General features: G+C 52.3%; 34 protein-coding genes, 1 tRNA gene and 1 pseudogene (2 of these 36 cut by a window edge). 2 read left to right on the forward strand and 34 right to left on the reverse strand.

Annotated features, from left to right (window positions below):
* Positions 1 to 311, reverse strand: partial view of an arginine--tRNA ligase gene (gene argS, locus HDT28_04555; protein ID MBD5131847.1) — the beginning only. 1,339 nt of this gene lie to the left of the window's left edge; the window shows 311 of its 1,650 coding nt (coding positions 1–311); its start codon is at positions 309 to 311; its stop codon lies off the left edge, out of view.
* A 35-nt stretch (positions 312 to 346) separates the two neighbouring features.
* Positions 347 to 1,438, reverse strand: coding sequence for a redox-regulated ATPase YchF (ychF, locus tag HDT28_04560; protein MBD5131848.1), 1,092 nt, complete (start codon positions 1,436 to 1,438; stop codon positions 347 to 349).
* A gap of 257 nt (positions 1,439 to 1,695) precedes the next feature.
* Between ychF and HDT28_04565 the strand changes: the two genes are divergently transcribed.
* Positions 1,696 to 3,024, forward strand: coding sequence for an ATP-binding protein (locus HDT28_04565; protein MBD5131849.1), 1,329 nt, complete (start codon positions 1,696 to 1,698; stop codon positions 3,022 to 3,024).
* A 12-nt stretch (positions 3,025 to 3,036) separates the two neighbouring features.
* Here the strand turns inward: HDT28_04565 and rnr are convergent, their stop codons facing one another.
* The 14 genes and pseudogenes from rnr to HDT28_04635 all read right to left on the reverse strand — a co-directional run bounded on the left by rnr (position 3,037) and on the right by HDT28_04635 (position 21,461).
* Positions 3,037 to 5,019 carry a ribonuclease R gene (gene rnr, locus HDT28_04570; protein ID MBD5131850.1) on the reverse strand — a complete coding sequence of 661 codons (1,983 nt, stop codon included), beginning with the start codon at positions 5,017 to 5,019 and terminating at the stop codon, positions 3,037 to 3,039.
* Between the two features lie 94 nt (positions 5,020 to 5,113).
* Complete coding sequence (secG, locus tag HDT28_04575) at positions 5,114 to 5,410, reverse strand: preprotein translocase subunit SecG (GenBank protein MBD5131851.1); 297 nt, start codon at positions 5,408 to 5,410, stop codon at positions 5,114 to 5,116.
* Positions 5,411 to 5,669: 259 nt separating this feature from the next.
* Entirely contained in the window at positions 5,670 to 8,588 is a 2,919-nt protein-coding gene (locus HDT28_04580) for an HAD-IC family P-type ATPase (protein MBD5131852.1), read from the reverse strand.
* A gap of 116 nt (positions 8,589 to 8,704) precedes the next feature.
* Complete coding sequence (locus HDT28_04585; protein ID MBD5131853.1) at positions 8,705 to 9,472, reverse strand: ABC transporter permease subunit; 768 nt, start codon at positions 9,470 to 9,472, stop codon at positions 8,705 to 8,707.
* Positions 9,472 to 10,461: an ABC transporter substrate-binding protein gene (locus tag HDT28_04590; protein ID MBD5131854.1), complete on the reverse strand. Its 990-nt coding sequence runs from the start codon at positions 10,459 to 10,461 to the stop codon at positions 9,472 to 9,474. Before HDT28_04590 ends, HDT28_04585 begins: the two co-directional genes overlap by 1 nt.
* A 110-nt stretch (positions 10,462 to 10,571) precedes the next feature.
* Positions 10,572 to 10,823 (reverse strand): hypothetical protein, encoded by a 252-nt coding sequence (locus HDT28_04595; GenBank protein MBD5131855.1) that lies wholly within the window; start codon positions 10,821 to 10,823, stop codon positions 10,572 to 10,574.
* Between the two features lie 1,548 nt (positions 10,824 to 12,371).
* A pseudogene (locus HDT28_04600) lies at positions 12,372 to 12,497 on the reverse strand (energy transducer TonB).
* Between the two features lie 525 nt (positions 12,498 to 13,022).
* Positions 13,023 to 13,859, reverse strand: a complete 837-nt coding sequence (locus tag HDT28_04605) for a hypothetical protein (protein MBD5131856.1) — start codon at positions 13,857 to 13,859, stop codon at positions 13,023 to 13,025.
* Between the two features lie 139 nt (positions 13,860 to 13,998).
* Entirely contained in the window at positions 13,999 to 15,585 is a 1,587-nt protein-coding gene (locus HDT28_04610) for an acyl--CoA ligase (protein MBD5131857.1), read from the reverse strand.
* Positions 15,586 to 15,594: 9 nt separating this feature from the next.
* Complete coding sequence (locus HDT28_04615) at positions 15,595 to 16,506, reverse strand: DUF1624 domain-containing protein (GenBank protein ID MBD5131858.1); 912 nt, start codon at positions 16,504 to 16,506, stop codon at positions 15,595 to 15,597.
* An 82-nt stretch (positions 16,507 to 16,588) separates the two neighbouring features.
* The gene (gene mnmG, locus HDT28_04620; protein MBD5131859.1) at positions 16,589 to 18,430 is read right to left on the reverse strand and encodes a tRNA uridine-5-carboxymethylaminomethyl(34) synthesis enzyme MnmG; all 1,842 of its coding nucleotides are present in this window, start codon (positions 18,428 to 18,430) and stop codon (positions 16,589 to 16,591) included.
* A 90-nt stretch (positions 18,431 to 18,520) separates the two neighbouring features.
* Positions 18,521 to 18,964, reverse strand: coding sequence for a DUF4279 domain-containing protein (locus HDT28_04625; protein ID MBD5131860.1), 444 nt, complete (start codon positions 18,962 to 18,964; stop codon positions 18,521 to 18,523).
* Positions 18,964 to 20,982 carry a signal peptidase I gene (locus HDT28_04630; GenBank protein MBD5131861.1) on the reverse strand — a complete coding sequence of 673 codons (2,019 nt, stop codon included), beginning with the start codon at positions 20,980 to 20,982 and terminating at the stop codon, positions 18,964 to 18,966. The genes HDT28_04625 and HDT28_04630 overlap by 1 nt, the downstream gene beginning before the upstream one ends.
* A gap of 401 nt (positions 20,983 to 21,383) precedes the next feature.
* Positions 21,384 to 21,461: transfer RNA gene (locus tag HDT28_04635), tRNA-Met, on the reverse strand.
* Positions 21,462 to 21,818: 357 nt separating this feature from the next.
* On the opposite strand from HDT28_04635, the gene HDT28_04640 reads away from it, so the two are divergent.
* Entirely contained in the window at positions 21,819 to 28,823 is a 7,005-nt protein-coding gene (locus tag HDT28_04640) for a hypothetical protein (protein MBD5131862.1), read from the forward strand.
* A 313-nt stretch (positions 28,824 to 29,136) separates the two neighbouring features.
* Here HDT28_04640 and HDT28_04645 read toward each other — a convergent pair whose 3' ends face one another.
* From HDT28_04645 to HDT28_04730, 18 genes are all read right to left on the reverse strand, one after another.
* Positions 29,137 to 30,396: an extracellular solute-binding protein gene (locus tag HDT28_04645; GenBank protein ID MBD5131863.1), complete on the reverse strand. Its 1,260-nt coding sequence runs from the start codon at positions 30,394 to 30,396 to the stop codon at positions 29,137 to 29,139.
* A gap of 205 nt (positions 30,397 to 30,601) precedes the next feature.
* Complete coding sequence (locus HDT28_04650; GenBank protein MBD5131864.1) at positions 30,602 to 31,405, reverse strand: ABC transporter permease; 804 nt, start codon at positions 31,403 to 31,405, stop codon at positions 30,602 to 30,604.
* Positions 31,402 to 32,259 carry an ABC transporter permease gene (locus HDT28_04655; protein ID MBD5131865.1) on the reverse strand — a complete coding sequence of 286 codons (858 nt, stop codon included), beginning with the start codon at positions 32,257 to 32,259 and terminating at the stop codon, positions 31,402 to 31,404. The genes HDT28_04650 and HDT28_04655 overlap by 4 nt, the downstream gene beginning before the upstream one ends.
* Positions 32,249 to 33,754 (reverse strand): ATP-binding cassette domain-containing protein, encoded by a 1,506-nt coding sequence (locus HDT28_04660; GenBank protein ID MBD5131866.1) that lies wholly within the window; start codon positions 33,752 to 33,754, stop codon positions 32,249 to 32,251. The genes HDT28_04655 and HDT28_04660 overlap by 11 nt, the downstream gene beginning before the upstream one ends.
* Positions 33,755 to 33,832: 78 nt before the next feature.
* Positions 33,833 to 34,360 (reverse strand): cupin domain-containing protein, encoded by a 528-nt coding sequence (locus HDT28_04665; protein ID MBD5131867.1) that lies wholly within the window; start codon positions 34,358 to 34,360, stop codon positions 33,833 to 33,835.
* Positions 34,361 to 34,598: 238 nt separating this feature from the next.
* On the reverse strand, positions 34,599 to 35,261 hold the full coding sequence (locus tag HDT28_04670; protein ID MBD5131868.1) for a hypothetical protein: 663 nt from the start codon (positions 35,259 to 35,261) through the stop codon (positions 34,599 to 34,601).
* A 333-nt stretch (positions 35,262 to 35,594) separates the two neighbouring features.
* On the reverse strand, positions 35,595 to 37,082 hold the full coding sequence (gene glgA / locus HDT28_04675; GenBank protein ID MBD5131869.1) for a glycogen synthase GlgA: 1,488 nt from the start codon (positions 37,080 to 37,082) through the stop codon (positions 35,595 to 35,597).
* An 8-nt stretch (positions 37,083 to 37,090) separates the two neighbouring features.
* The gene (glgD, locus tag HDT28_04680) at positions 37,091 to 38,200 is read right to left on the reverse strand and encodes a glucose-1-phosphate adenylyltransferase subunit GlgD (GenBank protein ID MBD5131870.1); all 1,110 of its coding nucleotides are present in this window, start codon (positions 38,198 to 38,200) and stop codon (positions 37,091 to 37,093) included.
* Positions 38,201 to 38,203: 3 nt separating this feature from the next.
* A complete protein-coding gene (locus tag HDT28_04685; GenBank protein MBD5131871.1) occupies positions 38,204 to 38,353 on the reverse strand; it encodes a hypothetical protein in 150 nt (49 codons plus the stop codon).
* Positions 38,350 to 39,540 carry a glucose-1-phosphate adenylyltransferase gene (locus tag HDT28_04690; GenBank protein MBD5131872.1) on the reverse strand — a complete coding sequence of 397 codons (1,191 nt, stop codon included), beginning with the start codon at positions 39,538 to 39,540 and terminating at the stop codon, positions 38,350 to 38,352. Before HDT28_04690 ends, HDT28_04685 begins: the two co-directional genes overlap by 4 nt.
* Positions 39,541 to 39,560: 20 nt before the next feature.
* Positions 39,561 to 40,820: a hypothetical protein gene (locus HDT28_04695; GenBank protein ID MBD5131873.1), complete on the reverse strand. Its 1,260-nt coding sequence runs from the start codon at positions 40,818 to 40,820 to the stop codon at positions 39,561 to 39,563.
* 4 nt (positions 40,821 to 40,824) lie between these two features.
* Positions 40,825 to 42,573 (reverse strand): ATP-binding cassette domain-containing protein, encoded by a 1,749-nt coding sequence (locus HDT28_04700; GenBank protein ID MBD5131874.1) that lies wholly within the window; start codon positions 42,571 to 42,573, stop codon positions 40,825 to 40,827.
* A 17-nt stretch (positions 42,574 to 42,590) separates the two neighbouring features.
* On the reverse strand, positions 42,591 to 47,726 hold the full coding sequence (locus HDT28_04705; protein MBD5131875.1) for a DUF5011 domain-containing protein: 5,136 nt from the start codon (positions 47,724 to 47,726) through the stop codon (positions 42,591 to 42,593).
* Between the two features lie 21 nt (positions 47,727 to 47,747).
* Positions 47,748 to 50,975, reverse strand: coding sequence for a hypothetical protein (locus HDT28_04710; protein ID MBD5131876.1), 3,228 nt, complete (start codon positions 50,973 to 50,975; stop codon positions 47,748 to 47,750).
* Between the two features lie 38 nt (positions 50,976 to 51,013).
* Positions 51,014 to 52,360: a beta-glucosidase gene (locus tag HDT28_04715; GenBank protein MBD5131877.1), complete on the reverse strand. Its 1,347-nt coding sequence runs from the start codon at positions 52,358 to 52,360 to the stop codon at positions 51,014 to 51,016.
* Complete coding sequence (locus tag HDT28_04720; protein ID MBD5131878.1) at positions 52,357 to 55,338, reverse strand: cellobiose phosphorylase; 2,982 nt, start codon at positions 55,336 to 55,338, stop codon at positions 52,357 to 52,359. The genes HDT28_04715 and HDT28_04720 overlap by 4 nt, the downstream gene beginning before the upstream one ends.
* Before the next feature lie 9 nt (positions 55,339 to 55,347).
* A complete protein-coding gene (locus tag HDT28_04725; GenBank protein ID MBD5131879.1) occupies positions 55,348 to 56,784 on the reverse strand; it encodes a hypothetical protein in 1,437 nt (478 codons plus the stop codon).
* Between the two features lie 53 nt (positions 56,785 to 56,837).
* Positions 56,838 to 57,671: the 3' portion of a carbohydrate ABC transporter permease gene (locus HDT28_04730; protein MBD5131880.1), read on the reverse strand. The gene runs 189 nt beyond the window's last position; only the last 834 of its 1,023 coding nucleotides appear in the window; its start codon lies beyond the right edge, outside the window; it ends in the stop codon at positions 56,838 to 56,840.

Below are 57,671 nucleotides of genomic sequence, written 5' to 3' on the forward strand. Positions count from 1 at the left end.
ATACAAATCGTCTTACCCGCAAGCGGCTTGCTTTCCCCGAGCGCGGCATTGAACGCGTTTTGAACGAACGCCTCGCGCTCTATCGTGAAGTTAAGATAGCCGTTGAGCGCTTCCACCTTCATGCCGTCGACCTTGACCTTTGTCGCCGCGTCGGCAGCTATCATTGCGGGGGCTTTGTGCAAAATCTTTGCGAACTTAAAGCACGGAATGCAGTAGTCGCAAAACGCGTCGGCGACCTGAACGTCGGCTATATCGAGCCCGTCAAGCACCTTCGCCGCCGAATTATATATCTGTTGTTTATAATCGCACATATGAACACTTGCTCACTTATTGTTAATCGGTGATATTAAACGTTAAACTTGAACTCGACCACGTCACCGTCGCGCATAACATAGTCCTTGCCTTCGCTTCTGAGCTTGCCCGCCGCTTTGACCGCGGCGATCGAGCCGCAAGAAACGAGGTCGTCGTAGTTGACTATCTCGGCGCGAATGAACCCGCGCTCGAAGTCCGAGTGTATCTTGCCCGCTGCCTTGGGCGCGGTCGTGCCGCGTTCTATCGTCCATGCGCGGACTTCCTTCTCGCCTGCCGTGAGATAGCTCATAAGCCCCAAAAGCTCGTAGCCCGAGGTTATAACGCGTTCGAGCCCCGACGATTTAAGACCGAGCGCGTCAAGGTATTCGGCGCGTTCTTCCTTGGGCAATTGCGAGATCTCGTTCTCCACCCTTGCGCAAATATCTATAACCGCCGCGCCGTCCGCTTTGGCGTACTCGCGCACGGCGTCTACGTACTTGTTCTTGCTCGCGCCTATATCGTCCTCGGATATGTTTGCGCAGTATATGATCGGCTTGGTCGACAGCAGGAACTGCCCGTCGACCGTGCTGAGCGTTTCCAAGTCGAGATTCATCGACCTAAGCGACTTGCCCGCGTTGATGCATTCTTCCATGCGTTTAAGAAGGTTGAGCGCTTCCGCAGCTTTCGGGTCGCCACTCTTGACCGTTTTTTCGAACTTAGCTTTGCGCTTTTCTATGCTTTCGAGATCGGCGAGCATGAGCTCGGTATTGATGGTTTCCGCGTCGCGAACGGGATCGACCGTGTCCGAAACGTTGATTATGTTCTCGTCGTCGAAGCACCGCACGACCTCGATTATCGCGTCGCATTCGCGGATGTGCGACAGGAACTTGTTGCCCAAGCCCTCGCCGTGGCTCGCGCCCTTGACAAGCCCCGCTATGTCCACAAACTCGATAACCGCAGGCACTACGCGCTTGCTGTTATACATTTTTTCGAGAACGGCAAGCCGCTCGTCGGGAACGGCTACAACGCCCACGTTCGGCTCGATCGTGCAGAACGGATAGTTCGCGCACTCCGCGCCCGCCTCGGTTATCGCATTGAACAGCGTGCTCTTGCCTACGTTGGGCAGTCCTACAACACCTATCTTCATATCAGCTCCAAAAAATTAATGATTATATTTTACCATATACAGGAAAATATGTCAACTTACTTTCTTTTGAATAAAAGAAAGTAAGTAAAGAAATGTTGCTCTTTGGGACTCATTAAACTCTATATCACATAATTTTATCAAATAATGTGATTTTTCTCGCATTATTTTAATAAATTATGTGATTTTTCTCGCATTATTTTAAATTATGCTTGATTTCCCTCACAAAACATGATAAACTTTATAATATAAATCACATAATCGGGAGGCGGACCATGTTTAGGGAGATATCCAGAAAATTAACGCAATGGAAATTAGGTCAGAAGCGAAAACCGCTTATATTAAAGGGTGCCCGCCAGGTCGGCAAAACGTGGGCGCTCACAAGTTTTGGTAATAGTTTTATGGACGGTTTTGCTTATTTCAATTTCGAAAAACAGCCCGAACTCAACCAACTGTTCGAAACGACCAAGGACGTCAACCGTATATTATCCAATCTTTCGCTCGCTAGCGGTAAAACAATAACGACAAACACACTAATTATATTAGACGAAATACAGTGCTGCGGCGCGGCGCTTAATTCGCTTAAATATTTCTGCGAGAACGCCCCGCAATATCCTATTGCAAGCGCGGGCTCGCTTTTGGGTATAACGCTTGCACAAGGCTTTCCCGTCGGCAAGGTCGATTTCTTAGAACTCGGTCCGATGACTTTTTTCGAGTTTCTTTTGGCAAACGGCGATAGGAATCTCTTGGATTATCTTGATTCCATAGACACGATCGAGCAGATCCCGAATATGTTTTTTAACCCGCTTGTCGAGAAGCTCTATATGTATTTGACGATCGGCGGTATGCCCGAGGTCGTTTCCACATGGACGGAATTCGGCGACATAGAGCTCGCCGACAAAACGCTATCCAATATATTAATGTCGTACGAGAACGATTTCGGTAAACACGCCGACAAGACCGACGTGCCCAAAATTCGGTATATATGGAACTCTCTGCCATCCCAGCTTGCACGCGCAAACAAGAAGTTTTTATACAGCGCGGCAAAGGAAGGCGCGCGCGCACGCGAATACGAAAATGCGCTTAACTGGATTTGCGACGCCGATATAGCGAAAAAGGTTTACCGCATAAGTAAACCCGGGTTGCCGCTATCGGCGTACGAGGATCTTTCAGCATTTAAGATTTATATGAACGACGTAGGACTACTGCGTAAGCACGCAAGACTGTCGACAAACACGTTTTTTGAGCAAAACGACGCGTTCGTCGAGTTTAAGGGCGCGCTCGCCGAAAACTTTATTTTGCAAACCCTAGAACGGAAATTCGAAACTTTCCCTCGCTATTGGGCGAACACGACCAACGAGGTAGATTTCATTATACAGTACGAAAACACGATTATCCCCGTCGAGGTCAAATCAAGCGCCAATATCAAATCAACGAGCCTTAAAAACTATATCAAGCTGTACGGCGAACAAACGCCGCTCGCAGTGCGGTTCTCGCTGAAAAATCTCTCACTCGACGGCAATATTCTAAACATACCTTTATTTATGGCGGACTACGCCGACAAGCTTATGCAAATCGCGCTCGGATAACTAAACAATACTTTAAGCCAATAAAAAGTCTACGCGATCGCCCTCGACCTTATCAACTATAATATTCACTCTATCGCCTAAACAGAATAATGCCCTACCGCACGAAATGCACATACGCTTGGGATCGAACGACGCCGCGGGCGGAAGCGCGCCCATGCGCACAAGACCCTCGGCGGAGTTTTCGAGCTCGACGAAGAACCCGAAATCGGTGACCGAGCTTATTATCCCCGAATATTTCTCGCCGATATGGTGCGACATATATTCGGCTTTTTTGTAATCGTCGACCTTGCGCTCGCAGTCCTGCGCGGTGCGCTCGGCTTTGCTGCTGCGCATGGACGCACTCACCACGAAGTCCTTGTACTTTACCGCATTCTTCGCACCGCCGCGCAATACCGCTTTGATTATGCGGTGTATCGCAAGATCAGGATAACGGCGTATGGGCGAAGTGAAATGGCAATAGAACTTTTCGGCAAGCCCGAAGTGACCTTTATTTTCGGGCTGGTAATCGGCTTTCTGCATGGCGCGGAGCGTGACCTTGGATACCGCCGCCGATATCTCCTCTGGAACACAATCGAGCAATTTAGCGACCTGTATAGGCTCGGGACAAAGCGGACAACGAAGGTTCGCACCCACCGCTTCGAGGTATTCGTTAAGCGCGCCGATCTTTTCGGGCGACGGTTTTTCATGCACGCGGTACACGAACGGGAGCTTGCCGTCCTGCATTTTGCTAAACTTTTCGGCGACGGCACAGTTAGCGGCAATCATGAATTCTTCTATTATTTGCATACTCATCAGCCGCGTTTTTTTGGCTATATCCACTACGTGCCCCACGCTGTCGAAAACGATTTGCGTTTCGGTAAGGTCGAACTCTATCGAGCCGCGCTTTTCGCGTATCGCTATACGTTTTTGCGCGAGCTCTTTCATGAGTTCGAGCGACGGCACTACGCGCTCGTACCGCGCACGCAAATCGGTATCACCATCGAGCATAGCTTGTACGCCCGTATAGGTCAAGCGCGCCGACGAGCGAATAACACCCTCGCATATCTGCGCGTCCGTGCGATTGCCGTGCTCGTCGAAATCGATTATGGCGGCAAGCACCAGCCTGTCCACACCCTCGTTGAGCGAGCACAAGCCGTTGGACAGCTTTTCGGGCAGCATGGGAATAACGCGGTCTGCAAGGTATACGCTCGTTCCGCGCTGTAACGCTTCGCGGTCGAGCGGCGAACGCTCGGTAACGCACTCGGAGACGTCGGCTATATATACGCCCAGCCGATAACCGTTATCGAGCTTGTCTATCGACACAGCGTCGTCGAAATCCTTGCTGTCGCTGCCGTCGATCGTAAAGATAATTTTATCGCGAAAATCGCGGCGGTACGGTTTGCTCGCCTCGTCCGCGTCGATAATATCGGGGTACGCTTCGGCTTGGTCGATAACGTCGCGCGGAAACTCGGTGCGCAGGTTGTGCGACACTATAACGCTCTTAACATCCATGCCGATCTCGTCGAACCTGCCGAGCACCGCCAATACGCCCGCTACGTCGCCGCGCGCCGACGGCATGATCTCAATGATCACTTTGTCGTGCTCGCTCGCGCCGTTAAGCGAAACGATTTCCAGGCTATCGCCGTAATGCTTATCGTCGGGCACGGCGCAGAACAGATTATTGCGGTAAACCACCGTTGCGACGATATTCAGCGGGTTGCGCTCGATTATACTTATGACCCGACCTTCGCGCCGCCTACCGCCCTCGCGCGCGGGTCTGTCGCCTATTATTATGGCGCGAACGGTATCGCCGTGCCGCGCGCCGCAAAGGTTCGTATTGGAAATGAACACGTCGCCCTTGGTCTTGTCGTCGCGCAAAAACCCGAATCGATCGCCTTTGCAATCGAGAACGCCCTCGACCGCGGGAACGCGAGTATCGAAGTAATTGCTTTCACGCTTTGCGTGCCCGCCGCCGTAATGTTTATTGTGTTTGTAATGATTTCTATTGTTTTTCATTATAACCTAAAAATATCCTGCCGAAATTCTCATTTCGATTATTCCCAAAAATTGCAATAAAAACGGGGCTTTTACAAGCCCCTCGAAGGTTTTATTAACCACGGTAGATAACCAGTGACACGAAGAACAGGATAGCGAGCACAACCTCGATCACGCCGAGGATAATCGTTATCTTCTTCATCACCGATTCGAGTGACTTTGATTTATCTTTGGAATAGAAAGTGTCGCGCTGACCTGTCAACGCGCCCATACCGGACGAGGACGATGGCTGGAACATGATGACTATAATAAGTCCGATCGCGACAAGCACCATGAGCGCGATCATAACGATCCTGATGATCGGGAACGAGTCTACGACCCAACCCGCTACTGATAAAAGCGAGAACGACATATTCACCTCTACGCGCCCCACCTATACGACGGAAACGCATTTATCTAATTGATAACTGATATATTATATCACGCCATTAAACCAAAATCAAGCATTTTCCCATACTTTCTTTTGAATAAAAGAAAGTATACAAAGAAAAGTTATTGTTGTGTGTTTACTTAGGCGGTATTATTTCAGTACACCCAATTAGATTCGTAACGTTATTAATATCATTACGCCACTCTATTATTCCTAGCGTCTTGGCGTCAAACAATCTCCACTATTTCAACTTAATCGAGCTTAGAATTTTAGTGAGTATAGTCACGACGAAGTAGCCTGCAAGCACGACGGTGGACACAAAGCAAATTTGCGTGAACCCGATCGGGGCAAGCCCGATATCGGGCATTATGTACATAAAGAACGCGGTCAGCGCGATCACGCCGAGCATGAGCACCGTACGGAACGCGTTAAACGGCTCGCACTGACGGAACAGCACCATCATACCCACGCACGTGAGCGCAATGACCATCATGCAGGTAACTTCCTCGGCAGGCATGGGCATTTGCGTATTGAGCACGTACATACTCATAACGCCGAGCACGAGCGCCACGCCGCCCGGCACTGCGCGCGAGATAACGTTGGATAGGAACTTACCGCGTATGATATTCTTGTTCGCTTGTAGCGCGAGGAAGAACGACGGAACGCCGATAATGCAGATTTCGAGCGGAACGAGATTGTTCGTCGACAGCGGGTACGGCTGCTGCATGGCGAGGAAGATAATAGACAGCACGATCGACATGAACGTTTTCATGAGGAACATTGCCGACGAAGCCTGAATGTTATTGACCACGCGCCGCCCTTCCATAACGACGTCGGGCATGGACGAGAAGTCATTGTTTTGCAGCACCAAGTGGCTTACGTTGGTTGCCGCTTCCGCGCCCGACGCCATGGCGACCGAGCAATCGGCTTCGCGCATGGCGAGGATGTCGTTCACGCCGTCGCCCGTCATGGCGACCGTGTGCGCCTTGGACTTAATGGAGCGCACGAGCAAGCGTTTCTGATCGGGCGTTACCCTGCCGAAAACGGTGTACTTGTTCGCCGCTTCGATAACGTCCTGATCGGAGAAGCCTTCGAGCGAAACGTACAGCTCGGCGTTCTCTACGCCCACGCGCTTGGCGACCTCGCTGACCGTAATCGGGTTGTCGCCCGAAATGACTTTAACGGCAACGTTGTTTTCCTTGAACCATTTAATGGTCTCGATAGCGTCCTCGCGGATATGGTCCTCGATGATAAGCAAGCACACGGGACGGCGCACGGCGGGAAGCTTTTCGCCCACTATCTCCGCGGGCGAATGCGCGAGCACCATTACGCGGTAGCCGTTGGACGCATTCTCGTTGATTATCTTTTCGATACGCACGCCCATGTCTTTGAGCACGAACTCAGGGGCGCCGAGCATATATGTGCCCTCGTTTTCGAACGAAACCGCGGACAGCTTGCGGCTCGACGAGAACGGGAGAACGGCGGTAGGATTGAGCGCCTTGCTGTACCCGAACTTATTGGCGAGCGCGAGCGCGGTCTGGTTGTTATCGCCCGTCGCGGTGAGCATCGACCCGATAATATCGCCGATAGAGTGCGCGCTCTCGTGACCTTTGATCTCGATAACGTTATTGACCTGCATCGAGCCGTCGGTGATAGTGCCCGTCTTATCGAGGCACAGCACGTCGACGCGCGCGAGCATTTCTATACAGTACAAGTCTTGAACGAGCGTTTGCTTGCGCGCAAGCCGTATAACCGACGCTGACAGCGCGAGCGTAGTCAAAAGGAACATACCCGACGGAATCATGCCTATGACCGAGCCCGCTGCGCTCGTAACGATCTTGTTCCAGTCGGCGGCGGTAGCGGTCAGACCCGCGGGCACGATATTGCGGTAGTTCGTCCAGACCATGAGCGCGCCGATAGCGATAATAAACGGCGACAAAACTTTGATAACGAGCTTAATAGAGTTCATGAGCTCGCTCTTGGGCTTTTTATACTTTTTGGCGTGGGAGGTGAGCGTTTCCACGTAGTTGGCGGAGCCGACCTTTTCAACGCGCGCCACGACCGAACCACTGCTTATAAACGAACCGCTGTACAGCATATCGCCTACGTGCTTTTTAACGGGCTCGCTCTCGCCCGTAAGCATCGATTCGTTCACCTCGCACTCGCCCTTGACGACGATGGAGTCGGTGCAGATCTGCTTACCCATTTCGAAGCAAATAATATCGTCGAGCACAACGTCGGATGTGGGTATGACAGTCCGCTCGCCCTCGCGAATGACGACCGCGCTCGGCGCGGACACGAGCGACAGCTTGTCGAGCTTCATCTTGGACCGCACTTCTTGGAATATACCCAACAGAACGTTAGCGGTAATAATAACTATAAAGAAAAGCTGAGTAAAGCCCGCGCCGACTATGATAAGCGCCGCCGCGACTATAAACGTCAAAATATTAAAGAACGTAAATATATTGCTGAGGAAAATCGAAAGATAGCTTTTGCCCGATTTCTTCTTGACGAAATTATCGTAGCCCTGCTCGATACGCGCGGCAACGACCTCGTTGGACAAGCCGCGTTCGGGATCGGGGTTGTAACGCTCGGCGACCGTAAGATCGACCGTCTTTTGCTTGCGCCGCTTGCCCGAACGCTTGCGGCTCTTGACAGCCTCGTGCGAAAGCATGGTATTATCAATAGTCATCGACTTGTGGTAATACCCCGCAGTCGGTTCTTCGGTAACCACGCCGTCGTCATCATCGAATACCGAGCTGTCTATGACCGACGGGTCGATAGTGCTCATCGAATACCCTTTCGTGGTATTGTACTCGGCGTCCTTGGTTATAATGCGAGTAGTGGCGCGTTCGTGCGCGACCGTCTTCTTTTTGGACGGCGTGTTCGTTTTGGGCAGCTCAACGGTAGACGTGACCTCCGCCCGAACCTCGGTCTCCTCGGCAGGCTCTATCGTCTTGGTCGCCGTGCGCGACTTCGTCGGCGAAACGGTCTTAGGCGTCGTCGTAGTCTTGGGCGAAGTCGTTTTTGGCGTGGTGGTCTTGGGCGCCGTTGTCTTCGGCGAAGTCGTTTTGGGCGTCGTCGTCGGCGCTACCGTCTTAGGCGAGGTCGTTTTAGGCGTCGTCTTGGGACTATTTGTCTTTTTGATCTTGTCTTGCATATTCACATTATATCACCTATATACAACAAAATCAAGCTTTAATCGCAAAAATACAAACTATAAAACGAAAAACCGCCGCTGGGAAGCGACGGTCTTTTAATTGTGTTCTATTAAATTCAATCTACGTATTTACGGAATACGAGCGAAAGCATCCACTTTATAGCGAACTCGAATATTACGGCAACGACGACCGCCGCAAGCACGAACGCTATGAGCATGGCGGTTTCAAAATACGCCTGCGCCTGTTTCATCAGCATACCCAGGCTTTTGGAGGTCTGCGCAAGCACTTCCGCGCCGATCACCGCTTTTATATTGTAAGAGAAGCTTGTAGCCATGCTTTCGGGAAGTCCGCCCGCAAGGCACGGAAACCATAACGCTTTGAATGTTTGAAGCTTACCCGCGCCGTTCAGCCTGCAAATCTCTTTTAGCTCGCGCTGGACCGACGAAGTGCGCGCCCGCGCCGCTGAGTACATTATCGGCATGATTACGAGCACTCCCATGACTATGGGCGTTCCGTACCCGCCCAGCACTATCGCCAGCACAAGCGTGATCGCCACGGCGGGCATTGCCCTTAGCGCGGATATTATCGGCTCGATTATACGCCTGAACGGTTCGAACGCAGTAGCGAAAAAGAATGTTACGCCGAACAGCACAAGCGATATCCCGAACCCGATCGCACTGCGCGCGAGCGTTCCGCCTAACGCACGCCAAAAAACGCTCATTTTAAGAACGCCTTTGAGCGCGACGAATGTTTGCTCTACGTTGGGCAGTACGAACTCCGATCCGATAGCAAGCGCGGCGATCGACCACACTGCAAGCGATATACCGATTACGCAAACGGCGTAGACGATATTATAGGCAATTTTTTTTGCCGACTTGGACATTATCCTTTATAATAAATATCGTCGTCGGGAAGCTCCGCGAGCACCGTGCCGATATCTGTATTAAGCGAGGTAAGCAAACGGAAGTACGCGCGGCAATCCTCTATGCAGTCCTCGGCGCGCACCGTCTTAATATTACAATTCTTAATTATTGTCGCATTGAGCGAAGCAAGCGACGGATCAGTCCCCTCTTCCATGTGCGCCTTGATCGCCTCGACCGTTTCGTCGGGATGAGCGGCCGCCCAACCGTCGTTCTTTTCGAGCGTTTTGATAAAGTCCTCTACGTAGTCTCCGTCGCTCTCTATGAACGATTTTTTCGCCACAAGACAGGCCTGCGGATAATCGCTCTCAAACAGCTCCTGCCATTGTTCTTGCATATCGCAAAGAAGCTTTTTGTTAAACTTGTTCATGGCGTTGGTCGCCGCAGGCTCGGCGATAAGCGCGTAGTCGACTTCGCCCTTGTTGATCATGGGCAAAAGCGCGCTGCCGTCTTTGGCATAGCGGATAGCGACCTTGCCGGATACAGCAGTTTCGGAAACCTCGTAGTCGATTTTAAGATTATCGAGGAGAATACGTAAAGTGTATTCGGGAACGGCGTTTTGCCCTATCGAGCCGAGCTTTTTACCTACGAGATCGCCGAGCTCGAACTCGTCACCGTCGCCGTCGCCTATTATATAAAGATTGCCGTGCGTGTTCACGGTAAGGATCTGAATATCCACGCCCTTGTTGTACAGCGTAGCCGCGGCGTTGATAGGCATGATCGCCATGTCCGCCGCACCCGTCGATACCCTTTGCCCAATCGTTTCGGCGTTTACGACAGTGAACTCGGCACGAGAGTACCCCGCATCCATGAGCGAAGCGAGCGCGATCGCGGGCGCGCCGTCGGGCATATAGATATGCACCGTCTCGCCCGTTTCTTCATTACCGCACGCGGCAAGCGGAAGCGCGAACGTCGCCGCAGTGACCAAACATAAAAGCTTTTTGATTTTCATAATATATCTCCTTTAAAGTTAGTTTTAGGGATTAGAGGTCAAGGTACAGGAGTTGACCACTACGTGGTAGTTTTATCCTTTCCCGTACCCAATGTCTGGTGCCTTATGCACTATTCTTTTCCAAACATTGCCTTTGCGCTGACGCCGTTTATCGCGCCGAGCTTGCCCGTTAAAGCATTGACGGCATTAACGGGCGCGTCGAGCACGAGCGTGATAGCATTTATACCCCTATCACGTATAGGCAAGCCCAGCCGTCCAAGCACGTATTTGCCCGCGTCGTGAAGAACACGGTTTACGCTTTCCACAGCTTGCACGTCCGATACGATTATACCTAGCACGGCTATTCTGTTTTGTTCGCACATAAAAACGCACCTCTTATTAGGGTGCGCAAAAAAACATATTAAACTCGGACAGTTGCAACCGCCTAACCTTTTATCGGGTACGGCGTATGCAGTGAAATAAAAACCGTCTTTACCGTCAGGCGCACCCTTTCGATTTAGACGAGTATATTATACTCCGCACATTTATAAATGTCAAGTAAATACAGATATACTAAAAACCATTGTTCCATTTATTAAAAACGGCTGTACCGAAACTCACGATACAGCCGTTTTTTATTTATTGATCTTTAATTATTTAAGCTTGTTGCCGCAATAGCAGCAGTACGTTTCGTCGACGCCGTTCTCTTTTCCGCACGCGCGGCAAGTGATTTTATCGGTAGGCGCCGCAGTGGTTTCGGTCGACGATGTCTCGGTCGAGGTCGTTTCGCCGCCCACGGTCGTGGTCGTTGTAGTAGTCGTAACAACGGTAGTTTCCTCGGTCGCAACCGCTTCGGTCTCGGCGGGCGCGGGCTGAGCCGCGACTTTCGCCGTTCTGTCTATGATCTTGACCTTGTGCTTATTGAGCACGGGAATGACAGTGAACAGAATATTGACGATGGCAAGCAGAAGCGTGAAGATGATGCCGAATATAAATCCGCCGCCCATGCTGTCGCCCTTAGGCATGCCACCCGCCATAGATATGATCGCAACGAGCGAGCAACCGCCGGCAACTGCGGGGATGATGATATCGAAGATACCGCCGATCTTGGGAATGCGGACGAGCTGCATCAGCACAAACAAGACAAGTGCGGCGAGCGTTATTATAAGCAGGAAGAACGCGAAGCCCGAGCCGCCCGAATTTGCCGCGGCGTTAGCGGCATAAATGGAACCGCCTTTTGCCGTTGTATACACAGCCGAGTTTGTAATGAGCAGAACGGCTATAAGAATGAGTACGATATTGACTATCGAGTACCAAGGGAATCTGCCGTGGCTCTGAATAACCGTTACGAAAATAGTAAACGCAAGAAGTATTATCGAGATAACGAACGCAATGCCCTGACCTGCGCTTACGTTAGCACCGAACAAACCGGTGAAAGCAAGATACGCAAGCATGAATGCGAACGATACAACAGCGTCAAGCGCGTGAACGTTTTTATTTTTCTTAACAAAGAACAGTATGAGGTTTTTAACTACGAGCGCAATCGGAACAAGGAAGGCTATGAACATGAGGAAGCCCATTATGGCGTAACCGCCGCCTACCCAATTACCAGCCATGCCGGTGAGGTAGCCTTTGACTTCGGCGCTCTTGCCGAGATACCCGAATACGCTGTACCATTCCGAGGTGTTCTTGCCGTTGACCGTGCCGGTCGTAATGTCGAACGCCGAAATGAGAAGCGCCAAACCGCTGACAAAAAGCAGGATGTTGGCTATTATAAACAGCGGGAGCTTGCCTTTATTATTGATAAAGTCGTTGGACTTCGCCGCGATAGCCGTAGTCTTTTTGGTCTTGGTGGTCGTCGTTACCGTAGTAGTAGTCGACGAGACAGCCGCAGGTTCTTCCGTTTTGGGTTCTTCCGCGGGTGTTACGACAGGTTCTGGTTCCTTAACCGGTTCCGGTGCGGGTTCTTCCTTAACGGGTTCGGGCTCTTTAACAGGCTCGGGAGCGGGCTCGGCAACGGGCTTCGGTTCTTCCTTGACAGGTTCAGGCGTAGGCTCGACCGTCTCGGTAACCGTAGGCTCTTCGACCGCTTCCTCTTTGGGCTCCTCGGCTTTTACCGGTTCTTTCTTCTGAACAGGCTTTTTTGCGGCGGGCTTTTTAGCCGCCGTCGAGGACTTAGAAGCTGTCGACTTGCTACCGGTAGAAGAAGATTTGGTCGCGGGCTTCTTTGCCGTAGAAGTCGTCTTCTTAGCCGTCGACGCGGGCTTTTTAGCCGTTGTCGATTTAGCCGCAGGCTTCTTCGCCGCGGGTTTCTTTTCCGCAGGCGCAGCTTCCTCGGCGGGTGCAGACTCATCAAGCTGGTTATTGAGCGACGCTATGAGCTCGGCAGCTTTTTTGAGCGCTTCGGCAGCCTCTGCGCGAGTCTGCTCGGTGGTCTTTTTACTTGCCATCATTTCCTCCAAGTAATTGATTAAAACAATAATGTCTTTACATATTATATCATACGCGAAAATACAAATCAAGAATTTTATAAAAATTTTTTCAAAGAAATGTTCGCGTTTTTCTGGCCGTTTATCGGCTTATTACAGTTCGACTTCCATGCCGTCGTAAGCGACGGTAATTCCGAGCGGATCGGCGAGCGCTTTTATTCCGTCGAAATCGAGATCGGTATTGTGCGAAAGGTGCGTTGCGATCACTGTCGAGTTCTCTTTAAAAAGCCGCGCTTGTCTTATCAGTTTTACTTGGTTATTTATATCGTAAAGCCCCATGTGTCGACCCGCGCCGTGCTCTATCGCGCCGTAGGTGCAATCGAGAGCCGCCAAATCGACTCGCGCGCTCATACCATACAAACGCTCGAACACCTCGAATTCGAGCGGGCCTGTGTCGTTCATGAGCAATATTCCTACACCGTTCCGCTCCAAATAATAGACCAAGCACTGCTCGCCTTTCGTGTGCGACGCGGGCAGCGCGATAATGCGCATATCGCCGTCTACGACCTCATCGAATGGGCGCAACGTATTTACTGAAATCGTTTGTTCTACTTCGGGACGAACCTCGCGCTTAATATCGGACATGAACATGTCGTGAACGGTTTGGTTGCAAAACACCTTAATGTTTTGCTCGGTCATGTCGTGCGCGAACGGCCCACCGTGCATACAGAACTCCTGCGGATAGCAGTGGTCCATGTGCGCATGGGTTATAAGCACGCGCTTGATTTTGGATAGATCGAATCGATACGTGAGCATATGCATATACGTATCCATCGGGAAATCGAAGAGCGTGTCGTCGTCGATCAGTATCTGACTGCGCGTCCGTATATTCTTGCCGCCCGTCTCCTTGGCATGCCGACAGGTCTTGCAATTGCAAAACACCGCGGGAACGCCCTCTGCGGCGGCTGTACCCAAAAACTTGATTTTCATGGTATTACAATTCTCTCCTTTAAATCGGACAGTTCCCCGAAAGCTCAGTCGCGCGTCAGACGGGCAACAGTTGGCGAGGCGGCGACGGGAGTGTAGACCCACCTACATGACCAAGCCGCCGAACCAAACGTAGCCCGTATCACGCGATGAATGTGCTTTCGGCGCGCTTTGAAAGCGCGATCGTATCGATTTTCATAACCGCCGTCAGCGGCAGCGCGTCTATAAGCTCGACTATCGTCGGCACGGCGTAGTGCGACAGATCGCTTTCTATCTTTTTGCGCAGCGCGTTCTCGTCCTGCGGCTTGCCCGTATAGTAGAGCGCGATACGCGTTTTGCCGTGATCCTTGTACTCGACGGCGCACGCGCCCGTGACACCGTCGACTTCGAGCACGGAAGCTTCTATCTCCTTGGGATAAACGCTTATCCCCGCAATCTTTATAATACGTTTCAGCCGCTGAATAAAATACAGATAGCCGTCCTCGTCCACGTAGCCGAAATCACCCGTGCGCACATATCGCTTTCCGTCGTGCTCGAAGAACACACGCTCGTTTTCTTCCCGCGCGTCGAGATACCCCAGCATGAGCGTGTCGCCCGCGATCGCGATCTCGCCCTTCTCGCCCGCCACAAGCGGCGTCGTACCGTCGGGGTTGACGATGATCGCGTCTAGGTCGCTCAGCATATATCCCATAGAACGCGTGCGGTTATGATCGTAATTATTGACGGCGCAAACGGTGACCGTTTCGGTCAGTCCGTAGCCCTCGAACAGCCGCGCCTTTGCGCCCGCGCTCTCTAACCGTTCGTTGAACTTGTCCAAGAGATCCTGCGGCGCACAGTCGCCGCCCACGAACCCGACGTACAGATTTTTGAGCGCCGCGCCGTTAAAGTCCTTTTGTTTGAGCAGCGCGCGAAAAAGATTGGGCACTCCGATTATAAAGTGCATTTTGTTTTTCTTTAAAAGCTTGACGGTCGTCTTGGGCTCGAACTTAGGCATGAGCACGCTCACGCCGCCGTAAGAGAGCGTTGTGTGTATGCACATAGCAAGCCCGAACCCGTGAAACATTGGCAGCGCCGCGAGCATATACATTCCGTGCGCGTCATCTATGCAGAGCGCTTCCAGCCCGCGCCGCGCAAGCGCGTTTATCGACTCGTCGCTGAGCTCTATGATCTTAGGCTCGCCGCCTGTGCCGCCGCTGTGCAGGTACACGCCCACGCTGTTCCCGTCGCGCGCGGGCGGAGCGGGAAGCTCGACGGGGTTAAGCTCGTCGAAACGCGTAATGCCTTTCATATCACCCTTGTACGGCTTGACCTTAATATCGAACAAGAACCGAAGCAACGGCGAAAGCGAGCGCGCGGGGTGAACGGAAATAATAGGATACAAATCGGTAAGCGGCGCGTATTTTTCGAGATTGATGGATAAAGTTATAAGCAGCTTGGACTTAGCCTTGTCCATGAACTTTTTAAGCTGGTTGAGCGGCGCGAGCGGGTGCACCATGTGCGCGATACCGCCCACCCTGTTGATAGCGTAAAAGCAATACACACACTCGGGCGTGTTGGGCATACATATCGTAACGACGTCGCCCTCTTTAATAAGCGACGACAACCGCGCCGCTGTCTCGTCTATTGCGGAAAATAATCGAGCATACGAAAAGCTCTTACCCATGTAGGTAAACGCTGTCCACTCGCCGTCTTTTTTATATGCGTCTTTTAACGATTGATAAAGTAACATAAACGCTCCCTACAAAGAAAATCCCATGCACAGCCCGATAAGGATAAAAAGTCCCGCAAGCACGACCTGGTGAAGAAAATAAAAAATCAGCGCATGCCGTCCGACAAAGATAACCGGCTTGTGCCACTTCCCATCGAGCGCGGGAAGCAGCGACGCGCGCGTACTGTACGCCGCCTTGCCCCAGTACGTGCCGATAAGCACCGCGCCGAGGTAAGGGAACAGCCCGAACCAGTCGTCGCCGAACGCGTACTTGCCGAAAATATATCCTAAAAAATGCTCGTCGGTAAAATACCTATCGAACTGTATCGTCCAGAATTGGTTAAAAATCCCGACGAATAAAATTACCGCGCCCAAAACGAGCGGCGCGTAAAGATTGATATATTCGCCCGCCTTAACGACCGCTTTTTGTTTTTTGGTAGGGGTCGGCGAGGTTATCCATGCGCCGAGGTTTGTAAGGCTGTCGAGCGCAGCGGTACAGAGTATGCTCATGGCGATACAGTCGAGTATGCCGAACACCACGCCATCCTCCATGAACCCTATCGCTTTACATACGAAGGTCGCACCCGTAAACACGAGCGCGGCAATGCCGCACAGCGCGCCGCGGCGCGTATTGTTGCGCGAGAACGCACAGCTTGTCCCGACAAGAAAGAGGAATAGGAACACGAATAAATAGTGCGCCCAAAACCTGAACCCGTAATCGCTTGTCGATTTCCAATAGCTTACCGCAAATTTATAAACCCCGTCGGCAAAGCTGTTTACGCCGACCTTAAAGTTTGAAAAAAAATCTTTCGGGTGCGAACAATCATACATTAAGTGATCGAAGCACATAGCGAGAACGGCGAACCCACGCAAAAAGTCAAGCTCCCACACTCTGCGCTTTTTGTCTTTGAATATAGGTTTTGCCGCCGTCGCGATTTTCATAATTTATAGTATACATTATTTTGATTAATAAGTAAAGAAAATAACGATTGCTACCGCGCCGATAATTTTATCTGTTTTATTATTAATTTCTAAACTTATTAATAAGCACCCACACGTCGGCGGGAGTGACGCCGCTCACGCGCGAAGCCTGACCGATAGACAGGGGCTTAGCGGCGTTGAGCTTTTCGCGCGCTTCCATTCTCAGCCCGTCGACCGTCATGTAGTCGAGGTCGTGCGGCAAGCGCATATTTTCAAGCCGTGATTTCTCTTTGAGCTCGGCGGACTGGCGTTTGAGATAGCTGTCGTACCTGACCGCCGCGTACACTTCGAGCCGCGCCGACGGCATAGTACCGTCGAAAACGTTAAGGTACTCGTCGAACAGTTCGAGCGTGATATTGGGGCGGCGCAGTATTTCTTCCACCGTCATATCGCGGCGCGCGTTCTCCTCGCCCGCCACATCGAACAGCTTTTCGACCACCTCGAACGGCGGTTTGACTTTAAGCAACTCGCGACATTTTTCTATATCGCGTTTCTTTTTGTTCAACAGCTTTTTGCGCTCGGGCGATACCGTGCCGAACCGCTCAACAAGCTCGGTAAGCCGAAGGTCGGCGTTGTCCTGCCGCAAGCTCAGTCGGCACTCCGCTCTGCCCGTCAGCATACGGTACGGCTCGTCGCTGCCGACCGTCACCAGGTCGTCCGCCATTACGCCGATATAGCTGTTCGTGCGGTCGAGAACTAGCGGCTCACCGCCCGTAATATACGCCGAAGCGTTAAGCCCAGCGAGCACGCCCTGCGCCGCCGCCTCCTCGTACCCGCTCGTGCCGTTGACCTGCCCCGCAAAGAATAAGCCCTCTATACGTTTGGACATGAGCGTGGGATAAAGCTCGCGCGCGTCAATACACTCGTACTCAATTGCGTATGCGTCGCGTACTACTTCCACGTTTTCCAGCCCCTCGATCGAGCGGTACATTTCGCGCTGAACGTCGGGCGGGAGCGAGGTGGATATGCCCTGGATATACCACTCGTCCGTACCCTCGCCCTCGGGCTCCAAAAAGAAGGTATGGCGTGGCTTGTCGGCGAACCTTACTATCTTATCTTCTATCGACGGGCAGTACCTGGCGCCCGTGCCCGTAATAAGCCCGAGCTTGCGCGGCGAATTCCAAAGCGCGGCGCGGATAATTTCGTGCGTGCGCTCGTTGGTGTAGCCGAGATAGCACACCGAGCTGTTCTTCGGTTGCTTTTTGGTGAGTGCCGAAAATGTGTACGGCACGTCGTCGCCCGACTGGATTTCGAGCCTGTTAAAATCGATCGACCTGCCGAGTAGCCGCGCGGGCGTGCCCGTTTTAAATCTTCTTAGTTCGAACCCGAGCGCGCCGAGCGACCGAGCGAGATACTCGCTGCGGCAAAAGCAAACGGGCCCGCGCTTTTCCACCGACCGACCGCAAATGATGGTGCTGTCCATGTACACGCCGGTAGCGATAACGACCGCTTTTGCGCAATAAATATTGCCCGTCACGCATTCGACGGTAAAGTCCTTGCCGTTATGGGCGATAGACTTGATCTCGTCCTGCCGCATTGTCAGGTTTTCGGCGCACTCCAAAGCGCGCTTGGTAAAAGCGTGGTACTTGTATTTATCCTCTTGCGCACGGAGCGAGCGCACGGCAAGTCCCTTGGACGAATTGAGCATACGGATCTGCGTAGCACACGCGTCGGCTGCGATACCCATAAACCCGCCGAGAGCGTCGAGCTCGCGCACGAGATGACCCTTACCCGTGCCGCCAATGGACGGGTTGCAGGCCATATAACCGACGTTGTCGACGGTTATCGAACACACGAGCGTTTTAACGCCCGTTTTGGCGAGTATGAGCGCCGCTTCTATCCCCGCGTGCCCCGCACCTACTACTATCGCGTCGTAAAATAACATAAACCTGACTAAACAAAAAAGATTGACCGCTTTACGGTGATTATAATGATATCACCTAATGAGAAAGAAGTCAATCGATATCCCGTTATCTTATATTATATAATAATCGAGGTCCATAGCCATGCCCGACCGCGACATAAAATCTATAATATCTCTATCGAGCGAAAGAAGCTGATGTGGCTCGTCCGAGTCGGCTACGATATACGGCACGATGACGAGCGCAGCGGAAACGCCGAACTGTTCGCACGCGCGCTTTATAATATCTTCTTTTCCAAACAGGTCCTTTAACGTGGCGCGAAGCATTACGTTCACGTCCACGTCGTAGTTCTCGTTACAGCCCAAAATAAACCGATGTCTGCGCCATTCGGGCACGACGCCGAGCCTATCGACGATAAACCTCTCGACCTCGGTCTTATTATATATGCCGAGTTCTTCGGGCGTGCAGTCGCGCCGCGCTTTCAGCGAAGCGGCGTTCTTTTTCACGTCGAAGTCGAACACTAGGCAAAAATATGTTTTGCAGGCTGGTCTTTCCACTATTTCTTTTTAACCAGCTCGACGGCAAACTCCTGCGTCTTGTTGGTAAGCTTGCGCCTGGCAAGACCCTTGTTCATAAGCGCAACGATATTCTCGTACTCGGGACGGAAATCGGTCGGTTCGTAGTTTTCGTTCTTGATCGTGCCTTCGCCCGCCATAAGGTCGGCAATGAGCTCGAGCGCGTACTCGGTGCGTTCGTCGCCAGACAGCCTGAATTTAAGCGGCGTTCTCGGGTTGTTGAGCGCGGCAACCTTAAATTTACCGTCCGCGTATTTTTCGGGATCGAGCGCAAGGAGCAAGCATACCGTCTTGCCGCTGACGTTGATCTTTGCGACCGTCTTACGCCCTATCATATACGTTTCGGCACGCTTGCCCTCGTTTATGCGCACGTTTTCGTAGGACAAAAGTTCGTTCTTGACGGTAGAATATCTCACCTTGTCGTCCTTGTCTAGCTGAGAGAGCCGCGCCGACAAGGTCATATCGTAGCTGAGCCGCTCGCATTCCTCTACGACGCGCGGTATAACCACCTTTCTGCGCCAAACGAGTCCTTTCGACAATAGCGAAGCGATACCCTCGTAAGGCATATAGAAGTCCTGCGCCTCGTAGTTGCGCTTTTTGGAAAGCCCAAGCGAATTCATCATATCGGCGATAAGCTCTATCGCGTACTCCGCTTGGCGAGCGGAAGTAATTTTGAGCTTGGCGGGCGTGTTGTTCTTGTTCCGCCACATTCTGTACTTGGTATCAACGTAATCGTCGGGATCGAGCGCAAGGCTGACGTTAAGGGTCTTGCCGCGCACGGTTATGCGCGCAATGATATTTTTATCGACGGTGTACTTCTCGAAGCTCTTGGTGTCCTCGGCGGAAACCTTGGCATACGACAAAAGCTCGTTCTTGATAAGCGAATAGAAGTCCTTGCCCTCGGGTTTGAGCTGAATGAGCCGCGCGCGGCAGGTATAGTCGTACCGTATCTTTGCGGTAGAATCGACCGCCGCCTGCGTGGTCGCCGCGACCTCGCCGAGTTCGTCCACAATATCGTGCGGCTGTTCGGGCGTGGGCGCGGGTTCCTGCACCGCTTCCTGTACGGGTTCGGGTGCGGGCGTGGCGCTCTCGATAGGCGCGACCTCGGGCGTAGCAACGGCAGTATCCGTGTTCTCCTGCACGGGCTGCTGCTCCTGAACGGGAGCGGGTTCGCTCTGCGGCATATCCGGCTCGGCGTGATCGTCCACGTCATCGCTGTACGGGCGTCTCGGAAGCGAGCCCGTACGCATAAACCGTTCGAGCTTTTTGTTCTTGCGTTTAAGATCGAGACGGTTCTTGGGGTCTCTGGAAACTATACCCAGAACGTCGGCAACGGTATTGGCGCGCGGGTTATCGGTGCCCGACAGCATCGAGCCGCTCTTTTGAAGCGCTTCCATCGCTATCCTACGCCAGGTTGTGACCTTATTAACAAACCAAATTATAATAACTGTCAGGATAATAATGAACACTATAACGATAAGCGCGATAGCGCCCTGGCTCGACTGTATAAACCCGAATATGTATCCAAACACGCCGCAACGGTTGCCCGTATAGATACCCACTACGTCCTCGAACTCGGGGTGGATCCTATCCGTGCCGTCGGCGTTGTCGCCCCTGGTCGTGTAAGAGATACCGCCCGTTTCGCCGTCTACGCGCACTGCGGTCACGCGGTGAGTAAGAAGATATGTATTGTTTCCGTCCTTGACCTCGAAAGTTATGACCGTGCCCTCCTTAATCTCGTCGGAGCTATTGGGCACCTTCGTCACGATCATATCGCCCGTGGGGATTTCGGGCTCCATAGAATCGGTCACTACTGCAATAAGCCGATACCCGCCGAACGTGGGATAGTACCCGTCCATGAATATACACAAAAGCGAATGAACAAGCAACGCCGCGCAAATTGCAAACAGCACGGCAAGCCCGCACCAAGAAGCTATCCTGCGCGCCTTGCCCTTGTTCTTTTTCGTTTTACCGCTTTCGGACGTCGAAATCTCTCCCATCTGTCCTACCCCCGTATGTAAAGCGCGGTCATAAGCCCGCACCGTAATTTCAGTCTTTTATAATTATATCACCCGATAAACCGATTGTCAATAGGCTTATGAAATTTCGATTGCAAAAAACCTACTTTCTTTTTCGAAAGAAAGTAGGCAAAGAAAACTTACGCTTATATTTTCTTAACGCTCACCGCCCTAATATAAAAACTCCCAAGGCTTTTGCCTTGGGAGTTTTTATAGCGGGGGGCGGGACTGGCGCGGCTTGCTAAGCAACCCGCCCGCTTCGCCGTACAGCGGCTCGCGCGTTCGCTGAAAATATGCCACAGGCATATTTTCTTAACGCTCACGCCCTAGGGTTCAAGTCCGCCCCAATATAAAGACTCCCAAGACTTTCGTCTTGGGAGTCTTGGTAGCGGGGGCGGGACTTGAACCTCGCGACCTTCGGGTTATGAGCCCGACGAGCTACCTAACTGCTCCACCCCGCATCAATCGTGTTTATGTATTATACTATTAAAAACCACGTTTGTCAACCGTTTTCACACTTATTATATGACAATTACGGCGCGAGTTTTGCCGAATTCGAATTTTATCCTCGCTTTTTAATTGCCAATTCTTAATTTTTAATTGATTTTTAGGTCTTTTTCAACAAAATTTCTCGGTTTTGTCTAAATGTTATTGACTTTTGCGGCATAAAATGTTACAATTAGCATTAAGACAACGACTATTTCAGTCTTTTCGGTCTTTTTAAATTAAATTGTGCCGAACTTCGTTTCGGAGGATATATGCAACCCAAATCTTTAATGAAGAAATCCACGTTCTTTAAGCGACGTAAAATATTAATTTTGTCTTTGATCATAGTTCTTGTCATCGGTGTGCTTGCGGGCTTTACCGATCCTTTCAAGTCCGACGGGACTATACATAAAGCAGGCTTCGGCGAAACGATAGTCATGGAAAAAGAGCTGCCCGACAGCGGCACGCCGAGCGATTACGACCTTATATCCAACCTTCAATTCGCTGCGTACAAGATCCACCACGCGTCCTTCTTTAAGGGCGTATCGGACGGTGCGAGTTCGGCGGACCTTGGCATATCCTCTTACACTCAGAGCATTCACAACACCCGCGTTGCAACGGGCGACGGTATAGTCTACGCGGAAACGATCTCCTCGTCCTCGCTCAAAAACCTTGCCGAACAGAAATACGCCGACAACGGCATTATAATATTCCGCCCGTCGACCTCGGTCAGCAACGGCAAAGCGACCTACGGCGACAAGGCGTACGCAATGAGCTACGACGATTACAGCGCGGCGTACGGCACCGTACCCAACCAGCTCAGCAAATACGTAGTAACCAAAGAAACGATCCTCGGTGTTAAAGACCTTAACGCGCCGCAAACGCAATCTCAGGCGAACGGCGTTCTCACGTCGAGCGACGAAAGCGACGACGGGTTCGGCTTCGACTTTTACGTTCCCGAAAACCTCGTTCGCGGCGAGGACGGCAATTACCTGTTCGAGCTCACCCTCGACGCCGACAAAAGCTCCATTTATTACCGCAACGAGGTCAGAACGCTCGGCGGCGCCGACCAGAACCCCAAGTTCTATGCGGTCACGCTCACCGTGTGTATCGACGAGAACTGGACTCCGCTGTACGTAACGGTAGTCGAGAACTACGACATAGCGATCCCCGTACTCGGTGCAATGAACTGCACGAGCAAGGTCACCGAAATATTCACGCAGATAGACGATCCCAACGGCGAAGTTCCCGAACGCGATTTCTTCACGCCGTTCGTAGAGCAAGCCAAGCTCGACGGGTTCACCCCGCCGGAAATTCCCGCAGGCTCGTCCTCGCCCGCCGACTATCTCGCGGGCGCGTTTGCCGATTACATAAGCGGAGCAAAGAACCTCGATCTTTCGCTCGATATAAAGAACGACTACCTTTCGGCGTACAACGTAAAGGCTTCGGTCAACATAAAGGACCTCGATATTCAAGCGCTAATCGGCTCGCTGTACTTCCGCTACGCCGACGACCGCGTAAATATAAAATGCAATAACGTAAACGGCTATATCGAAGCGAGCGACCTCGCGGCGCTTTCGGGCAACGCGGATATAGCGGCGCTCATGTCCGCCCTGCCCAAGCTCGACTTGGACGTTACCCAAATTTTCGGCGGTGATATGCTCGGGCGCGTGTTCAACGACTGCGAAATGACGAGCGACAAGGGCGTTACCCGTATCCGTATGCCCTTCGACCTCGACCTCGACGTTATCGATCCGTCGCTCGGCAAAGCGAATATCGACGCATCCATTTATATCCGCGACGACGACAAAGCTCTTCAATCGATATCGGGTGTTGTCGAAATTCTCGGTCAAACGATCAAGATCGAAGCGAAACCGCTCAAACAAGCATTCTCCGCACCCTCGACCGACGGCGCGGTCAACCTTAAAGGCGCGCTCGACTTTATCCCCGATATCATCAAGACCGCAACGAGCAAAACGTTCGGCGTAAGCGGCAATATCGCGGCACAGGGCGCTACCGTAGGCGTAACCGCGTATATCGACACGACCGACAGAATAACCGCCGACGCGGTTTTATCTATGCTCGGCGTCGACCTTTCCGTCAAGTACGTAAACGACGTTGTTTACGTAAAAGTCGGCAATATCGACGCGCGCGGCACGGCGGAAGATCTCCCCGACCTACTTAAAGCGATACAAGCGATCAGCGGCATGGACGTCGACGCGCTCGTTAAAACGCTTAAAACGATAATGCCCACCACACTGAGCGAATACACAAATATGTTAAACTCGCTCACCGTCACCGATAACGAACTCGGTATCGGCTTAAAATTCCTCACCGCGCCTATCGATATTAAGCTCACCCGCGACGACGGCAAGCTGAGCGGCGTGAACTTCGGGATCGACTTCGACAGGTTCGGCATCAAGGTCAACGCCTCGGCAGACCTTGCCCTCGCCTACCCCGAGCCCCGCGCGGTGGAAGTTCCCACGGGCGCCGAGTATATCACCTTCGCTCAGCTCACTGCGATTATAAAAAGCGCCATTCCGTACGCGCAAGCAAAAGGCTTCGACCTTTCGCTCGGCGGCAAAGCGGGCAGACACTCGGTTACCGGCAACGCCGCTATCGATATTTCGGGCGACGAGATAAACGCCTGCGGCAGCATTTCGGCGTTCGGTCAAGCTATCGACTTCGCGGTAGCGGACGGCACGACCTATGTTTCGAACGGCAAGCTTAAATTCAAGGGCAACGCCGACAGCATAGGCGCGATCAAGCCCGCCGCAACCGAGCTTATGAACAACGTAACGATCGAGCAAACAATCGACGTTACCAAGCTTATAAATACAATGCTCGATTCCGTCAAGTCGGTGACCGTCGACGAAAACGGCGTGCTTTACGTAAACATCAAGCGCGGCGACGATATTTCGCTCACCGTTTCCGTCGACATCGTAAACGGGATAGTCACGGCAAACGGCACCGCGCTCGGCTATGCTATCGATATTACGGCTGACATGGTTATCACCGACGGCGTAACGGTAGACGAGCCGCAGGATAAATACGAATATATAGATATATCGGTTTTCGCCGAAACGCTCGAAAAAGCCGCGGAGATAGTCGACGCAGGAGCGTTCGCCGCCGATATGCAGGTAAACGCGCTCGGGCAGAGCTATGCGGCGAAGATAACCGTCGACTTTGCGGACGGCGCGCTCAAAGCCTCGCTCGATATGCAGGACCTCGGTCTTAACGCAACGGTTATCGGCAAAACCGCTTACGTATCCTATAAGCAAATCAATATCGTAGGCAGTACGGACGATATTCCCGCGCTATTGACCGCGCTCGGCGATATCATCCCGACCGATATTCAAAAGATAATAGACGCCGTTTTGAACGGCAATATCGAAGTTCTCAAAACGATAAACACCGCGCTGTCCGCACTCACCTCGCTTACGTACTCCGACGGCGCACTCACCGCCGTGATAGACAGTAACGACCTTTCGGTCGCGGTAACGCTCGCACTCGATTTGAGCAATATCGAGCTTATAACGAGCGTGGACGGCGAACAGGTCAAAGCTTCGCTCACGGGCTTAGCAGCGACGAACGATCGCGTGAACACGCCCGTCGGCGAGTTCGCGCAAGCAAGCGAAATAATAAAAGCCGCGCAGCCGTTCATTCCGCTCGCGCTCGATATCCTTTCGAGCAAGGCAATGTCGGTATCGCTCGGCGGCAATATAAACGGCTATACCCTTTCTTCGGTCGACGGCGAAGAAGTACGGACCGAAGTAATTACCCCCTATTCGGGCAACGTTTATATCGGCTTCGAGCACGGGTTGCAGGCGCAAGCCGAGCTTACGATAAGCGGCGTTAAGGTCGTTATATCGATAACGAACGGCAAGATCTACGCGTCGATCGGCGACGGCATCAAGATTTACGAACAGCTTTCGCTTAACGCTATCTACGATATCCTCGAAAAGATCGACGGAATAAAAGCGGGCGTTTACGAAAAAGCGACCGCGATCATCGACGCGATTCTCAACACCACACTCGATCAAATTATAGACGCCGCGTCGCTCTACCCCGTGCAAAACGGGTTCGGGCTGTCGCTTACCGATATCATTCCCGACGTTTCGTCGGTTATCTCGCTCGACTTTGTAAACGACGATAAGCTCGCCGCGCTCGGGCTTAATATCCAAATCAACGAAACTTCTATCGAGCTTGCGCTCACATCCGTGTACGGCGAGAACGGCACGCTCCAAACCTTGTCGGCAAGCGGCGAAGTTTATTCGCTCGATCTCGGCATACAAGCCGCCGACGTGAAAACGGTAGCCGTAACCGACGAAGCCGATTATATCCCGCTGTCGCTCGTGACCGAGTATATCGCGCCCGCGTTCGATTTGATCGAGAGCGCACACGGCGCAAAATACATAACGCTCGATCTCGGCGCGACGGCGGAGCTGTGGAACGGCAAGACCACCGATATAAGCGGCACCGTCGCAATATCGCTCGACCCGTTGGCGGTCGAAGCCAAGCTTAACCTGTTCGACGGCACTGCCGATACGACGGAGGTTAATATCAAGCTCGTCGGCAAAAAGGTTTACGTAGACAGCGGTAAAATCAAGCTGTCCTTCGATATCGACGCCGACCGCGAACGTATTTACGAGGTACTCACCCACTATTTGGACGAGGACCACTACTTAATGCAAGAGGTCAAAAAGCTTCTTGTCGGCGGCACGAGCGCGAGCGCGTTCAGCAGCATTTCGCTCCTTGTAGAACGGCTCGGCGAGATTTCGGGCGCGCGCGATATTCAAAACGTAATAGGGCTCACGCTCTCGTCGGTCGGCAATATCGCGGGCGACAGCACGCTCAAAACGCTCATCGGTATGTTCAACGTTCTCGCAAGGAACGGCGAGCTTACCGTCGGCGTCAACGCGCTCGGCATGACGGTAAACGCCACCCCGCACCTTACATATACCGAGGACGGCGCGTACATAAGCGGCGCGACCGCTACCACAAACCTGTCGCTCGGCGGCAAGGCGATCGGGCTGAGCTTCAACGTAACCGATTACTATATCGGCTCGACAGCTATCGAAATCACCGCGCCCGCCGCCGATTACGTCTCGATCGCCGAGTTCGTCGAAGCGATAGACAACGGCGTAAGCACGTTTACCACCAAGTACGAGCGTATCGAGGGCGACAACGTATTCGAGGATATAACCGTCGAGGCGCAGTCGTTCAAATTCGATTACGAAATCTTCGCTATCGAAACGAACGAGAACGGCGAAGCGGTCAAGGACGCCGAGGGCAGAGATAAACCGCTCACTGTAAACGGCGTTAAAGCGGTCGCCAAAAAGATAAGCGTAAAGAATATCGACGGCAAGTCGGCGCTCAAACTCAGCTTCGTACACCAAGCGGACGAAAACGGCAAGCCGATCGAGGGCAGCGGCAAATACAAGCTCAATCTCGAAGCACATATCTATATAGATATCCAAACGGCAACCGACGGCAATTACAACGCTTGGTCGAGCGGCAATACCCTGCCCGTCTATCTCGACCTGTACGTCGTGAACAACAGCAGCTATCCCGACGGCTTAGCTTTCGTCGACTACCGCGAGCAGGCGGCGGACGGCACGGGCGAACGCATTTCCATAGACTACCGCTCGGTATTGCAGATCGTTGCGGCAGTGCTCAACATAATGGGCTTGGACGACGAAACGGTCGGTCAGCTCGTCGGTAAAGAAAACGTGCAAAAGCTCGACACCACCGTGTTCGAATCGATGGACATTGCGGGACTTAACGAATTAAAAGCAACGCTCAAAAACGGCGTTAAAGCCTTGAACTACGCCAAGGACGGCGCGGCTAAACTCGGCGAAGCATGGAACACGGTATTTACCGCAGGCAGTATCGACGGATTGACCGCACAGCTCGAAACGCTTGCCGAACAATTAGGCGAAGCAACCGAACTGTTCGAGCTTGCAAAGAACGCAATGACGGGCGAAGCTACGGCAGACGAACAGCCCGAAGAACAACCCGCGCAGGGCGACGGCAAGGTAAACGGCAAGCTGTTCAAGGATATAGTAAACGGTATATCGTTCAAAACCGAAACAAGCGGCGCGCACAAGATTCTGTCCGCCGATATCGATAACGAAGTCACCACGCAGACCGAAGGCACGTCGAACGTAACCGTAAAGATGACGGACGGCGCGGTCAAGAACACCGTAGAGGAAATCACGGTCGGCGGGCTCGACGTCAACACCGCTAAGCTCAAAACCTTCGCCCTACCCTTCGAAGCAGGCGCAGAGGTAGAGATAGAAATTCCCGCCGATTACAACCAAAACAACGGCAAAGCCGACTATTCGGATATCTCCAAGGTCAAGCACCTGTTATACGACGTAATGAATACGGCGGGTATGATGGAGTTTGAAATCGGCAGCACGGACGCAAGCAGCTCCAATACCGATAATGTCAGCATTACAATATCATTAGGCACTCTCGATATAATCAATATAAAAATACGCATCAACGCAAAAGTAAAGATTATGAGTAAGACCGAATACTTACCTTTGCTGACCGAGGAAGAAAAGCTCGAACTGATCGCAAGCAACGCCGGAACGTTACCGCAGTTCATGACAGCCGCCGCAATAACTATAAATAACAGCGGCAACACAACCTATGTTCACGATAGCCAAACCCAGTTATTCTTCTTCAATAACAAGATATACATAAGCGGCGCGGAGGAGTACACGACGGGCACTATAATTAAAAGCTACAAAACAAGACAAATCGCCGTCGTTTATACGCTCGAAGACATGGCGAATCTGATGTCCGATACCGATAAGCTGATGGATAATTTCGTATTCTATCTCATACCGTTCAAATCCAAAGTCCTAGCTGTTATAAATCTCAGAGATATGGTTAAGGAGCAAATCAAAAAAGATTATTCGGCGAACGCAACGCCCAAAACGTTTGCCAATATCTTCGGCGGATATAACTATAACGACGGAAATCATACTTTTAACTTAGACTTACAGGCATTAGCTCAAAACACAATGCTTGGAAACGCCGAAATCATATTTAACGGCGCGAACAACGAGGACGACGACGATATTGTAACGAACAACTACGTAAGCAAGCTGACTGCAAAAATAGACATTATGAGCTTCGTTAATATCAATTTGACCGAAACGCTAAGAAACGTAAACCTAGACCAAGAAACGCAAACCATTTCGTCGAGCGGCTTGGGCGATATAAAGGTACAAAGCGTGGGAAATCTCGGCACGTACGACTTCGTAACTACGATAGGTCAAATCAAAAACTACACCGCCTGGACGCCTTACAGCCAATTGTAATTTTTTCTCTTCTTTCTTGTGAACAAGAAAGAAGCAAAGAAAACTTCTTACTTTCTTTTTCGAAAGAAAGTAAGCAAAGAAAACTTACGTTAAATAACTATTAAATAAACAATACCGCCTACTCTATATAGAGCAGACGGTATTGTTTATATTATAATATTTTAACGTAAAAGTTTCTTGCCTACTTCTTTTCAAAGCAACGTCGAGAAACGTCTTACGAAAAGCTCTTATTCGGGTGTTTTGCAAAAACCACCCGCACAATTCCACACCCGACACTAAAAGTTTCTTGCTTACTTCTTTTCAAAGAAGTAAGTTAGCTTGTTTTAACGTCTATCCACATACTGTCGAGCTCGGTGCTGCGCGCCTTGCCGAAATCTCGCATAACGCCGCACCGCGCAAGCGTCTCCTCGGTCGGGAACAGCATATCGATATACATCGGCTTAAACCAGTCCTCTTTCTCAAAGAACAAGCTGTCCTCGTCCTCGCCGTCGTCCTCCAAGAGCGCAGCCTTGGCGTCTTCCATAACCGCACGGCTCGCCATGGACGCACCCATGTAATCGAAGTTCCGCATAGCAAAATCGTACTCGTCGTCGTAGGTATTGATAAACTTAATAAAATAGTTCGCCGCTTCGACGTTACCCGCATACTTGGGAATGATCCAGCCGTCGACCCAAACGTTACTCCCCTCTTTGGGCACTTCGTAATAGAAATGCTCGCCGCCGTCCTCTTGCATTATAAGGCAGGAATCGCACGTCCAGAACAGCCCGAGCCACGCCTCGGTAGTACCCGCAAGCATATCGTTCTTGCCGTCGTCCACCTCGTACTTGTATAACAGCTTTTTCTGCTCGATAAGCGTCGACTGCGCCTGAGCAATACTCGCGTCTGAGATCTCAGAGAAGATCTTTGTGATCTCGGCTTGGTATGATTCATTATAATCAGTATAACTATCGCTGAGCGCGGATAGCTTGTCGCGGTTCGCGTAAATGCTCGCAACCGAGTACGCGTCGCGCACGCTGTCTTTCATAAGTATGCGCTTAGAATACTCGCTCGACCACATAGCCTCCCACGACTTCATGTCCTCTGTACCCGCCTCGATATGATCGGTGTCGTACATTATCCCGAACGTGCCCCACACGTATGGCACGTAGTATTCGTTATCGGGATCGAACGGTCTGACCATTTCGGCAAGCCCGTCGTACAAGAACCCGTCCTCGGTCATGTCGAAAATATCCCGATCGATCTTTTGCGCCAGCCCTTCTTTGATCATGCGCTCCGCCATGTAGTCGGACGGACAAACAAGATCGTAATCGGTATTGAGCACCTCGATACGCATTATCATGTCCTCGTTGGTATCGAACGTATCGTACTGCACCGTTATGCGCTTCCCCGTCTGCTCCTCGTACCATTCCTCGAACTCGGGCAAAAGATCCTCGTCGATATAATCGCCCCAGTTATATATCCTAAGCACCTCGTCGCGCGCCGTGCACCCAACGAGCGTCGCGGGCGCGGCACAGGCAATGACCGCCGCAGTCAGCGCGGCTACCGTCTTTCTTGATTTATTGGATAGTTTCATAATCACCCTCCTAACGGGAGCGGAGTCGCGCGTCAGACGGACAACAGTCGGCACGCGCGCGACGGGAGTGTAGACCCACCTACATGACCAAGGCAACCAAATGTTGCACGTCCCTTGGTTTGTCGCTCATCTCATAGTTGTGTATAGCTTGCAACGAATCAGCCTGTGGCTGCGTAGTCCGTATCACGCGATGAATACGCTCCCGTTATTTAGCCGCCATAAGCGCCTTCTTCTTACGCTTAGCCGAAACCACGTTGAGCGCGATAAGCACCGCAAGCACCGCCACGAACAGTATCGCAGACAACGCTCTCAGCGTGGGGTCCGCGCCGCGCTTGGCGAGCGCGTTATACAAATACACGGGAATCGTCTCGATACTGCCGTTGACGAACTTGGAAACGATAAAGTCGTCGAGCGAGAGCGCGAACGCCATGACGAACCCGCTTATCATGCCGGGTATGAGCTGCGGCACGACCACGGTCAGCATCGACCGTATGGGCGAACACCCGAGATCGACTCCCGCCTCGTAAAGATTGGGATTGAGCTGAGCGAGCTTAGGCGTGACCGACAGAATAACGTACGGCACGGTTATCATGGTGTGCGCGATAATAAGCGTCGTCCACCCGTACGGCAGGCGCAGCGCGAGGAAGAACATCATGAACGTAACGCCCGTCACGATCTCGGCGTTCTCCATGGTAATGTTCGCGATAAAGTTCGCCGTCGTCTTTTTCCACTTGCGCATATAGTAAATGCCGATAGCGGCTGTCGTGCCGAGCACGGTCGCAAGCGCCGCCGCCACGAACGCGAGTATGAACGAGTTCTTAAACGCGTTCATGATACTGCTGTTGGTGAACAGATCCTTGTACAGCTCGAACGAGAACCCGCTCCACACGCCGAGCGCCTTAGCGTCGGTAAACGAGTACACTATTAATATAATGATAGGGATATACATGACGGCGAGCATAATGCCGACGAACGTCCAAATAAGCCCCGTCTTAACTCTCTTATTCACAGCACACCTCCTATCTCGGCGGAGTGACCCTTGCTCAGCTTGTTGGCTATGACAACGGTAACGGCGATAAGCACCAAAAGTATGAGCGAGTACGCCGACCCGATATTCCAACCGCCGCTGTTCGCGAACCACTGGTTGATGATGTTACCGAACATATATGTGGAAGTATCGCCCAAAACGTCGGATATGGCAAAGGTCGACACCGTAGGCATGAACACCATGAGCACGCCCGAAACAATCCCGGGCAGCGACAGCGGCAGCCTGACCTTGAAAAGCGTCGTTATCGGCGACGCGCCGAGGTCGTGCGAAGCTTCTATAAGTGAGCGGTCCATGCCCGACAGCACCGAGTACAGCGGGAGCAGCATGAACGGGAAAAAGTCGTAAACCATGCCGATAGTGACCGCCACCCACGCATTGGAAATTTCGAGCATATACAGCACGATCTTGACCGCGTACGTTCTAAGAAGCGAGTTGATCCACATAGGCAGAACGAACAGCATTACGATAATAAACTTGCCGTTGAGCGCCGACGACGACAGCGCAAGCGCCAAGGGGTACGCCAAAAGGAAGCACACGACCGTCGTTATAAACGCGATAAGGAACGACTTGCCCATGACCGCCATAATGTTCGGTCGGGAAAAGAAGTGCACGAAGTTCGCGCCCGAAATGCCGCCCGTCGCGCCGTCGGTGAACGCGTAGTACAGCATTATGAACATGGGCACGACTACGAACAGTATGCTCAGCGCAAGATACGGCAGCGCGAACGCCGAACGCTTAATCCCGCGTATTTTGAGCTTTTTGGGCTTGCGGCCCTCGCCGTCCGCAATGACCGCGGTATCGGTATTATTCGCCATCGGTCTCGCCCTCCTCGGTTTCTTCCGCAGCCTGTTCCTCGGCGGCGCTTTCCGCCTTCTCGGCGCGCGCGACCGAAATATCCGCGGGATCGATCTTAATACCCACGCGGTCGCCGATATCCCACTCGTCCACGGTATCGATAAAGAAGTCGTTATCGTCATCGGTATACACCTGAACCTGATAGTAGCTACCCTTATACAGCGTTTGCGTAACGTTAGCGCCGATAACGCCGTCGTCCTCGTCGTCGGTAAGCTCGATCTTGTCGAACGGTATGGAAACGCGCACCTCGTCGCCGCGTTCGAGGTCGAGCGTATTGTTAAACTCGAACTCGCCGCCGCAGAACTCGACGGTGTTCTCGCCCGTAACGGTCGCCGAAAACTCGTTGACCGTTTTAAGCTTTTTCATGATATGAATGCCGTCGGGCTCGATATTGAGCTTGACCTTTTCGCCCGGCGTATGCTCGACAGTGCTCTGCACCGTGAACTGATAATCGGCGGCGAGTATTTCCATTTCGTAGTACATACCCTTGAAAACGGTAGACACTACTTCGCCGTCCAGCTCGCCTTTTTTGCCGTTTATGATTATATCCTCGGGACGAATGACAAGGTCGACCTTCTCGTCCTTTTCAAAACCCTTATCCAAGCACTTAAAGCCCGTGCCGCAGAACTCGACCAAAAAGTCCTTGCGCATAACGCCCGACAAAATATTACTCTCGCCTATAAAGTCGGCAACGAACGCGTTAGCCGGCTCGTCGTATATCTTTTTGGGCGGACCGTACTGCTGCACCGCGCCATCCGTCATTACTACAACCTTATCGGACATGGTGAGCGCTTCTTCCTGATCGTGCGTAACGTAGATAAACGTTATGCCGATATTCTTGTGCATGGCGGCAAGCTCGATCTGCATCTCCTTGCGCATTTTAAGATCGAGCGCGCCGAGCGGCTCGTCGAGTAGCAAGACCTTGGGCTCGCACACTATGGCGCGCGCTATCGCAATGCGCTGCTGCTGTCCGCCCGAAAGTCCCGTAATATCGCGGTGTCCGTACGCTTCGAGATTGACGAGTTTGAGCACGCGCTCGACCTTTTGCGCAATCTCGTCCTTGGTGAACTTGCGCATAATCGGTCTGCCCTTTTTATCGACCTCGCCCGTCGGGATACGTTTGAGTTTGAGCCCGAACGCTATGTTTTTAAACACGTTAAGGTGCGGGAACAGCGCGTACTTTTGGAATACCGTGTTAATGGGTCGCAAATGCGGCGGCATGGTAGTAACGTCCTGCTTTTCGAGGAATATCGAGCCCGAAGTGGGAAGCTCGAACCCCGCTATCATGCGTAGAAGCGTGGTCTTGCCGCAGCCCGACGGACCGAGCAAGGTCACAAACTCGCCGCGCCTTACGGCAAGATTGACGTTGTCTACGGCGGTTATCCCGTCAAAGACCTTCGTCACGTTCTTGATTTCGATAATGTTATCGAACTTTTCTCTCGTCGCAATTGCCATGATTTTCTCCTGACTTATCTTCCCCATTTGGGGAAAGGGGACCGCGTTAGCGGTGGATGAGGGCTATCCTAATTAGACCTAAAATGTAGGGGGTGACGATATCCAAAGCACTACGCTTTTCCCGTCGAAAACGTTTCTTATATAATGCCGTTTATCGGACTGGAAGTAAAAGGTGTCGCCCTTGTTGGCTGTTGCCGTGCGCTCGCCCAAAACGATCTCCACACTGCCCTCTAACACGTACCCGAACTCCTCGCCCTCGTGCGGAACGTCGGGGTCGGTTTCCGCATTTTTTTCGAGCTCGACGGTGATAGGCTCCATAGCGTTCTTTTGCGCCGACGGCACTATCCAATTGATCTTGATGTCGTCGTCCACCTTTTCAAAATAATCGGCGGGCGTATACACGAACTGCGCGTCGTCGTAGTCGGCAAAGAACTTGGACAGGCTCGACCCAAGCAGGGTCAATACGTCTATAAGCGTAGCTATCGACGGCGAAGTAAGGTCGTTTTCGAGCTGGCTTATAAACCCCTTGCTTAGCTCGGCGCGGTCGGCAAGTTCCTCTTGCGTAAGCCCGTTTTTAAGCCGCAAATCGCGCAGCTTCGACCCGATAGTAGGAATATTATTGCTCTCGTTCACTTGAACACTTCCCAAAGATGTAAATTAGATTTAGTAAACTTTTTGTTTACATTTAGTAAACCTTTTGCATTATATAGTATATATGCACATATGTCAAATGATTTAGGGCATAATATCGATTTTTTTACAAAGAAAAACCGCCTGCATACGCAAACGGTTATAATAATTAAATATTAACCCTTTCTGTACTCTGTGCCTTGCGCCCTTACTATTATCCTTTAAGCTTCTTTTTAAGCGCTTTCTTTTTGTTGTCGGGTGCCTTTGCAGCGGCTTCGAGCTCCTCGAAATACTTCTTACGCTCCTCGGGATCTGATATTTCCGCCGGCGAATAAAGCGTCTCATCTACCGTTCTGCCTTCGAGATAATCTATAAGCGGCTGAATATGAACGGGACGAACCTCGTCGAGCGGAGTCGTTACGGCGTTTATCATAGCCGTACCTGCCTCGCTGATAACGGACGATGATTTGATCTGGCGCACCGCCATAGCGACCTGCATCTTCTCGGTGCGGGTCAGTTCTTCCATATCGAACCCGCCCTGCGCATAGAACAGCGGCAGAAACTTTTCGTAAGAGACCGAAACCGTCGCGTCCTTGATCGCGTCGCAACGTTCCTTGCTGAACGGCGTAAACCCGACGGCGCATACAGCGAGCTTTTCGTAGATGGCGTCGAGATAGTCGTTCATCTTTTTGAAATCCTGAATAACGCCGCCGCGAAGCGAACCGATATACAAATATTTGTCGTAGCCCGAAAGCATATAGGGTTTGAGCTTTTCCACAGGTACGGCGTCGCAACCGAGCGCGTTGCCGAGAATATCCACGTAGCGTTTAACGTATCCGTGCGACGACTTAAAAATAATAAGCAATTTACCTTTCATAGTAGATATATTGTATCACACTTCATACGGGGTGTCAACCCATGTAGAACACTTTAATAAGCGCGTTTATTCGGCTCTTTTCCGCCTTATCTCGTTCGACGTAGCGCCGAGGCTACGACTTCACTCGATAAGTCGACAAATGGCTCGAAAAACGCAGCTTATAAAGCGAGCATTTTTGCATAGCAAATCGGGGGCTTAGACAAGGCAAAGCCCGAAGCATTAGCCTTAGGTCGGCTATGCAAGGGCTTTAACGCAGTATAACGCACGATTTGCCCGCAAAAATGTGTTCTACTCGGGTTGACATCCCGTCTAAATTTCAAGCGTTGTAGCCGATTATTTGGATATTAAATCGTTATACATGGCGATATACTCTTTTGCGCTCGCCCCCCAAGAGAAATCGGTACGCATGGCGCGATCGACTAAGCCTTCCCACTTATCGTGGTAATCGTTATACAGCCCTAGCGCGCGGTCGACGGCATTAAGCAAATCGTCGGCGGCGTACCGCGCGAACTTATACCCATTGCCGAAATCACCGTTGTACGCGTCCGTTATGCTGTCTTTAAGCCCGCCCGTTTCGCGCACTATCGGGATAGTCCCGTAGCGGCACGCCATCATCTGACTGAGTCCGCACGGCTCGCTGTGACTGGGCATAAGGAATATATCCGCGCCCGAATATATCTTGTGCGACATATCGGTATTGAACGCAATTACGGCGCGAAGCTTGTCGCCGAATACGTCTTGAAGATACCTAAAATAATTTTCGTAATCGCTCTCGCCCGTGCCGAGCAGTATAAACTGAATATCGTGCGACAGCATTTCGGTCATAGCGGCTTTTACTATATCCAAGCCCTTATGCGAAGCAAGTCGCGTTATCATGGCAATGATAGGAACGTCCGCTCTTACGGGCAGTCCGAGCATTTTTTGTAATTCCGCTTTACATACCGCCTTGCCCGATTTGTCCTTTACAGAGTAATGCGCGAACAGCGCGGGATTCTTCTCTGGGTTGTACGCTTCGGTATTCACGCCGTTGAGTATGCCTTTCAGCTTGTGCTCGTTGCGGCAAAGATCCCAATCGAGCGTGCGCCCGTACTCCTGCGTGAGTATTTCCTTGGCGTACGTCGGGCTGACCGTCGTTACCATATCGGCATAGTCTATCGCGCCTTTCATAAGATTGATTTCGCCGAAATGCTCTATGCTTCCAAACTCATGCTCGGGTATGCCGAACACGTCGCCTATCGCCGCGCGGTTGAACCAGCCCTGGTATTCTATATTGTGAATAGTGTATACCGTCTTAATTCCTTTGAACCCGTCGGTGTACATATAGAACAATTTATAATAGATAGGAACTAGCGCAGTCTGCCAATCGTTGCAGTGCAATATATCGGGCATGAAGTCGAGCCGAGGTAATAGGTCTATTACCGCCTTACAGAAGAACGCGAACCGTTCGCCGTCGTCGCCGTGACCGTACAGCCTGTCGCGCTTAAAGTAATACTCGTTGTCTATAAAGTAGTAAACGGTATTGCCCTCTTGTATCTTGAACAAGCCACAATACTGTCTGCGCCAAGACAGCTCCACAAAAGTCCAACATACGAACTGCAATTCATTGCGCCGTTTCTCGGGGAAGCTGCCGTACAACGGAAGTATTACTCTTGCTTCGTACTCGCCGCTTTCGTTTATCGCTTTGGGAAGGCTGCCCATGACTTCGCCCAGTCCACCAGTACCCGCGAACGGGAACGCTTCCGACGCGACGAACAGTATTTTCTTTTTATCTATCGGCTTTGCTTTCGCCGCCGATTTCGTTGCTTGCTTTTTAGCTGCCATATTAACTCCTATATAACTGCGTGCTTAGATATGAAGTACGGATGCGTTTCGTGCCCCGACAGCGTTCTGCCGTCGAGCACGGTCACCTGCTTATCCGCGATAACGCAGTTAAGACTGCTGCCCTCGCATATCGTCGTGTCTTGGAAAATTATAGAGTTGGTTATCTTCGCGCCTTTTGCGATCTTTACGCCGCGGAACAAAATCGAATTGCTCACCTCGCCCTGTATGTCGCAGCCGTCGGCTATGAGCGAATTGGATACTACGGCGCTGCTGCCTATGCGGCAGGGCGCGCTGTCGCGTACCTTAGTGTAGATATTCGCGCCGTCGCGGTAGAACAGCTCGTCGCGTATCTCCTTGTTAAGAAGTTCAAGCGAGTGCTTGTAATAGTTACCTATGCTGTCTATGTTCGCGAAGTATCCGTCCTGCATATACGCGTAGATCGCGTACTTCTTGCATCCGCCGGCGAGTATGTCGCCGGTAAAGCTTGTATACCCGAGCTCGGTCGCGGTGTCCAAAAGGTTCAAGAGGAACTTGCGGTTCATTACGAAGATATTCCCGAAAACGATCTTCTCGCCGCTCGCCTTGCTCGTGTTGGTTACGCCTATGACCCTATTCTCGCTATCTACTTCGATTATTGTGCGCGCCTTAAAGTTAGTAAGGTTCTTTCTGCGCGCGACGAGCGTTATATCCGCGTGAGTATCTATATGCGCCTGAACAACGTTTGCAAGGTTCATATTGCATACGTTATCGCAATCGCTGAATATTACGTAGTCCTCGTCGCAGTGACGCAAAAACTGTTCTATATTCTTTATCGCGCCGAGACGGTGACTGTACAAGTCTTTATCCCCGCCGCCGTACGGGGGAAGAATAATAAGCCCGCCGTTCTTGCGCGAAAGATCCCAATGCTTGCCGCTGCCCACGTGGTCCATTAACGATTGATAGTTGTTTTTGGTAATAACGCCGACTTTGGAAATACCGCTGTTCACCATATTGGACAACACGAAGTCTATTAGCCTGAACCTGCCGCCGAACGGCACCGAAGCGATCGACCTTACAGCGGTAAGCTCGCCTATATCCCTGTCGTGAAGGTTACCGAAAATTATGCCGAGTGTTTTCATTAATTATCTCCTTGTCACAAAAAGCTCTTGAAAGCGCAGTCGCGCGTCAGGTGGGCAGCAGTTGGCGAGGTGGCGACGGGAGTGTACATAAACGTACATGACCAAGCCGCCGAGCCAAACGCAGCCCGCATCACGCGATGAATGCGCTTTCAAGCGTGCCCTCCGTTGTCCACTATATCGCCCGAGCCTACCTTTGTCCCGCGACGGATCTGCGAATTCCTGCCGACGAGCGCGATATGCGTCTTGTCCGACTGCTCGTCGCCGACCGTCGCGTTGTCGCCTATTACCACGTTCTCGTCGATCATGCCGTAGCTGATTTTAACGTTCTTGCCGATAACGGAGCCTTGCATAACAATACTGTTCTCGATCACCGCGCCCTGCTTTACAGTCACGCCCTCGCCTATTACCGAGTTGATGACCGTGCCGTAGATCTCGCAGCCCGTAGTCATGATCGAGTTGACGAACTTGCCCGTCTTGCCTATGTACGACGGCGGAAGCGGTTGGTTCCGCGAATATATCTTGAACGACGGATCGTCGAGGTCGAACGTCGGCTTGTCACCGAGAAGGTCCATATTCGCTTCCCAAAGGCTTGTGACCGTGCCGACGTCCTTCCAGTACCCGTCGAACTGGTACGCGAACATTCTGCACTTTTTGCCGAGCATATTGGGAATTATATTCTTGCCGAAATCGTTAGAAGAATTTTTATCCGCTTCGTCGGCGACGAGCTCTTTTACGAGCACGTCCTTTTTGAAGATATACACGCCCATGCTTGCGTGATTGCTCTTAGGGTTCTTCGGCTTCTCCTCGAACGACTTGATGCTCTTGTCCTCGGCGTAGTCCATTATGCCGAAGCGGCTCGCCTCGTCTTTGGGCACGTCGATGACCGCGATCGTACAGTCCGCATCGTGCGCGATATGCTCGGCGAGCATTTTCGAGTAGTCCATTTTGTAAATATGGTCGCCCGATAAAATGAGCACGTGCTCGGAGTCGTACTCGTTAAGGAAATGGATATTCTGGTATATAGCGTTTGCAGTGCCCTTGTACCACTCGCTGCCGTGCTTGCCCTGGTACGGCGGAAGCGTGTGAACGCCGCCGTAGCTTCTGTCGAGGTCCCACGGCTCGCCGTTACCTACGTACTCGTTGAGTATGAGCGGCTGGTACTGAGTCAGTACGCCTACGGTATCTATGCCCGAGTTCGTGCAGTTGCTGAGCGGAAAATCTATAATGCGGTACTTCGCGCCGAACGACACCGCAGGCTTCGCCACGCTGTTGGTAAGCGCGAAAAGCCGCGTGCCCTGCCCGCCCGCCAAAAGCATAGCTATGCACTTTTTCTTTTTCATTGTTTATCTCCTTAAAGGAATTATATTTCGGGCGACGGCTCGCCGTCGTCTTTTTCGGTCTCGGTCACTTTTCTGTTGAGAAGCGTTTCGGTAACAAGGAATACGATCGTTCTCACAGCAAGAACGCCGCCGTAGATAATGAGCGGCAAAACGTTGAGAGTATTGCTCGAAACGAAGAACCCGCAAACAAACACCGCTAGCGCGGTAAGCAATGACGATACCGCAAGATACGAGCATTCGATCTTAATGCAAAGGGAAAGCTTCTTTTGCTGTTCGTTCTTTTTAATAACGAAAAAGAGCTTCATGAGTAGCGCAAGCACGAACGGTATAAACGCGATAAGCGGTATGTACTTGCAGGTGTTCATCAAGTAGATATTGGCGCTCGTCGACACCGAAGAACGGAACACGTCTTTAATAAACCCGTCGACCTTGTCCGCCGACAAAACGCCGCTCTCCGCGCTCGTGTACGAACCGTAAAATGTGACGGAAAGCCCGCCGTCGGTATCGAAGAAGCCGAAAAGAACGTCCGCGAACACGAACGTGCTTTTCCGTATATCGTTACTGTTAAGATAGTTTCGATAATAGTAGCTTCTGAGCAGCGGAACATCTCCCGCGCGCTCATAGGCGGAAATATCGGGATAATAGGTCTGAATATAGAGCGTGTACACTTTAAGCGCGTAATCGTCCGCCGACAGATCGTTCTTGACGGAAACAAGCTCGGCGTATTGCTTCTTTACGCTTTCGTCCTCGTGCGCGCTTAAATAATTCTCGTAGCCCGATACGAGCTCGTCGGTTAGAGTGAGCTCGTTAGGCGTGTAGCGCAGTTTAAAATCGTAATCGCTTTTTTGCTCGTTAGGCAAAGCAAGATACTCGTTGTATGTAATCTCTTGCTCGCCGTTTTTTAAAATACAATAGGCTTCGAAATCGTCAAGGGCGAACGAGGAACGGGTGTCTACTATGAGCGTATATCCGTTACTGCCGTATACCTTCGCGTCGCTTTCGCTAAGCGAAGTATTAACTACTTGCTCGGTATAAACGTTTCCGTCTTCAACCGAAAGCTGCAAGTTGTCCGCCGCGTTTTGTAGGAATGACTTATACTCCGTCGCATTGCCGTAGTGCGTGTAAAAGGACACCGTATTGGCGGCAAGCACTCCGCAAAAGATAAAGACGAGCGTCAGCACAAAGCCCAACACGCAGTTCATTACGCCGCGCTCCTTCGCACCTTTTGCTATTTTATCGGAAAAGAAACTCAGCCCGAAAAATTTAAGCCATTCTTTCATTAAACTACCTTGTCGTCTTTTTTGCCCCCGCGGTCGGCTTCGCCTTGGCAGCGGTCGACTTTGCCTTAGCGGCAGGTTTTGCCTTTTTGGGTTCTTCCGCTATCTCGGGTTCTTCCGCCTTTTGGGGCTCCGCAACCGCTTCGGGCTCTACGGCGTTGCCGTACTCTCTATTCATTATAGACTTTTCTGAAATTTTGTCAAACAAATGAACGTTACGTTCGTTAAAAGATACGCAAACCTTGTCGCCCGACTCGAAATCGTTGCGGCCCGATACGCTTATAATGGTATTGGGGCTGTCGTCGGTGAGCTTAACGAACATCTGCGTGACGCTGCCCAAAACCTCTTTTACAACGAGCGAGGTCTCGACGCTCTTGTCGGTTTTCTCGGTCTCAACGGACAGGTGCTCGCCGCGCATACCGAGCGTTACCTCGTGGCTCTCGCCGTCGAGATACTCGGGCTCGATGCCGCGAAGCTTAGCGAGGTCGAACGCAACGGTCTGACCGTTAGCAAAAGTCGTTTCGAGCTTGTTCTTGTTCTTTTTGATCGTGACGTCGAAGAAGTTCATCTGCGGCGTGCCGATAAAGCCCGCAACGAATTTATTATCGGGGAAGTCGAAAAGATTAGTCGGCGTATCAATCTGCTGAACGATACCGAGCTTCATAACGACGATACGCGTACCCATGGTCATAGCCTCGACCTGGTCGTGGGTAACGTAGATAAACGTGGTTTTAAGCTCTTGGTGAAGCTTGACTATCTCGTAACGCATACTCGCGCGGAGCTTGGCGTCGAGGTTAGAAAGCGGCTCGTCCAAAAGGAAAACCTTCGGTCCGCGAACCATGGCACGCCCAAGCGCAATACGCTGACGCTGACCGCCCGACATTTCGGCGGGCTTGTTGTCGAGAAGTTCCTCTATATCGAGGATCTTCGCCGCCCACTGGACCTTTTCCTTGATCGCCTCTTTGGGCATACGTTTAAGCTTGTAAACGGGTACGGGCGTTTTGGAATAGTATTCGATATCGCGCTCGAACGAAGCTTTGCGCTCGTTAAGCGACGGGATATTTTCTATCTCGATCTTAATCGCGCGGAGCTCGTCCACCACGGCTTCGAGCTGTTTCTTGATCTTGTTCTTGTCGGCAGCCTTTGCGTCTTGCTTATCGGCAAAAGCGGCAAGCTCGCGTTCGAGCGAAGCCTTTTTCTCTTTAAGCGCGGGAACGGTCTGCTTGTCGCGCTCGACGGCTTCGAGATCGGCTATGACGTTGGCGAGCTCGCGTTTAAGCCGCTTCACTTTCTTCTCGTCGATAGCGAGTACGGGGTTGCCGTTCTCGTCCACCCTGGCAACGTGGATCTTGCGCATTTTCAGCGCGAACTCTATATTCTGCTGCGCCGTCATGTGCGGATAGAGCGCGTAGCTTTGGAACACCATGGCGATATCCCTTTCCTTGGGCGCAATATCGTTCATAAGAACGCCGTCTATGTACAGCTCGCCCGCCGAAATATCTTCAAGACCGGCGATCATTCTTATGGTAGTCGACTTGCCACAGCCGGACGGACCGACGAAAACGATGAACTCGCCGTCCTCGATCTCCATATTGAAATCCTTGACCGCAACGAAGTTCCCCGAACGCTTTTCTACGGCGGGTTTTTGTTCCTCTTTCTTTCTTATCTTATTGATAAGCGCCTTTACGGGGCGTTTTTTGGACTTCTGCCTGCCGGTATAAACCTTGTAAACGTGTTTAAGCGATAAACCTGCCATGATGATGCTCCTTGATTTTAGTTGAAATTATATACTTCCAATTCGTAGATTGAATAGCCGTAAGTGGTGGTGCGCGAAATGCCCTCTATGCGAATGTACTTAGCGTTCATTATCGTCGACGGCGTAACGTAATCGGTGCGCGCGCCCTGCGAATAATTACCGTGGAAAACCTCCGTCCAGTCGCCGTCCGCGCCCGTTTGCGAAAGGTAGACCTTGTACTCCTTAGCCGAAGCCGCTTCCCAATATATGCGCAATTGATAAATCGTAGTAGGCTCGGCAAGCTCGACTTGCAGCCACGCCTCGTCGCCGTCCGCATGGCGCGATTCCCAGCGCGTGTCCATGCTGCCGTCAACGGCGTTAGAAACGATATTCTCGGCGTTCTCGGTGCTCGAAGCGGTGGCGGTCATGCCGACGTTCTGCTTGTTGAGCGTGAGCTTTTCGAACCTTATACTCGTGATCTCCGCATTACTTCCCGAAACCGTGATAGTATGCTTAAACGACAGCGATACGGGCTCGCTCGCGCAACCGCCTGCGATAGAGCCGAGCTCAACGTTCTGTCCGTCGATAGCAAGCTTAACTCCGCTCGCGCCCGTGATCTTTATTCTGTAATACGCTTCCTCGCTGCCGAAGGTAAGAAGGTACGACGCCGAACCGTTCGAGCCGAGCGTGAGTTTGCCGCCCGACATAGTTGCGTTCGTGCTTTCGGCTATGCCGCCGAGCTTAAAGTTTGAAACGTCGGTATAGCTTACGAACGAGGTCGTTTGCTCGGTCGGATCGCAGGATACAAGGCTGTTCGCGGGAACGACCGCATACCCTACCTGCTCGCCCTTGGCGTTCTTGAATATTATTTTCTTTTCTGCGCCCGTGGGGTTCCAGCAAAGCGCGGTGTACTTTCCGTTCTTTTCGTAGACGGTAGCCGTCGCGCCGTCCGCGGCGTAAATATCGGTCGAGCGCCCGCCCGTCGTTTTCATGCCGTGGATGAGCCAGTACACGTTGAACTGCTCGGACGTGTTGCCGACGTTCCCCTGCTCGGCGAGCACTTGGTCGTACCACTCCAACGCCTCGTCGGGATCGTATATCGCCACGATAGGAATGAATATGTGCTGCCACGCGTGAATTCCGTTATCCTTGGGATCGGTGACTTCCCACATGGCTTGGTCCTTACGCATTGCGTCGATAAGCCCTTCGAGCATACCGCGCTCGGACTCATTGAGCGCGTAGCTTGTGAGATACTCCTCGCCGGGGATAAGATGAATACCGTACATATACAGCGGCTCGCCGTTGAAGAACGTGCCGTAGAAGTTGCTGCCGCCGTACACCTGCCCGACTACGCCGTACGGATAGCTTTCCGCAAAATCGCCGTAGTAGTTGAACCAATAATGCTTGATCGCGTTGAGCTCGGTCGTGTAGCCGTAGATCGCCGCGGTGCGGATTTGCTCGTTGCCGACAGCCGTCGCGTACAAATACGCGCCCACCCAGCTGTTAAGCGCTTCGCCCGCAGACTCTTGGTTGTTGCCGCCGTTGTTGTCGGCGTAGCCGCCCGCCCAGCCGTGACCGGAGAACGGATCGAAGTTGCGCATATACGGGAACAGCTCGTCGGTGCGGCTGGGGTTCATGTAGTCGCGAATGAGCAGCTCCACCATGTCGCCCCAGTCTGCGGCGAACTCGGGACGGAACGAAGCGAGCACGCCCGAAGCGAGCGTATAATAACCGTAAGTAAAGTAGTGGTCGGCAAGGTTGACGCCCGCGCCGAACTCGCTGTTCTTGTAGTACAGCGTGCCCCACTCGCTATCGTAGTAGAAGTACGAATGCTTGTCGTCCACTAGGTCGTCCACGGGATCGTAGGTGAACCAGTCGACGAGTATATACTCTATCTTGTCGAGGAAGGCGTCGCGAAGATCGGTCGCGCCGATCTGGTCGGCGGCAAGCGCAGCCATTGCCATGGGGTGAAGGTTTTTGCCCTGCCAGTACGGGTCGCCCGAAATCAAATACTTGCCGGGCGCTTTGTCGCCGCCGTTGTTGTTGTACAGCATGAGCAGTTGATCGTACAACACCTGCGACGAATACCCGTCGTCGGTCGGCTCGGTAAAGGTGGGAACGATGCCGTAGAACGTATCGGTAGTCGTAAAGCTGTTGCCCACGAACGAACGGCAATCGCCGCGAATGCTCGCGTAAACGTAGCCGCCGTTATAGTCGGACTTAGAAAGCTGATGCGGCATATACGCCGAGTACGCTTCCGCGGAGAAGCCCGTGCGCATGAGCATTGCGCTTACACGGAACTCGGTGGTAACTTTATTGGTGTCGCCGTCGAAGTCGTACGTGCAGCCCGTATTGATGACGAACGCGTAGCCGTGCTCGTGAAGTAACGCTACTTCCGCTTTCGGGAAAGCCGCGGAGCTTCTCTCGCCGTATTTGACGGCGTTCTTCTGCGCGACCGCGCCTACCGACATATAATTGCCCTCGGTCATAACGACCGATACACTGTCCTCGCCGCGAATAAAAGTCGTTTTATCAGGCACGGACACTACGTAGTAGCGTTCCTCGTAAATCTTGTCGTGCTCGCGCTCCTGTCCGTTAGTATCCTTGTATTTTTGAATACCGCCCTCGTAGCTCGCGTGCGTAAGCACTTTTACGACGATACAGTCGCCCGTGAAAGTAGAAAGGTTTTCGGTCAATATCTCGTTGCCGTCGATATCGTAGAACCCTATAAAATCTTTTGCGAGCAGTAACGCCTTTTCGGGCTCGGCGAACAGGCAGTAAGCGTAGAGCGAGCCTTGCGAAAGGAACGCCGTAAGCTTATCCACGCCGCGCCTATCCGTCATTACCGCGCTCATGCCGTAATCGGAATAACCCGTTACGCGCACCGTGGCGTTCGCGCCCATGCCCGCGTAACCGACGGCAAGGTCGTGCGCGTCCACGTTGACGGTGTGCGAGCCGTTGCCGGGCACTATGCCGCTGAAATAGCCCGCACCGGGATTGGTCAGCCACAGCCCGTCGCTCATAAACGTAGCAGTGAGCGGGTTCATGTACATATTGTAGCCCTTGTCGGCTATTAGCAAGCCCTGCCACCAGTCGTTGCTGGGCACGGGCTTGTCGCGGAGCGAATCGTCGAGATATGCTATGAGCCGCGACGACGGGAAGTCGGTGCCGCCCGTAAGGTAGCTGCCGTTACCCAACTCGACGGTGCCGTATTCGGGAAGCTTTATCGAAACGTCGTAATCGACCTTGCCCTCGCCGCTCGACGCGGGATACTGCGAATGCACTACCGCGCCTTCGAGCATAAACCTGTCGGCAGAACCGCTCTGGTAATCTATAACGCGAATGTAGCGCGCGTTTTCGTATAGGTAAATGCTCTGCGCGGGCGTTGCGCCGTGGGTCTGACGGAAAGCCGTCGTCCAGTTCGTGCCGTTCGAGCTTATCTGCAAATCGTAATACTTGCCCTTGCCGCCGTCGTCGCCGCGCCAATACAAATCGACGCGCCCGACCGCCTTGACCTCGCCGAGATCGATCGTTTTGTAAACGGTATCGTTCTCGTTCTCCCAATACGTGCCGTCGTCGTTATCGAGCATGAGCGCCGCTTCATGCCCCGTCTTGTGCGACGAAGCTGTGACGGAAACCGTTTTGTTGTCTATCTTTTTGCTCTCGGTCTTATCGCCGTTCGTTTCGGTATAGCCGAACTCGACCGAGGTTATCCTAAGCGCCTGACTGTCGAACGACATACCGTCCATATCGACTTTTATATAGCGCACGCTATTAAGCGTAAGCCGCGCCGCGTCGCCCGCAGACGATGCGTAAAACCCGTAAGTGTCCGCACTGTACGGAAGATTTTTAATTATCGCCGCGGTGTAATCGTTTTGGGTCGAGCCGTAGTAAACGAAAAGCCCGAGCGGCTTAATATAGCTCTTGAACGCGAGACGAATGCTGTCGATAGTCTTGGGACTGCCCAAATCGAACACGACGCTTTCCTGCGCTTCCACCGTCCAATCGGGTGAGCCGTTTTTGCGTGCGTCGAAAAGCACGGGATAGCTCTCGGTGGGAATGACCGTTCCCGTCGTGCCGAGCGCCTCGAACTCGTAAATAGAATAGCCGTAGTTTCCGCTACGCTTAGTGCAGGCAATGCGAATAAACCGTGCGGTCAATTGCTGCCGTGCGGAAGTAAAGTCGAACGAATTTATGAGATTGTCGGTATGTAAAGTTTGGTCTTGTATTTGCTCGACAGTCGAAAAGCTTACGCCGTCCGTCGATACGAGCAAGTCAAACGACTTAGCGTACGCCGCTTCCCAATAAATATTTACGGCGCTTACGGTAAGCTCCGCGCCGAGGTCGACTGTGAAATTAACGTTATCTGCGCCGTGCGCGCTCTCCCAGCGCGTGGACATATCGCCGTCCGTAGCGTAATCGGCGGAAGCGTTGCCCTGAACGCTGTTAGCCGTCGTCTTGCAGCCCTTGGCTATATTATAGTAGGGGCTTGCGTTGGGGTCATCCTCCGACGGCGTGTAAGTAAAGGTAGGGGTCGGGTCGACCTTGCCTATCTCCTCGTTAGCCGTAACGGTAATAACGCGCTCCTTTTGCGCGGAATTGCCGTTGCCGTCGTTCACGCTGTAAACGAGCGTATACTCGCCCGCAACCGCCGAATTGAAATTGCCCGAAACGACGATCTTAGACGTGTAGTCCACGCCGTTATCGCCGACGGCTGTCACGTCCGCAAAGTAGTTGAAAAACGTGCCTTGCTTTATTTGCGCGTCGTCCGCACCCGTGATCGTTATTTTTACTACGGTTGGCGCAGGCGGCGGATCGATAGGACTCGGTGAATAGTTGTACTCGACAGCTTGCGAGTACGCGCTTTCGCTTCTGATCTCGTCGACTGCGTTTACCTTTACGGCAATGCTGTTTTTGCCCTCTACAAGCTTATCCTTGACGGTAATAAGGTCGAGCGACGTAGCCGCGACTCTGGTCGTTTCGTCCTCGTTGATTTTTACGGTATAGCCGTTGGTCGCACCGTCCGTCGCCGCCCACGAAATAATGCTATCCGTAAGCGTTACCGTGGGCGCGTCGAACGGGATTACGGCAGAATTACAGCCTACGGCGATAGTCGCAATTAATGCGACTATCGCAAGACCAATAATTGTAAATATATTATTGCGCCTTTTCATAGACTGCTCCAAATTAGTTGATTATTCGTTATCGGCGGGCTTAGTTAACGTGATTTCGACGTTCTGCGCGCTTGTAGAGCCAAGCTGTTCGTTGGAATCGATGAAATATTTCTTCAATTCCGTTCCGTCTTTTACGCTTATGGCGAATGCAAAATCAATGTTATAAGCCTTTGTAGTTTCGTCGGGATGTGCCTTAAAGTATTCCGCCGCCCATGCGCTTGTCAAATCGTTTGCGGAGAAGTTATCAACGAACGCCGACTTATACTCGAAGAGAGGTTCTTTATCCGCCGAGCCGTCATCGTGGTCGTATACACGAACGATAACTTCGAGATATTCATTTGCTCCGGCCATATCCTTCGTTATATCGATACTGCTGTCGATGAGTTTGACTTGATTTTCGAATTGAGTAACGAAGTTGGGAAGATTACCGCCGACCGCAACGTACAAATTGCCGTTGTAACCGCCGTCGATAACGCCGTTAATGCCTATCTGCATACGCATATCGAAATCTTCGATTGCTCTGTTCCCCTCGCTGTCCGTCGCGTATACGAGCTTCGAATCCGCATACTCGGGATCGTTCGAAACCGCTTGCATAGCGAATACGAGCTTATGCGAGAGCAATTTATTGTCGAGCGGCAACTCCGCCCAACCTTCTCTGATAGCCGTGCCCAGCGTGTCCCAGTTTATCCAACCGCCGCCGGCGGGAATGGTATAGGTCGCAAGCGGAGTCGCGCCTTCGAAGTCATAGGTCGCAGGGTCGCCCAAAAGATACGTTGCGTCATAAATAAGGATATTGACTTCTTTTACTTTCTCGTCTTTTGCAGTGGCGACTTCCCAAGGATAGTCTATATTGTTTTCATTGTTGTCACCTCCGTGCAAATGCCAACCGTTGGGTAAGCCTATGGGAACGATTTTTTCTTCCTCGACTTCTTGACCGAAAGTGAGATCGGCTTCCGTAAATTTAAGGGTTATGAGCTGACTGACGACGGACGCGTCGAATTTGGAATGAACGATCTTGCCCTCGTTCGTTCCGACGCCGTATACGACAAAGCGAACGCCGTACGTATTCCCAACTACGTAGGGAGCATTAAGCGCGATTATGTTGCGCAACGTATCGAGGTCGATGAAAGAATTACCGGACGTAACGTCGAGCGTGGCAAGCGGAGCGTCGGTAAAAGTCACGCAACTGCCGCTGTCCTTGACTACCTTATCGGCCTCGTACACTGCCAAGTAATAGTTTGCATAGCTACCACCTTTGACGAATGCGACATTCCCGTCGTTGTCCAAACATTTCTTATATCCGTTTGCGTTGCCTACGGTATCATCGGCGGGCGGATTATCGTTGGAGAACCACGGATTTTCCATATTCAATTCGTAATTTAGCGATATATACGATTCCTCATCGATCCCACCGGTAATTATATATCGTGCCGTAGTAATCTTCGACACTTCGTCTATTACGATTTGCGCTACGTAAACGTTATCGGCGTTCGCAGTCAAGGCAAAGCCGCTACGAATATGCGCGCCCGTGTCTTCGGCGTTGGTGGCGTCAACCGTAAGCACAGGCGCTGTTGCGAGCAACAACGCTTCGCCGCGGCAATTGACGTAGCTGCGGCTAACGGTTATATACGCACCGCCTGTACCCTCGCACGATACAGATTCCTGCACGACTGTTTCCACCGCGGTCGCGAGAACGATCTTTTTCATATCGTCGATTGCTTCGGTCAGCAAATCGTCGGACTCGCTCGACAATTTGACTTCCGTATCGAAATAACGTTTGCCGTATGTGCCGAGCTTTTCGAGCTTGCGATAGGACGCCTCGAACTCCGCATACGCTGTTTTGAGCGCGGCGACGTTAGTTGCGTTTCTTGTGGCGGTCACGGTCTCGAACGCCTCGTTTACCGCCGCGAGTTTTGTCCTGAGTTCGTCCGCAATAGTGGCTTCCACTTGATCCCGAATAGCCTCTTTTGCGTCGGCGGCGTAATTTTCAATCGTTTCGAGCTCGTCGGCGACGCCCGCGCTCACGTATCCCGCGAGCGAGTCCGTCGCGTCTTCGCAGGACGAAAGGATAAGCGCATAATTTACGTTTGACGTTTTGGCGTTTTCGTAAGCAATCTTCTTTATGAGAAGGTCAAACTCCGCCTTCTTCGCCGTTATTGCCGTTTCCCACTCGGTCACGGTAGGTTCAAGCGCGGCGTATGCGGTCGATTGTTCGGTCGTTATCATCGAGGTTGCCAACGTATTAAGCCCTTCCTTAGCGGTGTCTGCGGCGGTCTTTGCGGTTTTGAGCTTGGAAAGACTTTCCTCTTTCTCGACCTCAGCCGTCGCGGTGTCCAATGCTTCTGCAAAAGCGTTGTAAGCCTTTTCTGCCGCATCGTATATTTCAAAGGCGGCGTCGTACGTTTCCTTAGCGGCAACTACTTCCGCTTCCTCGGTAAGCCCTGCCGTTACGATATTTGCATACTGGGTGGCGGCACGGTCGAGGTTTGTTTTGATGGTCGCCGGGTCGGTGCTGTCGACGGAAACGTCTTCGAGATTTTCCACGATCGAAAGGTACGTATCGATCAACTGCTGATTGCTGGGCGCGTACTCGTAGGTCACTTCGTTCGAGTAGTCGCTCGCGAGCTTGTCGCCCACCGCGTTGACCTTGACGGACAGCTTATTGTTGTTGCCGAGTTTGAGCAACGCTACTACGTCTTCGCTTTCGAGGTCCAAAGACGTACCCCCCCCCGCAACCTTTGTTGTTTCGTCGCCGTTGATCTTTACGGTATAACCGTTTGTCGCGCCTTCGACCGCCGTCCATTTAAGGGTCGTGCCCTCGAGCGTAACAGTGGACATTGTAAACTTTTCGGTCGTAGGCGGATCTTGATCGCCGCCGGGACCGGGACCGGGATCAACCGGGGTATAGGTGTATTCCACGATCTCCGAGTACGGACTTGCGAGGAAGTTATCGGTAGCGTTGACCTTGACCGAAAGCTCGTTCTTGCCCTCGACGAGCTTAGCCGTGACCGTCAAAACGTCGAACGACGGCGACGCCACAGCCGTAACGGTGGTCGTTTCGTCATCGTTGATTTTTACGGTGTATTCTACCGCACCGTCGATCGCGTTCCACGAAAGAACGCTCTCGCTGATAGTGACGGTAGGCGCGTCGAACGTCGGGACCTCTTTCGAGCACGCTACGAGCCCGAAGCCGCCGCAAACGGTTGCGACCGACGCCGCGAGTAGTAGCGATTTGATTACCTTTTTCATATCATTCTCCTTATATGGAACGCACGAAAGTGCGTAGATTACTTGTTTTGACCGTTCTTTTGGTCGATAAGTGATCTATACCATTCGCCGCTGCGCTTGATCGTGCGCTTTTGCGTGGCATAGTCTACGTGTATGAGTCCGAAACGCGGTTTGTATCCCGCCGCCCATTCCATGTTATCCATCAAGCTCCAATAGTAGTAGCCGCGGCAGTCCAGCCCTTCCGCAATAGCCTGCGACAGCTTGCCGAGATACCGCTTCATGTAGTCGATCCTATCGTAGTCCTCAATCGTGCCGTCGAGCGTTACTATATCGTTGAGCGATATGCCGTTCTCGGTTATATACAGCGGAACTTTGAGCACAGACTGCAAATACTTCAACAGCTCGTAGAACCCGTCCTCGGTGATCGGCCAGTCCATGTCCGAATGATGTACGGACGGATACACGTGCCGCGTGCCCTCGCGGGTGTTCGATTTGTCGGCGGCTACGTAGTTTACGAAATAATGGTTTATGCCGATAAAGTCGACGGGCTCGGTTATGAGCTTCATGTCCTCTTTGGTTATTTCGGGAAGCAAGCCGCGCTCGCCGAACCACTTTTTGGCGTGCTTGGGATAGTCGCCGCACGCTACCGGCTCGAAGTACCAGCCCGCCCAGAACTCGTTAGCGAGCTTCGCCGCCTCGATATCCTCTTTGCTCTTCGTTGCGGGGCAGTTGTACGCATAGTCGAAGGTTATTCCTATCTCGCCGCCGAGGTTCTTTGTCCTGTAAAGCTTGACTGCCGAGCCGTGGCTCATAAGCACGTGGTGCGCAGCGAGAAGCTTCGCTCTGTAATCGCCCTTTATGCCGGGCGGGAACGAGCCAGTAACGTACCCGAAATCGGTGAACACGAACGGCTCGTTGAACGTAATGAACTTTTTGACCTTGCCGCCGAACGCGTCGAACAGCACTTCGGCGTAGCGCGTGTACCACTTGACGCTATCGGGATTGAGCCAGCCGCCTCTGTCTGCTAACGCCTGCGGAAGATCCCAGTGGAACATCGTGAGCATGGGCTCGATACCCGCCGCGATAAGCTCGTCGATAAGCGAATTATAAAAGTCGATACCCTTTTGATTGACCTCGCCGTCGCCGTCGGGGATAATGCGCGTCCACGCCACCGAGAACCGATAGCCGTCGAGGTGCATCTCCTTCATTTTGGCAACGTCCTCTTTGAACCTGTGATAATGATCGCAGGCGACCTCGCCCGTTTCGTTGCGATCGATATTGCCGGGGATATCGCAAAACTTATCCCAGTTGCTGTCGCCCTTGCCGTCCTCGTGCCTGCCGCCCTCGATCTGATACGCCGCGGTGGCAGCGCCTAATATAAAGTTTTTGGGGAATTTCAAGTTCATGCGAGTTGTACCTCTATTTGACTGTATTTGCCGTTTCTGACGGCTTCGGCTTGTTCGCCGATTACTCTTTCCGTTTCGATCGTTTGCTTACCGATGAGCTTGTATCGGGCGACCTTAACTCCGTCCCAAGTGCTTCTGCCGCTGTTGTTTATGTACGTTACCTTCGTCGTGCCGAACAGCGTGAACGACGCCTTGCCGTCCTTAAAGAAGCTTTTTTCGAGCTTTGGTTCGAGCCTGAACTCCAAGCCGTGCTCGCCGAGTACGAACGGCTGCTCCGCGCCCATCATCGTGCGCCACATAGAGAGTATCTCTGCGTTCGCGCCCGTCAGCCGCGCCTGATAACCCTTGCCGTGCTTTGTTTCGTCGCCGTGGTTGCTCGTAACGATGAACGAGCTGTTTTCGAGCGTGCTTCTGCCGTAGCGTTCGGCGGGCATAAACGGAACGAGCCCCGTTTTAATTTGTGCGTAAAATTCGTCGTACATACCCGCTTCGAGGAGCGCCAAAAGCGTTTTATAGCTCATGTGCAGGAAGCACGATTCGCGTTCCAGCCAGCCCGCAGGGAACGAGCGTATTCTGCCTATTTCGAGCGTTTCGCCGTCGAGCGGCTCTGACGTCTTGAACAGCCCGAGCTTTTCGTCGTACAGCGAAGAACGCTTTGCTCTTTCGTAGCTATCCCTATCACCTATCGCAAGTCCTTTCGCAACGCCCTCGGCAAAGTGCGGAAGCGCACGCGCCTCGAAGCTCGTCGGCAGTATGTATCCGTCGTCCGTTTCCGCGTAGTCCTTGACCTCAAAGGTAAGGTACGTGGGAAGCCAGCCGTCCGCAAGCGCCTTGGCGCGTTCCATGCCGTCCGTAAGCTTTTCCGCCGCAAGGTCGAGGAACTTGACAACGTCCGTGTGCTCGGCGGCGGCGAACACGCCTTCAAACCCTTTACCGTAAACTTTATCTAGATACGCCTGTTTTATTTCGCCGCTCGTAGCGTAAAACTCGTTATCGGTCGGCTTGCTTTTGAGAAGCGCTAGCATTGCATTAAACAAATCGTTTTGCTCGACCGCCCAATCGATATCTACGAAATCGACAAACAGCTTGCGCAGCGTGTTTATAAGCCGAAGAAGCTCCAACCCGTCCGCAACGTTACTGCCGAACAGCGCGGGCAGACCGTTGGTCGCGTCGCACCAGCCGGGCTTACCGCCTTCCATGTCGATACCTATGCCGAGCGGGTCGAGCGTTGCAAGCTTGATCAAAACAAGGAACAAAAGCTTAGCGGCAAGCGAAGTGCGGTAATCGTCCGCGCCCGCTTTGAGCCAGCCGTCGTCGCCGTTCTTTTCGAGGCTGTACAGCCTGCGAATTGCGCCGTCCGCCGTCTTTTTGCAGCGGCGCGCACGCGGCAAAACCTTTACGCCCGACTTGAACCACCTTACATCAGTATTATAAAGAAGGTCTTCGCTCTTGTCGGGATAAACGTCGAGGTACGAGGTAACGAGGTCGATAAGGTACACGAAGTGGTCGGTCCAATACCCCTCGCCGAACTTGGCTTCGCAAACGGGCGTGCAGTCCTTAATGAACTCGTCGAGCTCGTCGCCGAATATACCGAGCGTCGAAACCACGTCGCCTACGGTGAACTTGCCACTTAATAGTTTTTCGTGCGCCTTATACCGTTCGGGTATTTTGTCGCAAACGTATTTCACGCCGAGTACGGACAACGGATTGTATCCGTCCGCCTGCAACAGCGAGAAGAAATATTTGATATTAAAGTCGCCGCACTCGGGCGTGATAACGGGATCGTTCCTGCGGTTTTGCACCACGTCGCGGAAATTGCCGTTGCCGCACGAATAGGGCTTGGGCTCGATATGAAACGCGTTATAGTCGCGTTCTGGATCGCCGTGCTTGCGCGAGAATACGTAATACGGCTTTCCGCCCGCGCTCACGGGCATACCGCCGCGGAGAACGTTATCGAAATAGCTTTGCTTTACGTACTCGTCGAACAGCGGATATGCGGTATGCGTTTCGACCTTGGCGGCTATGCGCTCCGCTTCCTTATCCGCCTCGTCCCGCATTGCGAGAATAACCGGAACGGTAAGCGATTTTTTGAGAGTTTGTACAAGCTCTACGTTTTCGGCGTAGCCTATGAGCGAGCACACGGTGAGCGTTTGATTTGGCTCGACCGTTTTTTCGCCGTGCGCGAACGCGCAGAAAAACTCGTTCTCGTCGCGCTGATTTGCGAGCGCGCTGTCGTCTATGCCGTGCTTGTTATAGACCGCCGCCGTCGTTTTTGTGCGGTCCTCGCCGAACACCTTTTGCGGGTCGACGACCGTTTTATACTCGCCTATCGGCAGGAAGAAGTTGCCGCCGCTTATGCCGCGCACCTCGGCGGTGTCGGCCGTCGACGAACGCATTTTAACGAACGCGTATTCGGGCATACCCTCCGCCGCCATCCAGCTCTTGAACAGGTTGCCCGTTTCCTTGAACGACGCGTTACACAAGCCGTAAGGCAGGATCTGCGCGAGCCCGTCGAGCAGCTCGACCTTTTGCGGCGCGGTTGTTTTATTGGTGTAAGTGACTATTCTCCCGAGCGCGGCGTAGCTGCGGTTGGGCACGCCGAAGTACTGCACGCTAAGTTCGTACGCGCGTGCGCTCTCGACGATAGTGAACCCGCTGCGCTTTATCTCCATGCGCGTTCTGTTTTTCGTGCCGACGCAGAATGGCTCGAACGGTTTTCCGTTAATGCGCAGGAACGTGCGGAAGCCCTGACGGGGCGCGTTGGCGTACGCTATCTCGGCGGGAGAAAACTCCATGATGGGAAGCTCCTTGCCGCTCACGCCAAACCCCGCGATACCCTGACCGCGGTTTATGTAGAACGCCCACAACGGACAGCCGTTAAGCCCCGCGATACCGGGAAGAAAATCGGTAAACGGCGGCTTATCGCCGAAGTCCTGTATAACGAATTTTTCGTTATCGAAGAAGTAGTCTTTTTTCATAAGTTAAACTTATCTGCTTTGAATTTTGAGCGTGGGGAACGAACCGTAAGCGAAGGTCCAAACGTCCCTATCCCAGCCGTCCTCTACGGGGAAGTTATCGGGATCGAGCAAGAATTCCTTTCTGACAACGTCGGAGTTGATTATATCGCCCGCCTTGTAGAAAATGCCCTGCGAGGTATCCATCGCGCCGGGGAACGCGGGAATGGTGTAGTTGCCGAAAAATAATTCGAAGCCGAGCGTTCTGTCATATTGACCCGTATAATTACCTTCCTCGTTTTTATCTGCCTCTACGTACTCGCCGTTTTCTAACTTATATTTACCTTCGTTTCTCGGGTTTTCGGCATACGTCGGGTTTGCCGCATAATACTCGATACGCTCGTTGATATAATCGTCGTAATCAAAGTCCGCAGGCACGCGACCCGTTTCCTTGTCGTAGCCGACGTGCAAAACGTAATCGTCGGCGACCGCCGCATAGCAATTCTTGATAATGCCGTTGTTCCAATCGGCAATGCCGCGCGAGCCGCCGCTCGACGAGTATACGACGATGCAGTTCTCTATCCTGCCCGCCGCGTCGCCCGAGCCGTTTACGCCCGCAATACCCGCCGAATGCTCGAAGTATCCGCCGTGGGAAAGTGAGCAGGTCACGGAGCAGTTTTTGATCAAACCGCCGTTCGCGCCGACTACTGCGGCGACAAGCCCCTGACCGTTGACGGTGATGTTGGAGAAGTTGGTGTTAATGATTTGCGCGCTGCCGCCCGTCGACATGAATATGCCGTTGTTGTAGTTGCGCCCATTGCCTTGCTGACCGCCGAGCGACGGGCCTTGACCGACGCCGTCCTCGCCTTCCGCCCAGTCGCGGGCTTGAACGGTGATATTTTTAACCGAATAGCCCATGCCGTCAAAAACGCCCTCGAACGTGCCGGTGCTGTCGGCGCTCGTTACGGGCTTGCCGATCGGGAAGAACATTTGATTGGCGAAGTCTATATCCGCGCCGAGAACGAACACGCCGTTAAGGTTGGAGCGAATGCTGTTAAAGTCCTCTACCGTGTAAATGACCTTGCTGACTACGCGCACCGAGATCTCGGTATAGCTGTTGTCGACGAAAACTCTTATACGCTTATCGCCAGCCGTTTCGTTAGCGAAAACGCTCTTGTCGATAATGAGCACATCGTTCTTGAACGTATATTCCTTGCTTTCGAGAACGCGGTACTTGAACGACACCTTTTGGATCTTTTCGGTCTCGAACGTGATACGCACGTCGTCGGGGCGTTCGAGCTCGTAGTACGCGACCTCGGAATGATGCTTGACGCTCTCGGCAACGCCGCTCGAAATACCGACGTTGGGCGCGGTGGTGAGCATATCGCTATTTGCGTCGCACGCCGCAAGCGGGGCTATGCAGCAAACGGCAACCGCCGCGGCTATAAGTGATTTCATTATCTTTTTCATAGTTTCACACCTTGAAAATGAGTTGAGAATTATCGACTGACTTTAATTCCTAATTAACCCTTCAATCCGCCGACTGTCATATTGTTCATAATAGTCTTTTGGAACGCACAGAACAGGATCAGAATGGGAATAGTCGCCGTGACCGCAGTTGCGAGAACCAACGGATAGTTGGGGTCGTATGCAAGCTGGTCTGACATATCTTTAAGACCCAGCGCGATCGTAGGCATACTGTTGAGATAGAAGTACGGGGTTTGGTAATCGCACCACAAGCCCATGAACGTAAGTACGCCGACCGCAGTGAGCGCGGGACGCGCCATAGGCACCATGATCTGTATGAAGATCCTGAAATCGGACGCGCCGTCTATCTGCGCCGCTTCCGCATACGTCCAGCTGATACTCTTAAAGTATGCGTAAAGGAACAAGAAGTTAAAGCCGAAGCCGCCCGAATACAAGAACCAAACGCCGACGATGTTATCGACGAGCCCGAGGTTTTGCATAAGGCGGTACTGCGCGGGCAGCGTGCCTACGATAGGTACCATCATGGAAACGATAACTACGTTATAGATAATGCCGCGACCGTGGAACTTGTACTTAGCCATAGTGTAGGACGCGAGCGTGCACGATACGAGCGTAACCACCACGCCGCCGCCTACGACCAAGAGCGAGTTGAGGTACATACCCAAAACCGACGTACCCTTTACCTTATAGTTGAACGCTTCTATATAGTTCTGGAACCCCGCAGAAAAACTCAAACTCCACTTGTTCATACCGAAGTCGATCGGGTCCTTGAACGAGTTTAAAAGTATCCAGGAGAACGGGATAATGAGCAACAACGCGTAGATAACGAACAGAATAAAAACGATAGTGAACAGTATGCTTTTTCCGGG

The organism is Clostridiales bacterium (genome assembly GCA_014799665.1).
Taxonomy (GTDB): domain Bacteria; phylum Bacillota; class Clostridia; order Christensenellales; family Pumilibacteraceae; genus Anaerocaecibacter.

Excerpts from the sequence above, each read along its gene's own strand:
- HDT28_04580 (MBD5131852.1), bottom strand. The coding sequence starts at position 8,588 with ATGCAAGACAAGATCAAAAAGACAAATAGTCCCAAGACGACGCCTAAA.
- glgD (MBD5131870.1), bottom strand. The coding sequence starts at position 38,200 with ATGAAAACACTCGGCATAATTTTCGGTAACCTTCACGACAGGGATATA.
- ychF (MBD5131848.1), bottom strand. The coding sequence starts at position 1,438 with ATGAAGATAGGTGTTGTAGGACTGCCCAACGTAGGCAAGAGCACGCTG.
- secG (MBD5131851.1), bottom strand. The coding sequence starts at position 5,410 with ATGTCGTTCTCGCTTTTATCAGTAGCGGGTTGGGTCGTAGACTCGTTC.
- HDT28_04585 (MBD5131853.1), bottom strand. The coding sequence starts at position 9,472 with ATGTCCAAGTCGGCAAAAAAAATTGCCTATAATATCGTCTACGCCGTT.
- HDT28_04660 (MBD5131866.1), bottom strand. The coding sequence starts at position 33,754 with ATGGCAATTGCGACGAGAGAAAAGTTCGATAACATTATCGAAATCAAG.
- HDT28_04725 (MBD5131879.1), bottom strand. The coding sequence starts at position 56,784 with ATGAAAAAGATAATGAAATCACTTATAGCCGCGGCGGTTGCCGTTTGC.
- mnmG (MBD5131859.1), bottom strand. The coding sequence starts at position 18,430 with ATGTTATTTTACGACGCGATAGTAGTAGGTGCGGGGCACGCGGGGATA.
- HDT28_04690 (MBD5131872.1), bottom strand. The coding sequence starts at position 39,540 with ATGAAAAAGAAAAAGTGCATAGCTATGCTTTTGGCGGGCGGGCAGGGC.
- HDT28_04710 (MBD5131876.1), bottom strand. The coding sequence starts at position 50,975 with ATGAAAAAGGTAATCAAATCGCTACTACTCGCGGCGTCGGTCGCAACC.
- HDT28_04655 (MBD5131865.1), bottom strand. The coding sequence starts at position 32,259 with ATGGCGAATAATACCGATACCGCGGTCATTGCGGACGGCGAGGGCCGC.
- HDT28_04670 (MBD5131868.1), bottom strand. The coding sequence starts at position 35,261 with ATGAAAGGTAAATTGCTTATTATTTTTAAGTCGTCGCACGGATACGTT.
- HDT28_04695 (MBD5131873.1), bottom strand. The coding sequence starts at position 40,820 with ATGAAAGAATGGCTTAAATTTTTCGGGCTGAGTTTCTTTTCCGATAAA.
- HDT28_04610 (MBD5131857.1), bottom strand. The coding sequence starts at position 15,585 with ATGTTACTTTATCAATCGTTAAAAGACGCATATAAAAAAGACGGCGAG.
- HDT28_04720 (MBD5131878.1), bottom strand. The coding sequence starts at position 55,338 with ATGAAAAAAGACTACTTCTTCGATAACGAAAAATTCGTTATACAGGAC.
- HDT28_04645 (MBD5131863.1), bottom strand. The coding sequence starts at position 30,396 with ATGAAACTATCCAATAAATCAAGAAAGACGGTAGCCGCGCTGACTGCG.
- HDT28_04715 (MBD5131877.1), bottom strand. The coding sequence starts at position 52,360 with ATGAACTTGAAATTCCCCAAAAACTTTATATTAGGCGCTGCCACCGCG.
- HDT28_04705 (MBD5131875.1), bottom strand. The coding sequence starts at position 47,726 with ATGAAAAGGCGCAATAATATATTTACAATTATTGGTCTTGCGATAGTC.
- HDT28_04605 (MBD5131856.1), bottom strand. The coding sequence starts at position 13,859 with ATGAAAATCAAGTTTTTGGGTACAGCCGCCGCAGAGGGCGTTCCCGCG.
- HDT28_04590 (MBD5131854.1), bottom strand. The coding sequence starts at position 10,461 with ATGAAAATCAAAAAGCTTTTATGTTTGGTCACTGCGGCGACGTTCGCG.
- glgA (MBD5131869.1), bottom strand. The coding sequence starts at position 37,082 with ATGGCAGCTAAAAAGCAAGCAACGAAATCGGCGGCGAAAGCAAAGCCG.
- HDT28_04700 (MBD5131874.1), bottom strand. The coding sequence starts at position 42,573 with ATGGCAGGTTTATCGCTTAAACACGTTTACAAGGTTTATACCGGCAGG.
- HDT28_04595 (MBD5131855.1), bottom strand. The coding sequence starts at position 10,823 with ATGTGCGAACAAAACAGAATAGCCGTGCTAGGTATAATCGTATCGGAC.
- rnr (MBD5131850.1), bottom strand. The coding sequence starts at position 5,019 with ATGAAAAACAATAGAAATCATTACAAACACAATAAACATTACGGCGGC.
- HDT28_04630 (MBD5131861.1), bottom strand. The coding sequence starts at position 20,982 with ATGGGAGAGATTTCGACGTCCGAAAGCGGTAAAACGAAAAAGAACAAG.
- HDT28_04615 (MBD5131858.1), bottom strand. The coding sequence starts at position 16,506 with ATGAAAATCGCGACGGCGGCAAAACCTATATTCAAAGACAAAAAGCGC.